Genomic DNA, 47,179 nt, shown 5'->3' on the forward strand with positions numbered 1-47,179 from the left:
TCGTAGGCCTCCCACGGGGCCAGAACCGACCCGGCCCAATCGCAGGCGTGCAGATACCAGCAGACCAGACGCACCAGCGCCTCATCCGCCCGCACGGCGGATCGCCGGGCCCACACGGCCGCGTGAGCACGCAACGGCTCATCGATCCGGTACCGGCCGGGCACCACCCGCGTGACCAGACCCACCCCATCGAACGCCTCCAACAGGCCCAAGACCGGCCCCACCCGCCTGCCATCCAGCGCGGCAGCCGACTCCACCGAGAAATCAGCCCCGGGATGCAACCCCAGCAGCCCGAACAGCCGCGCGGCATCATCAGGCAGCGCTACGAACCCTTCCTCTCGTTCAGAGCGCGTCTGGACGTCCATTGATCTCCCTACCCCTCGGTGTGACTGATCCGGAGGAAACTGCCAGGAACGTGCATGACAAGGAGAGGCCGCAGCGGCAGCCAGGAAAGGACGAAAGGGAACACGCGCGGCGGAGCGATGTCCTCGGCAGCGCTGTCCACTGATCGTTGCAGGGCGATCGTCGGGAGGTCTCAGCCTCCCGCCAGGTGTGAACCGCACTCTTGGCCGTCGCCAAAAGCGCCAGCCGTCGAAAAGAGTCGGAGTCGGCCTCGATGAGGTCACCGGACGCCCGATGCCTGCCATACAGGGTTTCGCCGACACGCCAAGTGTCGAACTCCACGAGCGTCGGGAACGCTGTGGCCAAATGAGAGCCGTGTTCGGAGGGCATAACTGTGACACTAGGAACGTGAGCTGCCGTGTCTCAACGAGGTTGCCAAGCGTTGCCGCGAAGATCCTTGCCTCGGGATCGGACTGAATGCAGCGCGCAATCTTTGGCAACTTTCTTGATGGATGACCGCACCGGACGCAAGCTCAGGCATGGCCCATCCGTTCGGTGAGGGAGGATCTTCGATGAGCCTGGAATTCCTGGGAAAGGACCCGGACAGTCCCAATGGTGGCTCGCCAACGATCTGGCAGGACACCGAAACGGGCGACCTCTGGATCCAGGGCTGGACGGTCCAGGGATTGGCCGCCCGCGCCGAAATCGGCACAATTCCTGACGGCGAGGCGGTCGTCCGCGTCCCCCGGCGCATGCTCCAGTTCTTTCCGGAAGGTGAACAGTGACCTCAGGCGCGGAGATTGATGAGGCGCTCCGCCGTTGTAAGCGATCCGCCGTGCACCTGGAGATGCGCGACGGCTACATGCTCGACGATCCCGACTTCCATGCCTGGCAGGCCGGTCACCGCCTCGATCCCGACGACCGGTCTTCCTGGTGGCGGCCCTGGCTCCAGAACATCGTGGACGCCACCACGCGAGGGGTCGAGGTAAGGCGAGCCCGCATCGTCTCCGAACCCGTAAGCGACTACATCCGCTACGAGTACGACATCACCTTCCCCAACATCCGCGTCGGCGAACAGGTGCGGTGGCTTCCCCGCCACCACGCCACCGATCTGGCGCTCCCCGGGAACGACTTCTGGCTGTTCGACCAGGAGACGCTCCTCATCAACTACTTCAGCGGCAACGGCGACTGGCTGAACGTCGAGCAGATCATCGACCCTGCGGTCATCAAACTGTGCGGCGAAGCCTTCGAAGCGGTCTGGCACCGCGCGATCCCGCACGACGACTACCCCCTCCATTGAGCCTTGCGTTCCTCAGCATCCAGCGCGCAGGAGGCGCTCGAAATCCTGGCCGCCCGGCTCCGCAAGATCCGTAAGGATGCCCGCTTGTCGGGACGGGAGTTCGGGCGGCTGACAGGATGGCATCCCTCCAAGATCAGCCGAATCGAGCACGCCCACCGGCCACCCTCGACCCACGAAATACGAGCCTGGTGCGAGCACAGCGGAGCGCCGGACCAGGCCGAGGACCTCATCGCCTCCCTGGAGGCAATCGAGGGCATGTTCGTCGAGTGGCGACACATGGAACGGACCGGGCTCCGCCAAGCACAAGAGTCGGTCGTCCCGCTGTGGGAACGTACGCGGCGGTTCCGTTTCTACGCCCCCAATCTCATCCCCGGCCCGCTCCAGACACGCGCCTACATCGCCGCTCTGCTGTCCGCGCTGCGAAAGCGCCGTGATCTTCCCGATGACGTCGAGGACGCCGTCCAAGTCCGAGTGGACAAACAGCGTGTCCTCTACGAAGGGGATCACCGGTTCGCGGTAATCCTGGAGGAGAGCGTCCTCCACCAGCCCATCGGAGGCTCGGAGATCATGACGGGCCAGTTCGGGCATCTGCTGACCGCCAGCACCCTGCCCTCTGTATCGCTCGGCATCATCCCGCTCGGGGCAGACCGCTCCGGCATGTGGCCCACTGAGGCCTTCTTCATGTTCGATGACGAAGAGGTGACCGTTGAACTCGTGTCCGGCCACCTGACAGTCACGCGGCCACATGAGATCGCGCAATACTCCCGCACGTTCACGGAACTAGCCGAGCTGGCCGTGTACGGCAAGGCCGCCCGAGCGCTGATCACAAAAGCGATTCAAGCGATGGACGGGTAGCCATGACGCTGTCTCGTCGTCCACGAGGGGTCCCATATGTGCTCCCCACGCACGCGGGGATGGAGCCGACCGAAGGGCTCGTCCATTTTGCTACGGACGGTCCCTACCATGAGCTGTGATGGCAGGCTGATGGCGAGGTGTGGAAGGCGGGGGCGTGGTGGGTGCTATGAGCCCGCAGGAGGATGAGAATCGTCGGCTGTTGCGGGCGCGGGATGCCATGGATCGTGATTACGCGAAGCCGTTGGATGTTCCCGGGGTGGCTGCCATCGCGTTCATGTCGGCGGCGCATTTCAGCCGGACCTTTCGTGCGGTCTTCGGGGAGACGCCCCATCGGTACTTGCAGCGGCGGCGGATCGAGCGGGCCATGGCCATGCTGCGGGAGACTGCGCTGCCTGTCACGGATGTGGCGCGCGAGGTGGGTTTTGAGAGTCTCAGCAGCTTCACCCGCACATTCCGGTCGATAGTCGGTGCCTCGCCCACGCAGTTCCGTGCCAAGGCGGTGCCGCTCTCGGTGCCGATCTGCTTCGTGAAGGCCTGGTCCAGACCGAGCAGTTTTGGACAAGCCGAATCTGGTGCGAACACCTAGCCTGGGCTGCATGTTCACACAAATCAGCATTCACTCAGTACGCGTACTCGACCAGGACGAAGCCCTGGACTTCTATGTCGGCAAGCTCGGGTTCGAGGTCTCCAGCGACGTCGACATGGGCTTCATGCGATGGCTGACCATCGCGCTGCCCGGCGACCCCGGTCGTTCGATCCTGCTGGAGGTGCCCGGTCCGCCGGCGCTCAGCCCTGAGGTGGCCGCCCAGGTGCGCGACCTCGTGACCAAGGGCGCGATGGGTGTCGCGGCCATCCTCATAACCGACGACTGCCGGAAGACCTACGAAACGCTGAAGGCACAAGGCGTCGAGTTCACCGAGGAACCCGTCGTCCAGCCGTACGGCATCGACTGCGCGCTTCGGGACCCGTTCGGCAACCACATTCGCATCACTCAGCCTGCCGGCCAGCCGCGGGAGGTCGACGCGGACGATATCGCACGCTGGGGAGGCAGCCCTCGAAACGAGTAATCGCCGCAGGTCGCCTGGCCCGTACGACGCCGAGGCTAGGGTCGATGACATGAAGTTTCTTCTGATCATCTACGGCAACAAGGCGTTCTGGGACTCGATCCCCGCGGACGAGCGCGAGGCGACGATCGCCGAGTTCGATGCGTTCAACACCAAGTACACGAAGACCGGCGAGCTCCTCGGCGCGTACGGCCTTGCCGATGTGACTGAGGCGAAAACCGTTCGCGTCCGGGATGGTATGCCCGTCGTCACCGACGGGCCATACCTGGAGGCTAAGGAGTACCTGGCCAGCACCTACCTCCTGGACGTCGCGGACGAGGCCCGCGCCCTGGAGATCGCCGCCGAACTGCCCGCGGCCGCCCTCAGCCAGGTGGAGTTCTGGCCGATCCTGCACGAGGCATCGCCCTGATTCGCGGGTTCGCGGATCAGGTGTGGGCGCCGACGCGGTCGACGATGGCGGTGGCGCCGGCCTTGCGGGCGCAGTGGGCGCAGCAGAACCATCTGCCTTCGTCTTCGACGCCGTGGCCGACGATGCGACAGGAACAGTGCTCGCAGATGGGTGCCATCCGCGTGATCGCGCACTCGAAGCTGTCAAAGGTGTGGACCACGCCTTGAGCGTGGATCTCGAATGTCATGTCGTAGTCGTTGCCGCATACTTCGCAGGCCGCCATGGTTCCCCCCGATGTCGATGCTTACGGCGGGTTTGGTACCCGTTCCAGAAGGTGATGTGGGCGACCTTGCGGAACGCTTGGGGTGTTGGGGTGAATTGTTTGCCGCCACCCGCTTCGTCTCGGTCCGGGTGGGCCCAGACGAAGCGGGTGAGGGCGTTTATAGGGCTTTGAGAACGGTGGTGATGGTGGTCTTCGCGCCGTTCAGGGCCTCGCGGAGGTCCATCAGGGTGGAGTCGGGAGAGTTGATGGGGGTGTTGGCGGGGCGGTCGCTGCCGCCGAAGAGGATGTAGACGACCCGGGTGCCCTGGAGGGCGTAGATCTCGTAGCGGGCCGAGTAGGCGGTGTCCGTCTTCTGTTTGATCGCCTGGCCGTAGTTGTCCTCGCCGATGCCGGGGAGCTTGGTGATTTTGCTCCAGGCGATGCCGCCGATTCTGGAGCTCGCGGTGAACTTGGTCTTGCCGCGTTTGTCGATCAGGAAGAAGCGGGCGGAGTCGGCGTCGGGGAATTCGCGGACGCTGACCATGAGGTTCCGCCAGCGGATCTTGCCGTCGGCGACGGGCATCTTGTCGTTCCACCACTGGCACTGGATGTGTTCGGCCTTGCCGTCCTTGCTGGTGGCCGCCTCGCCCTTGGTTTGCGGGACGAGTTCGGCGGCGACCTGGTTCAGGGCGACGCAGTGCGGCGGGAGGTCGATGAGTACGGGCTTGGGGCTGGCGGTCGGGGTAGGGCTGGGGCGAGCCTTTCCGGCGAAGGGAGATGGTTTGCCCTGCTGCCAGGCGGTGACCGACTGGGCCAGCTGCTCGAGCAGGACTTTGACCTCGCGGATCGCGTTCTCTTCGGTGATCGACTGTTTAGTCTCGGCGGAGAAGAGGTCGGCTTCCTTGTGTTGCTGGCTCGCTTCGTACTTGACCTGGAAGGTGATGTTGCCGACGCGGCCCATGCCCTGGCCGAAGGAGTAGTGGTAGTCCTTCTCGCGGACCAGCTGGTACTGGGCGACGGCTTCCTCGCCTACGCCGGTGAACTTGGTGGGCTTGGAGTAGTAGCGCTCCTTGGTGGAGTTGTTGCCGCCATAGGTGTATTGGCTGAGTTCACCGTTGAACTGGATTTTGGCGGCTTTCTCAGCGGTGGTCTCGCCTAGGGCTTCGTACCGGGCGACGTTGACGACGATCTCGCGGCTGCGGGTGACGTCGCGGTAGGAAATATTGCGATTTGCCCAGGTGCAGGTCCAGCGGACGTAGCTGACGATCGTGTCGGCCCTGTTGTCGCTGGTACGGGAGTCGATCTTCGCTTGGGGGACGAGGCGTTCCGTTTCGACGGGGTCGAGCATGCCGCACACGTCGGCGTTGGCGCCCGCGTTCGCGGCGGCCGACGTCGTCGCCGAGGGGGCGGCGCTGCCGGAGGATGTGGCCGCGACCGGAGTCTGGTCGCCGGCTTGGGTCTTCATGAACACGAAAGTGCCGCCAGCCACGAGGAGCACGACGACCAGCGCCAGGACGGGCACCACCCAGCCACGCCGCTTCCGCGGCGGCCCCTGCCAACCGCCACCCGGCTGCGTGGTCCCTGGCCAGGGCCCGCTCTCGGACCCCTGCCACTGGCCTGCCATCTGGTACGGCCCCGCATCCTGCCCGGACGGGTGCCACGGCGCTCCCGAAGGCGGGGGAGGCTGAGGGCTACCCGACCAAACAGGCGTATCCGGCGGTTGCGGCCCAGTTGGCCGAGACCCTGGCGCGCTCGCCTGCGGAGGACTATCCGGCCAGCGCCCATGCGCGTCCGGCGGCTGCGGCCCACCCGACCAAGATCCAGGCGCGTCCGGTGACTGTGAACCGCCCGACCAAGATCCAGGCGCGTCCGGTGACTGCGGACCGCCCGGCCAAGGCCCCGGTGTGTCCGCCGACAGGGATCCGCCCAGAAAAGATCCGGGTACATCTGGCGATTGCGGATTGCCCGGCCAAGCCCCTGGCGTACCCGGCTGCTGAGGGTTACCCGGCCACGATCCGGGCGCGTCCGGTGACTGTGGACCGCCCGGCCAATGCCCTGGCATATCCGGCTGGGGATGGCCACCCTGCCAAGATCCGGGCGCGTCCGGTGGTTGCGGGGTCTCCGGTTCCCGACCTGTGGCAGATCCTTCAGCGGGAGGGCTGGAGAGTACCTGTGGGGGCGTGTAAATGGGGAGTTCGTGGAGCTTGGTCGGCTCGTCGCGATCGTTGGACGGTGCTGGCTGGGGCCAGCCGGGAGCGACGGGCGGTTCGTGCTGCCAGCCTGGCGGGGGCGGTAACGGTGGTCCATCCCGCCATGGTTCTTCGGCGTTCTGGGCGGCGCGGGGTTCGGGGCGCTCGCCGGGGTCGGCAACGGAGGGCCAAGGGATCGGGCCCGAAGGCAAACGTTCAACCGGTCGGGTGTCGGGGTCCGAATCCTGGGTGTCGTCAAAAGACTCGGCTGCCCCGAACGCCGAAGGTGGAACAAAATGACCGGCTGGACTCAGGCCGGGCGCGTTTTCAATTGACGGATCAGTCCGCTCTTCAGATCGGAACTCCGCGGCGGCGTCAAAATACCCGCCCGCGACTCGTGTCGTCGGCACATCAAATGAGGGCCAGTCCGCGGCGGCCTCTGGGCGGTCATCCGCGTTTCGCTGGAAATTCGGCCGCAGGATTCGGGCCGACTGATGCCCGGAGGCGTCCTCGGGCTCGGATACACGACCCCGGCTCGGCTCAGGAGGCGGGCCGAAGGGCAGGTCGGAATCGTCCGGCCTTTCGGTGGCGTCGTCCCGGTGATCATCCTCGGTGGAGCCCGCGTTCGAACTTTCCGCCATGTCGGTGGGTTCCGAAGCGTCGGACTCGGGGTGCTGTTCGGGATGTGGCGGCTCAGGTGGAGGGTCCGGCGATGGCGGTGGGGGGAAGTAGGCGCGGGGATCCGGGTTGGGTTCGTTCAGGGGGCGGCGCGGCGGGGGCTTGAACGGGTCCCACGGGGTGTTCGGGGGTGTGGTCATGACGGGCTCCTGGAGGGTGGGAGAGGGCTAGCCGAGGCCGACGCTGACGAGGGTGGCGGCGTGGGTGGCGGCCTGCCAGGTGGGTGATCGCTCGGAGGCGTCGGGCGAGGCGACGCCCGACTGCCGGTAGGCGACTTCGACGATCAGATTGCTTTGGCGGAACCACACGGACGTGCCGGTGACTCCGGGCTCGCTGATGTTCCTGGTGAACGCGTCCTGGGCGAGCGTGTAGGCCTCGGCCGCCCCGCCGGAGCGGTAGCCGTCGAACGCGCGCGCGGCATGGTTCTCCCCCGCTTCGGCAGGATTCAAGTGGTAGGTGATGGTCAGCGTGGTGTTGGTACGGTGCTGCGCCCACCCACAGCTGTCACCGTCCTGCTCACCCCGATCCGCGCCATCACCGAGAAGCTCGTTCGCCTGCCGGGTGGTGAGCCCTTCGCACGGATCCGGCAGAGCCGTGAAACGCCCCGGCGTGTCCTGATCGCTGCCCAGATTCCAGGCGGCAAGCCCCGCCGCGACGCCAAGAGCCACGGTCAGCGCGCCGATCGCGACCCACCGTCCCGTTCTTCTCGGCCGTACGACGACGGGAGGCGGAAGGAGGGACTGCAGCATGTGCCGCGCGGCCGGGGCGGGCGGGCGGCGGGAGGGGTCCTTGTCGAGGAGGGCGAGGATCACGCGGGCCAGCCCGGGGGTGGCGCGGATCATCGGCGGCGGCTCGTGCATGAGGACGGCGGCGAGCACGGCGGCCGGGAGCTCCCGGTGGAAGGGCCCGCGGCCCTCGACGGCGGTGTAGAGGGTGGCGCCGAGGGACCACAGGTCCGATGGCGGGCCCGCGGGTTTCCGCCGGAACCGCTCGGGAGCCATGTACGCCGGTGACCCGGAACTGTCGGCCGGATCGGAGCCGAGCGGCGCGGCGATGCCGAAGTCGGCGAGCATGGCCCGGCCGTCCTCCCCGATCAGGACGTTGGCGGGTTTCACGTCGCGATGCAGGATGCCGTTGTGATGGGCGAGCGCCAGCGCGTCCAGGATCGACAGCCCGATCTCGGCGACCCGGTTGGACGGCAGCGGGATCAGCTTGTCCAGGGAGGTGCCGGGCACCAGATCCATGATGATCCAGGGCTGCCCGTCGTGCGGCACCACGTCGTGGATCATCACGATGGACGGGTGGCTGAGCCGTCCCGCCGCGCGGGCTTCCTGCAGGGCGCGGCCGGTGTATTCGGCGAGCTCACCGGGACTGAGACGGGCCGGGACGCGCATCTGCTTGACCGCGACCTCGCGCCGCAGCAGCTCGTCGTGGGCGCGCCAGACGGTCCCCTCGCCGCCTTGGCCCAGGGGTTCGACAAGCCGATATCGGCCGGCGAGCAGGTTCACTACGCCCGGCTCCACAACGTGTCGGCGGCGACGGTGGCGGCGTGTTCGGCCGCGGTGCGGATCTGCTCGGGGGTGCGGGTGCCCAGATCCGCGTACTCGATCTTGCCGACCAGGTCGCCCAGGCGGAAGTAGATCAGGTTGCTGAGCACCCGGCCGTCGGTGGAGCTCACGTCGCAGGCGTAGGCTTCCTCGCCGACGCCGGGCAGGGTCCGGGGGCGGGAGATCACGACCTCTTGTTTGCGGTCGGCGCCGATTTCGTACCAGATGAATTGGCCTTCGCGGAGGCCGTTGTCGGATTGGCGGCGCAGTGCGGCGAAGAGGGTGCGGGCCGAGTCGGCGGTCAGCGCCCAGGGGTCGGGGGTGTCGGAGTCGGTCAGCGGGTCGATGCGGAGGCCGGTGCCGTCGACCGTCCACTGGCAGCCTTTCTCGATCTTCCGGCCGGGGGCGGACTGGCCGAGGGCGGAGGTGATCTCGGGGGCGGGCAGGGCCGTACAGAGGTCGACGGCCGTGGCGAACGTCGGCGAGGAGCGGCGCGCGGGCGGGTCGTCGCCGCCCCAGGGGACCACGAACGCGGCTCCGGCCAGGAGGGGGACCGCCACCGCGGCGGCGATCAGCCATCGGCGGGTACGGCGCTGCCGGGCCGCCATGGGCATCGTCACGTCCGGCATGCCGCCCCGGGCGATCTGCCGGAACAGGTCGAGGGCGGCGGCCGGTTCGGGGCGGGCGCCGGGGTCGCGGGACAACATCCAGCGTAAGAGCGGTCCGATCGGCCCGGCGGTCCTGGGCAGGGGGACGTCCTGGGAGATGGTCGCGTAGAGGACCTCCACCTGGGAGCCCTTGAACGGGGGTGTGCCCTCCAGGGCCAGGTAGAGGGTCGCTCCGAGCGACCACAGGTCGGATTGCGGGCCGCCGGGATCGCCGGAGAGGCGTTCCGGCGCGATGTATCCGGGTGATCCGATCAGCATGCCGTCGCCGGTCAGGGCGGTCGTGTCGGCGGGGCGGGCGATGCCGAAGTCGGTGAGGACGACGCGGCCGTCGCTGGTCAGGAACACGTTGCCGGGTTTCACGTCCCGATGTTGCACGCCGAGGGCGTGCGCGGCGGCCAGCGCCTCCAGCATCCGGGCGCCGATCTCGGCGACCCGCGCGGCCGGGAGCGGGCCGTGCGTCCTGACTTCGTCGGCGAGGTTGCGGCCGTGCAGCCGCTCCATCACGATCCACGGCTTGCCGCCTTCGACGAGCACGTCGTGTACGCCCACGATCGACGGATGCCGCAACCGCGCGGTGACCTCCGCCTCGCGCATCACCCGGGCGACCAGCTCGGCCCGCTTGCGCTCCTCGAGCCCGTCGGGGAAGCGCAACTCCTTGACCGCTACCTCGCGGTCAAGCGTCTCGTCCCTCGCCAGCCATACCGTACCCATACCGCCGGAGCCGAGAGGTCGGAGCAGGAGGTAACGAGAGGCCAGTCTTTCCCCGATCGATTCGGCCATAGCGGGAGGATAGCGAAATCCCGTTCGGGTGCTTTGCGGATTGCCCGGGCTGTTACTGCGGTATTGCGGGGTTAGTCGCGTTGGGTGATCGGGCGGATCGCGGCGGTGAGCAGGGGGAGGCCGAGGACGCCCAGGCAGGCCAGGGCGTACGGGAGTGGGAGTCCCAGGGTTAGGGCGGCGACGGCGAGGGGGCTGATGACGAATCCGGTGTACGAGACGACGGAGACGGTGGTCACGACGGCGCCGGTGGTGTCGCGGGTGCCGGCGTCGCTGAGGATGGCGGGCATCAGGGGGGCGAACGCCAGGCCGGACAGGGCGAATCCGGCCAGGCTGACCCAAGGGGTGGTGGCTAGGCCGGCCAGGATTATTCCGATCGAACCGCCCAGGCCGGCGATCAGGAAGAGCGTTCTGGTGGTCAGGGTGGGGAGGGCTTGGGCGATCAGGCGGCCGGTGGTGAGGGCGGCCATGTAGGTCGCGGGGGCGGCGGCGGCCAGGACCGGGCCGGCGCTGAGGTGGTCCTCCAGGAGGATGGCCGACCATTGTTCGACCGCGTTCTCGACGATGAGTAGGCAGGCGCCGAGGAGGCCGAGGATCACGCCGATTCCCCACAGGCCGGGGCGGGGCTTTTTCTCGTTGTCCTGTTGGGTGAGGGGACCGAGCGGGAGGCGTACGGCGGCCAGACCGGCGGCGAGGACGAGGGTGGCGGCGCAGGTGAGGACGGTGGGGGTGGACATGCCCAGGTCGCGGGCGAAGCCGGCGGCGGGGGCGGCGGCGATCACGGCGACCGGGAAGGCGGCGTGGACCGGCTGGAAGAGCCGCCGGCCGGTCACGCGTTCGGCGCGCGCGGTGGCCATGTTGAGCGCGACGTCGACGCTTCCGCTGGTGACGCCGAGGATCAGGAGCGCGAGGGCGAGAACCCATGGCTCCGAGATGAAGCCGAGGAGGACCGCGACGGCGGCCAGGCCGGCCATGGACAGGGCGAGAACCAGGCTTTCGCGGCCTCGGGCGAGGCGGCCGGTGATCATCATGGCGGGGATCGCGCCGATGGAGACCGCGGTGAGGGCCAGCCCGAGATCAGCTGTGGACGCCCCCAACTGCTCCTTTATCGCGGGTAGCAGTCCCGACCAGGCACCCCAGAAGATCCCCCATCCCGCGCAGACGACCACCAGCCGGCTGCCGACACCACTGACCCGTTCCCGCACCTGCCCACCGAGCACGCTGCCCCCCTTTGTCTAGCGACCTTGCAGGTTGCGCACGCACATCGCAAGAGGGAGCCCGCATCGACGGCGGGCTCCCTCTTGATCGTCAGGTGAGGGTGAGGGTTCGGATTCGGAGATCGCCGGTGAAGGTGAGGTACACGTCGTGGACGCCGGATGTCCTGGTCAGGGCCGCGGTGGCGGTGGTCCAGGAGTAGACGTCGCCGGTGGCCGGGACGGCGAGGGTCCCGATCAGGCGGCCCGTCGGTGAGCCGAGGCGGATCTGGATGGAACCACCCGCCACCGACGAGACTCCGGTGGTGATGGTCGCCGGGGCGCGTAGGTCGGTGTCCTTGAAGGTGAGCCAGTCGCCGGTTGTGGCGCCTACGGCGGTGCCGGTGGGTTTGGTTTCGTCGACTAATTCGATGCCGGAGTAGTCGTCGAAGTCGCTGGCGCGGGTGAGGTGGGTGAGGTCGCGGTGGGGGATCTGTTCGCCGGGGACGTTGACGGTGGTGCGTTGGCGGATGGTGGTGGAGGAGCTGCCGACGAGGATGTCGTGGGTGGCGGATTCGGTGGCGAAGCGGTTTCTGGTGACGTCCCAGAGGGCCAGGTCGGATTTGGTGAGCGTGAAGCGGACGGTGGTGGACGCGCCAGGGGTGAGGGTGACGCGTTGGAAGCCGCGGAGTTGTTTGATGGGCTGTTTCACGCGGGAGCGGTGCTGGTGGGTGTAGAGCTGGACGACTTCGTCCCCGGCGCGGTTTCCCGTGTTCGTTACTTTGACGGAAATTTCGTAACCGGTGGCCTTTGGGGTGACTGTTAGGCCCTGGTAGCCGAAGGTCGTGTAGGAGAGGCCGTGGCCGAAGGGGTAGAGCGGGCTGCCTGAGTAGTACAGATACGTCGAACCTGTCTTGATGATGTCGTAGTCGGTGATCGGGGGCAGGGTGGCGGTGGCGCGGTGCCATGTCTGGGTGAGGCGTCCGGCGGGGTTGACGTCGCCGTACAGGACGTCGGCGAGGGCGTGGCCGGTTTCTGCGCCCGCGTGGGTGGTCCAGAGGATGGCGGGGACGTGGTCCTGGAGCCAGTCGATCGTGGCCGGGTAGCTGTTCTGGAGCACCACGACCGTCTTCGGGTTGGCCGCTCGGACGGCCTTGACCAGGGCTTCCTGGCCTTCGGCCAGCTTGGTGGAGGTACGGTCGTGGTCCTCGCGGCCGTTGATGAACGGCATGCTGCCGACGACGACCACGGCCACGTCGGCGGCCTTCGCGGCGGCGACAGCGGTGGCGATGCCGTCGGTCACGACCTCCTTGGTGAACCTGGCGGCGGTGGCCTTCGCGCCGACCGAGAGCTTGCCATCGGGGTCGACCTGCACGTACGTCTCCGGCAGCCAGAACCACGGCTGCGTAACCTCATACCCGACATATCGGATAAGGAAGTATCCGTCCCCGGCGGGCTCCAGTTTGAACTGCTGCTGGACGAACCAGCCGTTGGGCTGATCGTCGCGGGTGATGAAGGGCGCGAAGTTCCACCCTAGATACCGGCCGTTCCCGGCGTTCCGCAACGTCACGACCCCCTCGCCCCAGTCGGTCAGATCCCACTGGGCGGCAGCGGCGATCTCCGGGGTGTCGGCGCCTCGACCGGACGCCGACGCCGCCCCGGCGTCCGAATTGCCCGTCGCGATGCCGGAAGCCAATGCCGTCCCCACGGTGTCGGCGTCTGTCGTGCCCGTCGCCGTGATGTATCCGCCGGACGCCACATGCTTGAACGCGACCCGATCCACACCCTCGGTCCCGGTGGCCGTCGCACGTTCCTTGATGCCATCAAGGGTGGTCACGCCATAAGGGAGGCTGCCGCCGTACCAGTCGGTGTAGAGGGTGTCGCCGAGGGGTCCGATGACGGCGACCTTGCGGTTGGGGGTGAGCGGGAGCAGGCCGGAGTTCTTCAGCAGGACGGTGGCTTTGCCCGCTGTCTCCCGGTTGAGCGCGCGGTGCGCGGGTGAGTCCACGACGGCTTTGGTGATGTTCCCGTAAGGGCCGCCGCCGGGATCGAATTCACCCAGCCGGAACCGGATGCTCAGGATGTGGCGGACCGCCGTGTTCACGTCGGTTTCGGTGATCAGCCCTGCCGCCAGCGCGTCGGTCACGGCGGTGATCGTCCTGGCGGAGTTGGTGTCGTCGGTGGTGAAGCTGTCCACGCCGGCCTTCAGCGTGGCCGCGTCCGCCTGGGCGAGGTCCGGATAGTAGCGCTGGGAGTCGACCAGGTTGTTGGGCGCGTGCGCGTCGGTCACGTTGAAGAGATCGCGCGTGCTCCAGGTCCGTACGCCGGAGTTCAGGTCGGTGACCGTGGCCGGACGTCCGTTGACCACGTTGTACGAGGTCATCACCCCCGTGGCCGCCCCGGCGGCGATCGCCGTGCGGAAGGCGGGCTCCTCGTATTCCTTGAGCACCCGCGCCGGCAGGCTGGAGTTGGTCGTCGTCCGGTTGACCTCGTTGTTGTTGGCCAGGAAGTGTTTGAGCACCGGAGCCGCCCGCAGATGGTCGGGATCGTCGCCGGTGATGCCGCTCCCGTACGCGGTGGAGATCGCCCCGGTCAGCAGCGGATCCTCCGAATATCCCTCCTCGTTGCGCCCCCAGCGCGGATCCCGCAGCAGGTTCACCACGGGCGCCCACAGCTGGAGCCCCCACACCCGGGGATTCTCCGCGTGATACCCCCGCGCCTCGGTGCCGACGGCCGCGCCGACCCGCTTGATCAGCGCCGGGTCCCACGTGCTCGCCAGCCCGACGGCCTGCGGGAACACCGTCCCCGCCGCCGTACGGACCGCGCCGCCCGCCTCGACGTCGGTGGACCAGGCGACGCCGTGCAGCGCCTCGGTGCCCGTCTTGAACGAGCCGATGCCGAGGCGTGGCACGGCGGGCTGGTACTGGTGCAGCCAGGAGATCTTCTCTGCCAGCGTGAGCCGCCCGAGCAGGTCGTCGATCCGCTGCGACAGCGGCAGCCCGGGATCGCGGAACGGGAAGTCGTCAGCGGCCTGCGCGGGCACGGTCCCCGTGGCGAGGACCAGGACCAGCGCGAACAACAATCGTCGGATCATGGGAAAGCCTCCAGGTCAGGGTGGCGGCTATTTGATGGCGCCCACGGTGATCCCGCGGGTGAGGGTCCGCTGGAAGATCAGGAAGAACACCACGGCGGGCACGATGCCGAGCAGCGCGGAGGCGCTGGACATGGTGGCGTCCATCAGCCGGTCGCCCTGCAGCACGCCGAGCGCGACCGGCACGGTCTGGTTGTCGTTGGAGATCAGGAAGACCAGCGGCAGGAAGAACTCGTTCCAGGTCCAGATGAAGAAGAAGATGAGCAGCACCGACAGCGTGGGCCGGCTGATCGGCACCACGATCCGCCACAGCGCCCGCCACTTGCTCGCGCCGTCGATGGCGGCGGCCTCCAGGATCTCGGCCGGGAACCTCCCCAGCACCGCCGAAAGCAGATATGTCCCGAAAGCCGCCTGAATAACGACAAATATCAGGATCACGAAGAGGCGGCTGTCGTAGAGGCCGACCTGTTTGGCCAGGTAGTACAGCGGATAGACGAGCGCCTCCTGCGGCAGCGTGTTCGCCACCAGGAACACGACCAGGATCCAGAGCCGCCCGCGCACCCGCCCGATCCCCAGCGCGTACGCGTTGAGCACCGACAACGCCACCGCGCCCACCGCCACACACCCACTGATCAGCAGGCTGTTCCACAGCTTGCGGCCGAAATCCACGCGATCCCAGAAAGCGACGATCCCGTCGAGATAAATCCCGTCAGGCAACGCCAGCGGCCCCCCGGACGAGTACTCCGCCGGAGACTTGAACGCGTTAAGCCCCACCAACAAAAACGGAAATAGCATGACAAATGCCAGGACGATCAGCGCGGCCAGCAGCGAATACCGTCTCACGTCTCACGCTCCTGAACCCGCAGGAACAGGAACGTCACCACGACGATGATCAGCGCCAGCACGGTCGCGATCGCGGAGCCGTACCCGACATTGACCCGCTGGAAGAAGTTCAGATACGAGAAGTACGACGGCACCATGGTCGCCCCCGCCGGTCCCCCGCGGGTCAGCACGAAGATCGGCCCGAACACCTTCAACGCGGCGATCGTGCAGGTCAGCAGCACCACGAAGAACTCCGGCCGGATCTGCGGCACGGTGATGTGCCAGAACCGCCGCCACCACGAAGCGCCGTCGATCTCCGCCGCCTCGTACAGCGCCGGATCCACCCGCTGCAACCCGGCCATGAAGATCACCACCGGATACCCCAGCTGGAACCACACCATGATCGCCATCACCGTGGCCAGCGCGATCGACGGATCGCCCAGCCAGTTGACGTCGATCCCGAAGATCTCGTTCACGGCGCCGTACGAAGGGTGCAGCAGCCACCCCCACACCACGCCCGCGATCGCCACCGGCAGCACCTGCGGCAGGTAGAAGGCCGCCCGCAACGCGGACGCCGTACGCGGCCCGAACTTCTTGGCGATGTAGTCGAACAGCGCGGCGGCGAGCACCAGCCCGAGCAGGGTGGGCACCACCGCCATCGCCAGGATCAGCGCCACGTTGTGCTGAAATGACGCCCAGAACCGCTCATCCTTCAGCAGCCTGTCGTAGTTCTCGAACCCGATCCATTCCGGCGTGCCCACCCCCGACCAGCGGGTGAAGCTCGTGGCGACGTTCATCAGGAACGGCGCCACGATCACACCGACGAACAACACGAGGCTGGGGATCAGATAGAGCCAGTATCCCCGTGACCTCATCCGCCGATATCCGCCAGATTCTCGTTGTAGGGCCCGGCGATCTCGTCCAGCACCGCGCCGGGCGCGGTCCCGTTGATCAGCCCTTGTACGCCGGCCACCATCACGTCGTAGTACCCCGGAGCCGGCCAATCCGGATAGAACGCCAGGCCGTCCTGCGCGGACAGCTTGTTGAAGTTCTCCACCAGCTCCTTGCTCTTGGCGTCGGTGATCGCCGCCGGATCGGCCGCCACCGGCAGCCCGCCCGAGTTGCCGAGCAGGTTCTGGATCTCCTTGCTCATCGTGATGTCGATGAAGTCGTACGCGAGGTCCTTGTTCTTGGCCTTCTCCGGCACCACCCAGATGTTGCCCGAGGAGCCCGGCGCCAGCTGGTTGCCCGGCCAGAGGAAGGACCCCCACTCGAAGTCCTTGACCGTCGACTGCACCCTGCCGTACCACCAGGAGCCGGACACCATGATGGGGAACTTGCCGCTCATGAACGCGACGCCCATGTCCTCGGCCTTGATCCCGGCGGAGTCCTTGTCGACGTAGCCCTTCTTCACCCAGTCGGCGTAGGTGTTGGCGGCATAGGTGAGTTCTGGCCCGTGGAAGTCGACTTTGCCCTTATAGAGCTGGTAGCTGTCGACCCACGACCGTTGCGCCTTGCTCAGGGCGAGCAGGTAGAAGATCTGCTGGGCCGGGTATTCGGCGCCCGCGTTCGCGATCGGCGTCACGCCGTCCTTGACGAACGTGTCCAGACCGGCGGTGAACTGCTCGTACGTGGTCGGGACTTCCACCTTGTGCTTCGCGAAGAGGTCCTTGTTGTAGTAGACCATCACGTATTCGGCGTAGTTCGGGATGCCGAACCACTTGCCGGAGCCCATGATGCCGCGCTCGTCATATTTCGCGGTGGTCTGCAGGGACGCCGAGAGCGCCTTGTCCCAGCCGCGCTGGGTCGCCTGCTCGGTCAGATCGCTTAAAAGCCCCTGCTTGGACAGCAGCCCGGCGGTCGCGTTGCCTTTGTTGTATTCCATGATGTCAGGCGCTTCATCGGAGTTGAGCACCATTCCGGCGGTCTTCTGGATCTGCTCGAAGCCCTTCTCCTCGAACTTCACCGTGACCCCGGGGTGGGAGGCCTCGAATTTCTTGATCGCCTCGGCCCAGGCTTTGCCCATCGCGCTGTCGGCGCCCTCGTAGTGCCAGAGCGTGAGCGTCCTGGCCTGAGTGCCACTGGACGATTGGGGGGTGGTGCTATCGGTGCCCCCACAGGCGGCCAGCACGGCCACCATGAGAACGATGAAGGGGGATTTACGCATTGCAAACTCCTAGAGAATGACGAACTCGGCGGACGCGCCAACGAGTTCGACGTGGGAGATCCGCTTTGGACCGTCGGCTCTGACCACCAACCGGTCTCCGTCCACCGCTGCGGTCACGGTGGTCGTTCCGTCCAAGTCCCTTATTTCGGTACGGCTAGTGCCTTCCGGCAGGCCGTACACGACAAGGGTGATGTCCGGGTCGTCGGCCACCGTGTCGCCCGGAGTGGTCGTAGGGATAAGCGCGCCGTACCGGACGTACAGCGGGATGCGGTCGAGGTGCGGCGAGACAGGGAAATATCGCCCGCCGGTCAGGACCTCACCGGTCCAGTAGTCCACCCACGACCCCGCGGGCAGGTAGACGCTCCGGGAACCATCGGCCGAGGTCATCGGCGCGACAAGCAGATCCGTACCGAACAGGTACTCCAGGTCCGCCTGCCACGCCACCGGATCATCCGGGTAATCGACGCAGAGCGCGCGCATCATCGGCGCGCCCGTCTCGGCCGCGACCACCGCCACGCTGTAGATGTACGGCATAAGCCGATACCGCAACCGCAACGCGTCAATCGCGCCCTGCTCGGCATGTGGCGGGAACTCCCACGGTTCCCGGCTGGACGTGCCATGGAAGCGCACCAGTGGAGACAGCGCCCCGAACTGGGACCAGCGGATGTACAGCTCCGGGCTGGGCGTGCCGGTGAAGCCGCCCGCGTCGTGGCTCCAGAAGGGGATGCCGGACAGGCCGTGCGAGAGGCCGCCGCGGATCGTGCTGCCCATGGCCGGGTAGGTGGCGTCGACGTCGCCGCTCCACTGGGCGGAGTGGCGCTGCCCGCCCAGGTAGGAGGAACGTGCCCAGACCATGCCATGCCCGGCGACTTCCCGGGTGACGTCGGCGACCAGGTCGTTGAAGAGCAGCGTGTAGACGTTGTGGAGTTCGACGCCGGTCATGCCGTTGAAGGCGATCGAGTCGGCGGGAACCCCTTCGGCGAAGTCGGTCTTGAACACGGCGACGCCTTGCTCAAGGAGGGGCTTCAACAGGCCGCGGAACCAGGCCGCCGCGTCCGGATTGGTGAAGTCGACGATGCCGGAAGCCGGGTAGGAGCCGTGCCAGACGTCGGCGACATACACCTCGCCGTCACGCTTCTTCAGGAAATATCCGGCGTCGGCGGCCTCGGCGAAAGCCGGGCTCAAGTGGGAGATATACGGATTCATCCATAGGCAGACGTGGAAGCCCTGCTCGGCCAGCTCGGCCAGCATGCCTGCCGGGTCCGGGAACGCCTCCGGATCCCACCGCAGATCCGACCAATGCCCGTCGGTCTGCCAGAACGTGTCCAGATGCAGCACGTCACACGGAATGCCCTTGGTCCGGATCGTCCGGGCCCGCTCCAGCACCCGCTCCTGGCTGTCCCGGAAGAACCCCGACGAGATCCACGCCCCGAACGCCCATTTCGGCGGCAGCACCGGCTTCCCGGTCAGCCCGCCGAACCGCGCCAGCACCTGCTCGGGCCCCGGCCCCGCCAGCACGTAGTAGTCGATCAGATCGTCCGGCACCACGATCTGCACGTCGCTGTGGGTGGACTGGCACATGTCGAACTCGACCGGCATGCCACTGTCCACGACGATCCCGTAGCCCCGGCTGGACAGGTAGAACGGCACATTCTTATACGCACGCTGCGATTCGGCCCCGAACGCGTCGAAGTTCCACATCAGCGGCCGCTGCCCGCGCTTGTTCACCGGCGTGAACGACTCCCCGAACCCGCAGAACGCCTCGTCCGCTGGCACCAGGAACGTCTCGTGATAGGCCACGGTCGTCCCGTCCACCGTCGACCGCCCGAACGGCAGCGTGCGCAGCCGCCCGCTGATGTCGGGCCGCCCCGGATCCTGCTCGACCAGCACCCGCCCGCTCTCATCGACGAACCGCATGTTCCACGGATTCAGCTGGATCTCCACCCGCAACCCGCCCGCGTTCAGCACCACCCGGCTCTCATCCGCCGTCACCACCGCGTGGTACTTCCCCGGCGTCACCATGGAGATCGCCCGCGCCGACCGAGTCCTGGCGTCCGCGTCCTGCATCAACCGGACCCGGATGACCCCCTCCCCCGCCGCGCAGATCCGCACGACCAGCGACTCGTCCGCCGACGTGGCCCCCTTGAACGTCACCCCCGCCCAGTCCACAGTCACCACCTCGGCCCGGATCAGCGCGGAAAGACCTCCTTCCCCACGCTCCCGAACCGGCAGCTCCGGCGGATCCGCCACAAAATACTCACGAGCCACCAACGGCGGACGGTACGGCATCAGAACTCCCCACCCCAGCAGACGACCACTTCGCGAATTAGTTTGCCGTCCATCCCAACAAACGTCAACGCTGTGACATGGCCCACCTTCCGGGTCAGGCGAGCTTGACCACAGCCAAGCCCACCCCAAGCCCTTGCCCGATTTATCCCGCTATGTGGTAACTTGAGAACTTAGCCGGAGCAAAGCGGGAAATGAGATGTCCAAATTCGTGCACGTTCTGCCAACTGACGACGTCATCGCCCACGAGGGCAGCCCGGACTGCGTCTGCGGCCCCTACACCGAATCGATAGAGCTACGCGGCGCCATGGCCGGCCAGGGCCCCGTCGCCGTCCTCTACCGCCACTACGCGGTCATCCCCTGCCGTGACTGGGAAGCGTCCCCGGAAATCATGTGAAATGTCGGGAACCGCTCGGATCATGATGTCCACCCGGACGACATGGACGAGGGACCCGTCTCAAGGGCGGCCTGGTTGTTCCGGTAGACGGAGACCGCGAAGGGACGTACGACGTTCGCTTCGACTCGTTCGCTGATCTTCGAGAACGTCTGGTCGCTGTCGGTGAACCCGTGCAGCAGCTCAGCCTCCGGCCAGGGATGCACCAGGACCAGGACGCCGCTGGGCGCGGTCAACGAACGCAGCCGCGCCGAGGCACGGCGGAGCCGGTCGTGCCGCCCGAGGTAGTAAAGAGTCTCCGCGCAGAACACGAGATCGAACCGAGCGTGCTCCTCATGCTCGAGAATGTCGGCCCGCGCGAACCGCACCCGCGAGCGGTACCTCTCAGTACGCCGTCGCGCGCGTTCCAGGGCCCGGCCGGAGATGTCGATTCCGGTGATCTCCGCCGCCGGATGGGCCTGTGCGAGAAGTTCGGTGAAAACACCTTCGCTGCAGCCCACTTCCAGCATCCGGGGGTAGGCGCCAGCCGACACCTGGTCGAGGGTGGCCAGGTACTTGTGGTGTTCGGAAGAGTCCGTGGCGAGCGACCACGGATCAGGGCGTCGGTGCCACCAGTCGAAGTACCTGCGCAGCAACGCTCCCTGGACACCGGGGGCGAGGAGCGAGAACGTCTTGAAGAAGGCGCGATGCAGCTGATCTGGAATGCCGGTCACACAACCGGAACCTACGAGCCGGCCCTACGGGAGGTCATGGCGCTGCGGAGGGATCATCGGGTCTAGCTCCGAAGTAGGGGGTGACCAGCCCGGTCTGGAACGCGTGCACCGCGGCCTGCGTACGGTCCCGCAGGCCGAGCTTGGTCAAGATGTTGCTGACATGGGATTTCACGGTTTGCTCCGCGATGACGAGCTGGGCGGCGATCTCGGTGTTGGACAGCCCGTGGGCGATGAGCGCGAGGATCTCGCTCTCGCGCTGGGTCAGCGGGCCGAACCGGTCGCCGTTGAAGGGCCGCGGCGGGCCGAGCCGGGTGAAGGTGCTGATGAGCCGGCGCGTGACGGACGGCGCCAGCATCGCGTCCCCGTTCGCGACGACACGGACGGCGTCGCCGAGCTCCCGCGCCGTCGCCTTCTTCAACAGGAATCCGCTGGCGCCCGCCCGCAGCGCCTCGTAGACGTACTCGTCCAGGTCGAAGGTGGTGAGGACCAGCACCTTGGTCGCGCCCGCGATGCGGCGGGTGGCCGCCAAGCCGTCGAGTTCGGGCATGCGCACATCCATCAGCACCACGTCGGGCCGCAACGCGGCGACCTTGGCCAGGGCGTCGATCCCGTCGACGGCCTCGCCGACCACCTCGATGTCGGGCTGGGCATTCAGCAGGACCGCGAACGCCTCCCGGACCATGGCCTGATCGTCGGCGATCAGCACCCGGATCATCGTCACGCTTCCTCCCTCCCCACGAGCGGCAGCCGGACGGTCAGGGCATAGCCGCCACCGTCCCGCGGGCCTGCGGTCAGCTCCCCGTTGAGCATGGCGACGCGCTCGCGCATGCCGAGCAGCCCGTGCCCGGGGCGCATGGACGGCCGGGGCGGGATCGCCGGCTGGCCGTTCTCCACCTGCAGGTCGAGGACGTCCCGCCCGTAGGTCACCTGGACCCGGACGCCGGCCCCGTGCGCGTGCTGGAGGGCATTGCTCAGCGCCTCCTGCACGATCCGGTAGGCCGACAGCTCCACACCCGAGGGAAGCGGCCGCCGCTCACCGTCGATCCGCAAGGTCACCGGCGTTCCCGCCGCCTGTACCCGGTCCACCAGTTCGCGCAGGCGATCCAGCGTCGGCTGCGGGCTCGACTCGCCGGAGGCGTCGTTCCGCAGCAGGCCGAGGACCCGATGGAGTTCCGTGAGCGCCTCCACGGCGCTGGCCCGAATGGTGGCGAAGCTGCTGGCCAGCTCGGGAGGAGGGTCGGGGACGCGGTACGGCGCCGCCTCCGCCTGGACCGCCACGACCGACATATGGTGGGCGACCACGTCATGCAGTTCCCGGGCTATCCGGGCGCGCTCGGCCAGGAGAGCGGATCTGGCCTGCTCGTCGTGCGTTCTGCGGTCGGCCAGCGCCGCCCTGCGCAGCGCGTACACGGTGATGAGCACCATGCCCGATAACAGGGACATGTCCCCGAGCCCGATCAGCGTCTGCTCGCCGCGCAGCAACGCCCACAGCGCGACCCCCGCCACCAGCGTGACAACCCACATCTCGACCAGCAGGCGGGCCCGAGCTCCGAAGCCCACCAGCGTCAGAACGCAGACGTGGGCCGCCAGCACCGGAGCCGGCCACACCATTCCCTGCAGCGCATCATGGGAAACCACGGCCGACAGTACGGCTGCCGCCAGCGACAGCCACCAGGCCAGCCTGGCTTGAAACCGCGACAGAACCACGGAAATTGCCACAGCCAGGCCCAGCGTGGCCGCCGAGACGTTCCGAATGCCGTAGTCGTCAAGCAGCGTATGCCAGACGATCGCCCCCAGAAACACCGCGAGCCCGGCCACCACCACCTGAGCCATCCATCGCGGAATCCGAGGGAGGGCAGCCGAACCTCCTCCCCCGAACGCGAGTGCATGCCGTGGGTTCCACCAGGATCCGCGCCCTGCCCGCTCGCCCACCAGCTCTCCCCACCTCGCTCCGATGCTTCCCAGTCTGGCTCGCCAGAACGCCTCGGGCGCTATCGGCGGCAGCTGACAGACGCCGTCTGACGCTACTGCCCGGCCGGTGTGACCAGCCCGGACTCGTAGGCGTGCACGACCAGCTGAGCGCGGTCCCGGGCGCCCAGTTTGGCCATCGTCCTGCTGACGTGGGTCTTCACCGTCGCGTGGCTGATCGTCAGGTGCCGGGCGATCTCCTCGTTGGACATCCCGGTCGCGACCAGCGAGAGGACCTCCCGCTCCCGGTCCGTCAGCCGGTCCAGGCCAGGCCCGGACGTGGGCCTGGGCGGGGTGGCGACGTACTCCTCGATCAGCCGTCTGGTGACCGAGGGCGACAGCAGCGCCTCGCCCCTGGCGGCCACCCGCACCGACTGCAGCAGGTCGGCCGGTTCGATGTCCTTGAGCAGGAATCCGCTGGCCCCGGCGCGCAGCGCGGCGAAGACGTACTCGTCGAGGGCGTAATTGGTGAGGATGACCACCCGCACCGAGTCGAGTCCGGCTTCTGCGCCGATCCTCCTGGTCGCCTGGATGCCGTCCAGCAGCGGCATCCGCACGTCCAGCAGAGCCACGTCGGGCAGCAGCGCCCGGCACAGCTCGACGGCCTCGCCGCCGTCCCCGGCCTCCGCGACGACGGTGATGTCGTCGGCCATCTCCAGCAGCGCCCGGAAACCGGCGCGGATCAGTGGCTGGTCGTCGGCCAGCGTGTCGCAGCACGTTGGTGAACGCCTCCTGCACGATGCGGTAGGCGGCCCTGTCGACGTCCGCGGGCAGTTCCCTGCGCGTGCCGACCGTGACCGTCCGCACCGGCAGCCCTGCCGTCGCCGCCCGGTCCACCAGCCGGGGCAGCCTGGACAGCCCCACCTCCAGGTCGCCGGGATCGGCCTGGCGCAGGACGCCCAGCGTGGCACGGAGTTCGTGCATCGCCTCATGGCCCGATTCCTTGACTGCGAGCAGAGCCCGGCGGGCCAGCGCCGGGTCACGCTCCAGCGACTGCAGGGCGACCGAGGTCTGGACGTTGATGACGGAGATGGTGTGCGTCAGCGTGTCGTGCAGCTCCTGGGCGATCCACAAGCGTTCCTCCCCGGCCCTGCGCAGCGCGGCCTCCTCCCTGGTCCGCTCGGCCTCCACCGCGCGCAGTTCCACCTCGCTCAGGTAGGCGCGCCGGTTCTTCGTCATCTCACCGACCACCACCATCGCCACCAGCCAACCGCTGAGCAGGCTGAGGCCACCGGGTTCCGGGCGCGCGTTGCCGTTGCCCGCCAGGTTCACCGTGCCGCTCCCCGTCCCCGAAACCGCCGTCCCGGTACGGCCCGGGCAGTACGAGATCGTTCAGCGGGCCGCCAAGTTGGAGACCATTCCCGGTACCACGACCGAGATCTGGGGGTACGGCGGCACGTTCCCCGGACCGACCTTCGACCTGCGCCGCGGCAGCCGTACCGTCATCCGGGTCCGCAACGAACTGCCCGTGCCCACCTCGACGCACCTGCACGGCGGCGTCACCCCGGCGCACTCCGACGGCTACCCCACCGACCTGGTGGTCGCTGAGGGGCGGGGATTCCGCCCGCACGGCGGCGACCACTCCCCGCACGACCTGTCGCAGTGGACCTTCCACCACGGGGCCAGGGACTATGCGTACCCGCTGGAGCAGCGGGCCGCGACGCTCTGGTATCACGATCACCGGATGGACTTCACCGCGCCGCAGGTGTGGCGTGGCCTGGCCGGTTTCCTGCTGGTGCGGGACGACGAGGACGACGCGCTGCCGTTGCCGAAGGGCGAGCGGGACCTCCCCTTGATGATCTGCGACCGGGCCTTCGAGGAGGACGGCTCGTTCCGCTACCCGTCGCTGGATCCGACGCTGCTGGTCCGCCCCGGGGTGCGGGACGCCTTCATGGAAGGAGTCGAGGGCGACGTCATCCTGGTCAACGGCGCCCCCTGGCCATTCCTCGACGTCGACGCGGCACGGTACCGGCTGCGGCTGCTCAACGCCTCCAGCGCCCGCCGCCTCCAGCTGCGGCTGACCCCCGGCGGCCGGTTCGTCCAAATCGGGAGTGACCAGGGGCTACTGGCCACTCCGCTGACGCACGACGCGATCACGATCTCCCCGGGGGAACGCTTCGACGTGATCGCGGACTTCTCCGACCACCCGGCCGGCACCGAGGTGACCATGGTCAACACCCTGGGCGTGGGCGCGGCACGCGACGTCATGCGGTTCCGCGTGCGGCGCCGCGCCCCGGACGACAGCAGGATTCCGAAACGGCTGTCCCAGGTAGAGCCGGCCAAGGCTGCGGTCGCCGTACGCACCTTCGACTTCCGCCGCACCGGCCAGGAAGGAGCCGCCGCCTGGACGATCAACGGCCAGCGCTTCCGGCCGGGCCAGCCACTTGCCACCCCCCGCCTGAACACCAGCGAGATCTGGAGGTTCACCAGCGACTTCCACCATCCGGTACACGTCCATCTAGCGCGATTCCAGGTGCTCTCACGAAACGGCAAGCCGCCCGCGCCGACCGACGCGGGCTGGAAGGACACCGTGGACGTCCGCCCCTACGAGGTCGTCGACGTCCTGGCCCGCTTCGAGGGCTACCGGGGGCGCTACCTGCTGCACTGCCACAACCTCGAGCACGAGGACATGGCGATGATGGCCGACTTCGAAGTCATCTGAACTGCCTTCGCCAGGAACATGATCGTCTGGGTGGCATTGGCCTCAGCCGGAGACAGGACTGCGCGGTAGCTCACTTACGCCGCATCCGAACCAGGCGCTCATCCCAGTCGAGAATCGCTTCCTCGATCGGCACGACTTCGCCCGAGCCCCCGGCCACCTCCTCCGCGCGCTGATCGTATGTGGGATCGGCGAACGCGATCGAATTAAGCCACCACAGGTTGAGAACCTCGGGCAGCCGGTGGTACTCACCAGGCTCGCGCGCCACCTCCCGGGCCTCGTGATACTGGGCGAGGAACACCGGGCGCCACTTCTCCGGCAGGGCTCGGAGGATCGCCTCCGGGTCATACCGAGGATCGTGGACGGGCCGCGCGCTCATGCCGCCGACGTTACCCCCCGGCAGCCTCCCTGCTCAAAAATCCAGCGGGCGGTGTCTGGTGTGGTGCCACGGCACCGCCCGGTTGGAAGTGCTACTGGTGGGTGAACTGGGTCAGGGCCGGGAGGGCTCGGTCGTTGAAGTCGAAAAGGGCTTGGTTTTCCCATTCGTTGCCGGAGGAGGGATTGGTGGGGTCCCAGCCGTTGCCGGAGACGGCGGTCCAGGTGGGTTCCCAGTAGATAGCGCCGAGGCCGCGGGCGTTGGAGATGGCTTGGACCAGGGACATGATGTCGCGGCAGCGCTGTCGAACCACCAGCGGTAGAGGCCGTTGTCGCCGCCGTTGGCCACGCGCAGGACGACCTTCGTCGAACTGGAGACCGCATTTGAGGGCGCGACGAGCGATGTTGGCGGTCGGTGCTGTAGCCAGCCGTATGGTCCGTGCCGCCGCGGCCCCTCAGAACAGCCCAGCCCGAACGGAATTCGAGAAGAGCTCGGTAACCAGCAAGAGCGCATTATCGAGCCGATCACCAGCTTGCCCGGTCAGTGAATTGCGAACGAATCTCCGCGCCCACAGCGCGGCGCTCGATTTGTCGGGAAATTCCGTTATGCCCAGCAGGCTAGTGATCGGATCCAGGGTGGCGGGGGTCGTTCAATTGCTTTAGCCTTGGCCATGGATGCGGACCTCGCTCCTGATCAGAGCCCGTCAAGTGCGTTGCCTCGCCTTGACTGGCCGCCCGAACTTCGGGCCATTTCCGAACTCCCCTGACATGGTGAAGAAGAACCAGGAAACAGCCAAGCCAATTGGTGTTGGTGGTTGTTGCCGTCAATACCGTCAACACCTGGAGGAGCGGAAATGCCTACCGCCGAACGTGTGGATCCGAGCGAGTCCCTGTGGCATCTGCTGGGCGCCGTCATTCGCCGATTCCGCGAAGACGCCCGCCGGATCAGCCTGCGGGAGGCCGCCAAGCGGTCCTTCATCGACCCCGCGCACCTGTCGAAATGGGAACGCGGCCTCGCCCGGCCCGACGCCCAGTCCATCACCCACCTCGACCGGGCGCTGAGCGCCGAGGGTTGCCAGGTGGAACTTCAGCGGGCTATCGCCGACCTCGACCATCTGCGTACCCTCGAAAACAGGACCCCAGTCAGCGGGGAGGACGCCACGGAACGCCGCCGTCTCTTCAAACTCGCCGCCGACCTGACCCTCGGACTCGTTTCCGGCTCGGAGCCTATCCGGCAACTCATCATCCCGGATGATTTCCGCAGCACCGAGGAATGGGAAATCACCTGCGCCGACCATCTTCACGCGCTGCGCACCCGTCCCCAGGCCGACATGATCGCCGATCTGGCCATCGACCTGGTGGCCCTAGGTCGGCAAATGGAGATTGCGACGCCCGCCGACCTGATCGAACTGCAGCGTACATTGGCCACGCTGTCGATGATCCACGCCATCGTCCTGACCGGTCAGGCTGAGCATGGCGGCGCGATCCGCTGGTGGCGCGCGGCCCGTCAAGCCGCCGACTCGTCCGGGGACCTCTCACTCGGGCTACTGATCAGGAGCGAGGAAGCCGGCCACGGCCTCTACGGCCAGCGGTCACCAGATGCCGTACTCCGCCTCCTCAAGGAAGCCCAGAAGTTCGCTGGTGGCCCTCACGTCGACCTCATGGAGACGGAGGCGAAGGCACTCAGCATGACGGGCCGCCACGACGAAGCCCTGGGAGCGGTTCACCGATTGATCGACCTGTCCGGGACGAAAGTGGCTGATCGTGTGGGCTTCCGAACGCCATCCGCCATCCATTTCGCCGCATCGTGGGTATACGCCGCGGCAGGCTACGAGGCTCAGGCGGACAGGGAGAGAACGTCGGTGCTGTCGTTGGCGAAGTCGTACACCTACCGCGTCAACGTCGCACTACACGGGGCTCTGTGCACGGTCGCGAAAGGCGGCACCGGCGAAGGCGCAAGAGAGGCAGCGGCAGTGATCGCCAACCTGCCGCCCACCTACCGCAACAACCACATCCGCCAAACCGGTCAACTGGTACTCCAGGCGGTCCCCATGGACCAGCGCAACAATCCTGGCGTACGTGAACTCAGGGAAGTCCTTACCAACAGTCCCTCGGAGATGTGAGGCGTGCCCTCGCAGTGATAGCGGGCAAGAGATCCAGGACGAGGCAGTACAGGTGCCGAACGAACTGCGACCCATACGGCAAGCACAGACGGCATCGACGAGGAGTTATGCGGGCGCAAGCCGTCCGGATACTGACCCACGCACCTGTGGAACGTGGAGAACCAGACATGACGGAATCAGGCATGGTGACCTTCAAACGGTTCGACGCGGCCGGTGCCCGAGAGCAACGCGAGGTGGTCTCGCTCATCCACCGCGACGCCTACGCGGCGCGGATCGCCATCGGTGACGCCTTCGCCGGTAGCGAGGCGTTCATGACCCGCTTCGACGCCTACACCCGCCGGGACGGCCTCGACCTGGTGATGGCATTCGACGGTGACGAACCGGCCGGGCAGACCTGGGGCTGGCCGCTCACCCCGGAGACTCGGTGGTGGAACGGCCTGGAGACCGAGCCCGAGCCGGGCTTCACCACCGAGGACGGTACGCGTACCTTCGCCCTGTCGGAAATCATGGTCCGGCAGGCCTGGACCGGCCGGGGCATCGCACACGCGCTGCACGACACGCTCCTGTCCACCCGTCAGGAGCAGCGGGCCACTCTGCTGGTGAGACTGGACAACACCACCGCGTATGCCGCGTACACGCGCTGGGGCTGGCGACCGAGCGCCCGCCTCCGTCCGAGCTGGCCCGACGCCCCTCTGATGGACGTGCTAACCCTCCCACTACCCCTGCCACAATGAACTCCGCTGACACTCCACATCGGAGCGCCTTGGAGTGGGATGGTGATCTGGTAGTCGTGTTCGGCGATCAAGCCAAGGGAGCCGATGGGATGGATGGCTGCATAGGCCTCCAGCAACTGGCGTATCCGCTCGTGCACTCGCGTCCGCTGCCCACCTCCATCCCCGGCGGCAAGGCGAGCTGGGTCACCATGTCGGAGCCCGATGGCAGCGCGCGTCACTCGCTCCCGATTTCCGGTTATGTACGGCTTTGAGGAGCAGATCTGGTTCGACGCCCGTGGGCGGAAGATCGCGGGCAACTTCAACTCCTTTGGTCGTGGTCAGACCAAGGCGGACTTCGAGGCCCTCATGGCTCACCTAGACCCCGAGCTCAACGGCCCGGTGCCCGACGGCTACGAAGCCCCCTCCTACAAGGCTGACCGGGAGGCCGAATACCGCCAGGCTCACGCGCACTTTGCCGCTCGCTTGGCGCAAGCCGTCCCAGCCACCAACGATGAGGAGACTCGATGAGATTCGTAGCTCCGCAGTTCACCCGAGTCCGGTGCACATCTGAGCGCATTGAGCGCGGATAGCCTGAGGCCATGCTCACCAGGTTGGAGATCCAGGGCTTCAAGAACCTGCTCGATCTGCAGGTGGACTTCGGTCCGTTCACGTGCATCGCGGGTGCGAACGGGGTGGGCAAGTCGAACGTCTTCGACGCGATCGAACTGCTCTCCCATCTCGCCTCGGACCCGCTGGTGGAGGCCTCACAGCGGGTGCGGGGAACGCGCGGTGGCGATCCCCGGGACCTATTCTGGGATGGCTACCGCGATCACCAACGGCAGATCTCCCTCGCCGCGGAAATGATCGTACCTGATGAGGTTGAAGACGATCTCGGTGCACCGGCGCTCCCAACGACCACGTTCCTCCGCTACGAGGTGGTTCTCGGTTATGCCGTACCCGAGGGAGAGAGCAGCGTTGGCCGTCTGACCCTCCTTCGGGAGGAGTTGCGCCACATCAACCGCGGTGACGCTCCAAAGCACCTGCGCTTCCCGCACAGCCCAAAACATTTCCGGAACGCGGTGGTACAGGGCCAACGGCGCGGCGGTGCCTACCTCTCCACCGAGCAGCGAGACAACGGCACGATCATCAACGTCCACGGGGACGGGGGGAGCCGTGGCAAGCCACTGCCCCGCGCCGCCGGCCGCGCGGGCCGGACGGTGTTGAGCACGATCACCACCAACGACTATCCGACCATCCTCGCCGCACGCCGGGAGATGCAGAGCTGGCATCGCCTCGCCCTGGAGCCATCAGCGCTTCGCGCCCCTGACGGGTTCACCGACCCGCGGACACTCGGAGTGGATGGTCGGCACCTGGCCGCCACGCTCTATCGCATCGCCAACGAGAGCATCGCCGCCGACCCGGAGGCGGTCTACGCCCAGGTGGCCGACCGGCTCTCCGATCTCGCTGGCGTCAGCGTCGAGAGTTTGCGCGTCGAACCCGATCAGATCCGTGAGGTGTTCACGCTTTTCCTCCGGGAGCGCAACGGGCTTCAACTGCCTGCTCGTGCCCTCTCCGAGGGCACACTCCGCTTCCTCGCGCTGTGTGTGCTCTTGGAAGACCCGACGTTCACCGGCCTCATTTGCATGGAGGAACCGGAGAACGGCATCCACCCGGCGAACCTCCAGGCGATAGTCAGGCTCGTCGAAGACCTCGCGGTTGACCCGCAGGAGGCACCCGGTCCCGACAACCCCTTCCGTCAGGTGATCATCAACACCCATGCGCCTGGTGTCGTCCAGCTGTGCAAAGAAGACGACCTTCTTCTCGCGGAAACCCGCCCTCGCCGGACGGACGAAGGAACCGTGACCGACGCGCTCTCTCTGCTTCCCTACCAGCGCTCCTGGCGCGCGGTCAGCCAGCCGCTGACTTTCTCCAAAGCCGACGTGGTCGCCTATCTCGCTGGTCCCCCGGGGGCCAACCTGCGTATTCCCGGGGAGATGGCCGGATGAGCGGGCGCGTCTACACGGGATTCTTCGTCGGGGAAGGCACCTCCGACCTCCCGCTCGCCGACATCGTCGAAACCCTCTTCATCGACCGTGGCACGCAGGTGCGGCTCAGCAAGCCGGATTTCGAATCTTTGAAGGGAGTGCGCAGGGACGTCCGTTCGAAGGTGTCGGCCAGCATCCAGCTGGTCGGCGGCCCAGTCGACCTAGTCGTTGTCCACCGGGATGCCGACAACGCCGGAGCGGACACCCGCCGCAACGAGATTGAGGAAGCCGTGCATGCGGCCGGGCATTGCTCATCAATCGTTCCGGTGATTCCCGTCCGGATGACCGAAGCATGGCTCCTTCTGGATGAGCAGTCCATCAGGACCGTGGCGGGGAATCCCAAGGGAAAGATGAACCTGGGACTTCCTGCTTCGAACCGCGTGGAGCGCGAACCGGACCCCAAGCAGCTCCTCAAGGAATGCTTATTGAAGGCTTCCGATGCGACTGGGAGGCGGCGGGAGCGAGCTGCCAACCGGTTCTATGAACATCGGAGACACCTCCTGCAACGGCTCGATTGTGCGGGACCCGTCACCTCGTTGCCGAGCTGGAAGCGGCTTGTCGCCGACATCGAGTCGGTTATCGACCAATGGAACGGCAGGGAAGATCTGTAAGACCGACCCCAGCAGGCCGTTCGCCAACTCCGACGGGTTGGCATCATGCAGTTCCGTACTGGAGGGGAACATCCGGCGAGGGCGAGGACAACCAGCCCGGCGGTCATCTTTCGGGTGGTGCGCTTAGGACGGGTTCCTGGTCGGGATGCACGGTCGAGGCGCCACACGATCGGTTTGTCCAGTAGGGCGTGACATCCCGTTCCGTGTGGTCCCATGCGAGCATTCCGTGATCCCGACCAAGGAATTCGCTACTGGTGGGTGAACTGGGTCAGGGCCGGGAGGGCTCGGTCGTTGAAGTCGAAGAGGGCTTGGTTTTCCCATTCGTTGCCGGAGGAGGGGTTGGTGGGGTCCCAGCCGTTGCCGGGGACGGCGGTCCAGGTGGGTTCCCAGTAGATGGCGCCGAGGCCGCGGGCGTTGGGGATGGCTTGGACCAGGGACATGATGTCGCGGAGCATCGCGGACTGGCCGGCCGGTGAGGATGGGTAGCCGGTCACGGGTGTGGCGGAGTTCACCATGTTGCCGAAGGCGTCGTCGGAGCCTGGCGTGAACGGGTAAGCGGTTTCGGCCAGGAGGACGGGTTTGCCGTAGCGGGTGGCGATGTCGTCGATGTTGGTCTGGAAGGCGGCGAAGGTGCCGTGCCAGTACGGGTAGTAGGAGACGCCGATCACGTCGTACAGGACCCCGTTGGCAGCGGCGCTGTCGAACCACCAGCGGTAGAGGCCGTTGTCGCCGCCGTTGGCCAGGTGCAGGACGACCTTCGTCGAGCTGGAGACCGCCTTCACCGCGTCGTAGCCGGAGCGGATGAGCTGGGCGAGTTGGGCGAAGCGGGAGCTGCGGCCGTCTTCCCAGAGCATGCCGTCGTTGATCTCGTTGCCGACCTGGACCATGTCGGCGGTGGTGCCCTGGGATTTGAGGGCGTTGAGGACGTCGAAGGTGTGGTTGTAAACGGCGGTTCTGAGGTTGGCGAACGAGAGGGACGTCCAAGCGGCTGGTTTGTACTGTTTGCCGGGGTCGGCCCAGCTGTCGGAATAGTGGAAGTCGATCAGCAGCCCGAGGCCGAGAGCTTTTGCGCGGGTGGCCATGGCCAGGACCCTGGCTTTGTTGTTGTAGCCGTCGGCGGGGTTCACCCAGACCTTGAGGCGGGCGTAGTTGACGCCGTTGTCGCGCAGGATCGTCAGCGCGTCCCCGCGCACTCCGGCGGCGGTGAAGTATCGCCCGCCGAACGCCTCCGACTTGGGCAGGCTGGACACGTCCGCACCCTTGATCGACAGAGTGGCCGAGCCGGAGGCGAAGCTCACGTCGTCGAAGTTGGCCCAGCCTCCGGCGGCGGCGGAGCTGTTGAGGCTGATCGTGCACTGGGAGTTCGTCACGGTCTGGGTGACCGCGATCCGCAGCCAGTCCCCTGACACGGGAACGTAGGTGCGGCGTTCGGCGCCGCCGCAATTCTTGAGCGAGATCCAGCTCTGGCTGGCCGTACCGGCGCGAACCCAGGCGCGGAGGGTGTACGTGCCGTTGACGATGCCGGACAGAAACTGCCAGGTCTCCACCGTGTACGCCGAGGACGACCAGTGCGAGAGCCGGTAGCTGCCGGAGTGCCCGCCCGCTTCGTGGAAGTCGGCGGCGGCCGTGCCGGTGGTGCTCCAGCCGGAGAGGTTGACGGTTTCGAAGCCCGTGTTGGTGAGCGTGGTCGCCGCCTGGGCGGGCGACGGGAGCAGCAGGGTGACGCCCAGCAGCGCGAGAACGGCCAGAATCCTGCTCATCGGCCCTGTCCGAACTCGCGCATGGCGGGGAGCGGACGGTTGGTGAAGTCGAAGAGCGCCTGGTTCTCCCAGCCGTTGCCGGAGGTGGGATCGGCCGGATCCCAGCCGTTGCCGGGCACGCCGGTCCACGTGGCCTCCCAGTAGAAGACGCCGAGACCCAGATTGTTCGGGACGGCCCGCATGATCTCGGTGATCTTTCGAAGGAAAGCGGTCTGACCCTCAGGGGTGGCCGGATAGCCGGGATACGGCTCAGCGGACAGGATGATGTTCTCCCAGCCGTCCTTGTCGGCGGTGGTGAACGGGTAGGCGGTTTCGGCGAGGATCAACGGTTTGCCGTAGCGAACGGCGATGTCATTGAGGTTGGCCTGGAACGCCTCGAACGTGCCGTGCCAGTACGGGTAGTAGGACAGGCCGATCACGTCGTAGCGGATGCCATTGGCGGCGGCGTTGTCGAACCACCAGCGGTAGAGGCCGTTGTCGCCGCCATTGGCGAGGTGCAGGACAACGCGGGTGCGGGAGGAGACGGCTTTCACGGCGTCGTAGCCCGCGTTGAGCAGCCCGGCCATGCCCGGCCAGTTGTCATACCGCCCGTCCGGCCAGAGCAGGCCGCCATTCAGCTCGTTGCCGATCTGCACCAGGTCAGCGGTGGTGCCCTGGCGGCGCAGCCCGTTGAGCACGTCGTAGGTGTGGTCGTACACGGCCTGCTTGAGCTGGTCGTAGGGCAAAGCCGCCCAAGCGGCGGGTTTGTTCTGCTTGCCCGGATCTGCCCAGCTGTCGGAGTAGTGGAAGTCGACGAACAACTTCAGGCCCGCGGCTTTCGCGCGCCGGGCGATGGCCAGCACGTGGGCGCGGTCGTTGTAGCCGTCGGCCGGGTTGACCCACACCTTGAGGCGGATGTAGTTGAGCCCGGCTTTCTCCAGGATGCGCAGGGCGTCGCCGCGGCGGCCGTCGCGGTCGCGGTAGACACCGCCGTACGCCTCGGATTTGGCGAGGCTGGAGACGTCGGCGCCGCGGATGGGGAGCGGGCGGGGATGGGCGTGCGCGGGGGCGGCCAGGGTGAGGCCGAGTGCGACGCCGGTCAGCGCCGCCAGGAATCGTTTCATTGATCCTCCGGTCAGGAGAGGCGGACGACGGTGACCGCGCCTGCGGGCACCTCGCCGTTGAACGGCGTTCGCGCGAGTACGTCGGTTCCGGTGACACCGGGGACGCTCGCCGCGACGTCAGCGTGGTTGATCAGGAAGACATGGCGGCCACGCTGGACGTATTCGAGGGTGTCGGGGAGGTCGTGGGGGCGGGAGACGGCAGCCCGGTCGAGGATCGGGGTGAGCAGGTCGCGGAGGCCGTCGAGGGGGGCGGTGGCGAGGTACCAGGCGGTGCCCGCGCCGAGTTCGTTGACGGTGGCGGCGGGGTGGCCCGCGTCGGGGCCGGTGGTGAACGTCTGGACGGAGCGGGCCCCGGTCAGGCGGACCCGCTCCGACCAGACGCGTGCGGTGGCCCCGCCGGAGAGGGTGACGGTCTCGTGCTCGCGGAGCGGGTGGAACTCCTCGATGGACAGGCCGAGCAGGTCGCGCAGCACGCCGGGGTGGGCGCCCGGATGCACGGTGTCGTGCTCGTTGACGATGCCGGAAAAATACGACACGACGAGGTTCCCGCCGGACTCCACGTAGCGCTGCAGGTTCTTGGCGGAGGCCTCGGTGAGCAGGTACGAGGACGGCGCAACCACCACCCGATATCCCGAAATATCGGCGGAAGGGTGGACGAAGTCGGTGGTGACGTGGGTGCGCCACAGCGTTTCGTAGAAAGCGCTGATTCTGTCCAGGAAGGCGAGGTCGCCGGACGGGCGCCACTCCAGTTCGAGCGCCCAGTAGGACTCCCAGTCCCACACGATCGCCACCTCGGCGGCGACCCTACTGCCCCGGACCTCGGCGAGTTCCCGCAGGTCGGAGCCGAGCGCGACGACGTCACGCCAGATCTGGGAGTCGGTGCCCGCGTGCGGGACCATCGCCGAGTGGAACTTCTCGGCGCCGAACCTGGACGCCCGCCACTGGAAGAACATGACGGCGTCGGAGCCCCTGGCGACGTGGGCGAGGCTGTTGCGCCGCATCTCCCCCGGGCGTTTGGCGATGCCGCGCGGCTGCCAGCTGACGGCCCCGGTCGAATGCTCCATGATCATCCAAGGCCCGCCGCCGGCCAGGGAACGGCTCAGATCGGCTGACATCGCCAGGTGGATGTGGTTGTCGCGCCGCTCGCCGTCCAGGTAGTGGTCGTTGGCGATCACGTCCAGCTCGGGCGCCCACCGCCACAGATCCATGGACTTGCAGTTCACGGTTCCGGCGAAGTTGGTGGTGACCGGTTTTCTGGTGCCGCGCAGCAGGTCGCGCTGCAGGCGGTAGTGCGCCAGATGGGCGTCGTTGGAGAAACGCGCGTAATCGAGGCGTTGGGCGGGGTTGACCACGGTGTGGCTCCAGCGGGGGGCGTCGATCTCGTCCCAGTCGCCGTACCGCTGGCCCCAGAAGGGGGTGCCCCAGGCGTCGTTGAGGGCGTCGAGGCTTTCATGCGCGAGGCGCAGCCAGTCCCGCCAGGCGGTGACGCTGGCCGCGCAGTAACACTCGCCGAGCGGCGCGCCGTACTCGTTGTGCACGTGCCACATCACGACCGCCGGGTGGTCTCCGTACCGGTCGGCGAGGCGGGTGACCAGTGCGGACGTGGCCGCGAGGAAGGCGGGATGGCTGGAGCAGGCGCTCTCCCTGCTGCCGAGCCCGATCCGGACCCCCTCCCGCGTCACCGGCACCGAATCCGGATATTTCCGGGAAAACCACGGCGGTGGGGTGGCGGTTGGTGTGCCCAGGTCGACCGCGATGCCCGCCGCGTGCAGCCGATCGATGATCTCGTCGAGCCAGCCGAACTCATACCGCCCCTCGGCGGGTTCCAGCAGGACCCACGCGAAGATTCCCAGGCTGACCAGGGTCACCCCGGCCTCGCGCATCAGGCGGACATCCTCCTCCTGAACCTCGCGCGGCCACTGCTCGGGGTAGTAGTCGCCGCCGTACGCGATGCCCTCCGGCAGAGCGGGATATCCAGGCACAAGCCCCCCAAGCGTGAATCATTTCTGTGAACGTGCACAGTAATGCACGACCCCCAGAAGACTCCAGATCCCGCGAGTTAACGAGAACGTAACGGGCATTGACAGCCAGATGGGACCCCTCGCACTCTGTGAACGTTCACAGACTTCCCAGCGGAGGCACCTATGCGTACCAAACGCCTGGCCATAGCTCTCGCCACGATGCTGGCCGCCGGATGCGGCGGCGCGGCGGAGACACCCGCGGCGGCGCCCGCCACGTCGGCCCCCGCAGGCCCGGTATCCCTCACCTACTGGACCTGGGCCCCCAACATGGACAAGATCGCCGAAGTCTGGAACCAGGCGAATCCGGACATCAAGGTCACCGTCAGCAAGCAGGCGGGCGGCGACGACGCGGCCGCCAAGTTCCTCACCGCCGCCAAGGCCGGCAACGCCCCCGACCTGGTGCAGGCCGAATACCAGCACCTGCCGTCGTTCATCGCCGCCGACGCGGTCGCCGACATCGCTGCCGAGGCCGCCGCCGTCAAGCCCGAGTTCAGCGCGGGCCTCTGGGGCCTGGTCACCCTCGGCACCGAGAGCGTCTACGCGATCCCGCAGGACAGCGGCCCGATGATGCTCTACTACCGCAAGGACCTCTTCGAGAAGTACGGCATCGGCGTCCCGAAGACCTGGGACGAATACGCCGAAGCCGCCAGGACCGTCCACAAGGCCGACCCGAAGGTCTACCTGGGCAGCTTCTCCAGCAAGGATCCCGGCTGGTTCGCCGGGCTCGCCCAGCAGGCGGGCGCGCAGTGGTGGTCGATCTCCGGGGACGCGTGGAAGGTCGGCATCAACGACGCCGCCACCACGAAGGTCGCCGACTTCTGGGGCGGCCTGGTCCAGGAGGGCGTGATCGACGACATGCCGTACTTCACCCCGGAGTGGAACAAGGCGCTCAACGACGGCACCCAGCTGAGCTGGCCGTCGGCCGTCTGGGGGCCCGGCGTGCTGGAGAGCAACGCGCCCAAGGGTAAGGGCAAGTGGGGCATCGCGCCGCTGCCGCAGTGGAACGCCGGGGAGAACTTCAGCGGCTTCTGGGGCGGCTCGTCGACCGCGGTGTCGGCGGGGTCCAAGAACCGGGCTGCCGCGGTCAAGTTCGCGACCTGGCTGAACACCGATCCGCAGGGGATCGATCTGCTGGTCAAGGAGGCGTTCGTGTATCCGGCCTCCGGCAAGGGGCAGGCGGCGCTGGGCGCTCCTCCGGCGTACTTCGCGGAGAGCCAGCCGGACTTCTGGCAGCAGGCCGCGACCATCGGCACGTCGGCGCGCGGGTTCACCTTCGGGCCGAATGTGGGCGTCACGTACAACGCGTACAAGGATGCCTTCGACAAGGCGTTGCAGGACAAGTCCCCGTTCAGCGCCTCGGTCGGGACCATGCAGGACACGACCGTGGCGGACATGCAGAAGTCCGGCTTCACGCTGGCGCAGTAGATGCACCGGAGACACGGCGGCGCTCGCCTGAGCGCCGCCCCCTACCTGTTCCTGGCTCCGGCGATCGTGCTGTTCATCCTGTTCCTCGCGGTGCCGATCGGCTACACCGTGCATCTGGCGCTGCGGCGGACCCGGGTGTCCGGGCTCGGCCTGGGCAAGGGGTCGCGGCGGGAGGTGTTCGTCGGGCTCGACAACCTGCGCGCGGCGGTCACGGACGACGAGCTCTGGGCCGGCTGGCTGCGGGTGCTCGGCTACGGCACGCTCGTGCTGGTCGTCATGCTCGGGCTGGCCCTGCTGTTCGCGCTGCTGCTGGATTCGGCGCATGTGCGGCTGGCGCGGTTCTCCCGGATCGCGATCTTCCTGCCGTACGCGGTGCCGGGCGTGGTGGCGTCCTTGTTGTGGGGGTTCCTCTACCTGCCGAGCCTGACGCCGATCGGGGGGATCGATTTCCTGAGCGCTTCGGCGGTGACGTACTCGATGGCGAACGTGGCCGTCTGGGGTGGGACCGGATTCAACATGCTCGTGCTCTACACCAACCTGCGGGCCATCCCGCGCAGCTACTACGAGGCGGCGCGCATGGACGGCGCGTCCGAGCTGGCCATCGCGCTCCGGGTGAAGATCCCGATCCTGGTTCCGGCGATCATCCTGACCACGGTGTTCTCCATCATCGCCACCATTCAGGTGTTCACCGAGCCGACCACGCTGCGGCCGCTGACCAACACGATCAGCTCGACCTGGAGCCCGTTGATGAAGGTGTATCGGGACGCGTTCGTGACCGGTGACCTGTATTCGGCGGCGGCGACGTCGCTGGTGATCGCGGCGGTGTCGCTGGTGTTGTCGTTCGGGTTCCTGCGGGTGGTGCGCGGGCGCGCGTTCGGGGAGGGCCGGTGAACCGGCGGCCGGTGGGGGCGCTGCCCACGGGGTTGCTGGTGCTGGGGGCGATCTACTGCCTGCTGCCGGTGAGCTGGGTGCTGATCTCGGCGAGCAAGTCTCCCGGTGAGCTGTTCACGCTGGGGACGCTGACGCCGGGGAGCGGGCTGCTGGAGAACGTGCGGGAGCTCAACGCGTACCGGGATGGGGTGTTCTGGCGGTGGATGCTGAACAGCGTCGTGTACGCCGGAGGCGGCGCGTTGCTGTCCACGCTGGTGTCGGCGGTGTCCGGCTTCGCCCTGGCGAAATATCGGTTTCCGGGGCGGAATCTCATCTTCAATGTGCTGATCGGCGGGATCCTGGTGCCGTCGGTGGTGCTGGCGGTGCCGCAGTACCTGCTCTTCTCCAAGATCGGGATGGCGGACACCTACTGGGCGGTCCTGCTGCCGCAGATCCTGCATCCCTACAGCATCTATCTGGCCCGGGTGTACGCGAGCGCGGCCGTGCCCGACTCGCTGCTGGAGGCCGGGCGGATCGACGGCGCCTCGGAGCGGCGGCTGCTCGGGCGGGTCGCGCTGCCGCTGATGGTGCCCGGCATGGTGACGATCTTCCTGTTCCAGTTCGTGGCGATCTGGAATAACTTCCTGCTGCCGTTCCTCATGCTGGGCGACGACGGCAAGTTCCCGCTGACCGTCGGGCTCTACTCGCTGCTCGCCGCCGGGGCCAACCAGCCCTCGCTGTACAACCTGATCATCACCGGCGCGCTGTTGTCGATCATTCCGTTGATCGCGCTGTTCCTGACCATGCAGCGCTACTGGCGTACGGACCTGTCCGGCGGAGCCCTCAAGGGCTAGTGGAGAATGCCAGTGTGAAGAGGCCGACAATCCACGACGTCGCGGCGGCGGCGGGCGTCTCGCGGGGGACGGTCTCGCGCGTGCTCAACGGGGACCGCTACGTGAGCACCGCCGCCCGCCTGGCGACCGAGCGCGCGATCGCCGAGACCGGGTATGTGGTGAACCTCAACGCCCGCAACCTGGTGACCCAGCGGTCGGGCTCGGTGGTGATGGTGCTCTCCGAGCCGCACGAGAAGATCTTCGAAGACCCGAATGACAGCACCGCGATCCGGACCGCGATCCGGCGGCTCGCCGAGCGCGACCTGTCCCTGGTGATGATGATCGCCGGCGACGCCGGGGACCGGGAGCGGGTGCTGCGGTATGTGAAGGGCGGCCACGCGGACGGCGTGCTGCTCATGTCCACGCACGCGGGAGATCCGCTGGTGGACGCGCTGGACGGGGCGCGCATCCCGGCCGTGTCGTTCGGGGCCGTGATCGGGCGGGAGAACGTGATCCCGTACGCGGCGTGCGACGAGCGCGGCGGCGCCCAGCAGATGACGCGCTACCTCGTCGAGCAGGGCCGGAAGAAGATCGCGATGATCACCGGGCCGATGGACACGCCCGGGGGGATCCAGCGGCTGGAGGGGTTCGCGGACGTGCTCGGGCGCAAGGCGTCCAAGAAGCTCATCGAGCACGGCGACTGGACCCGGCTGAGCGGGGAGAGCGCGATGGCACGCCTGTTGGAGCGCTCCCCTGATCTCGACGCGGTTTTCGCGGCCTCGGATGTGATGGCGTCCGGAGCGCTGTCGACGCTCCGGGCGGCGGGGCGGCGCGTGCCGGACGATGTGGCGCTGGGCGGTTTCGACGACTCCGCGGTGGCGATGTCCACCCATCCGGCGCTGACCACGATCCGCCAGCCGCTGGCGGAGATCGCCGAAGAGACGGTGCGGATCCTGCTGGACCTGATCGACGGCGCGGAGCATGTGCCGTCAGTGACCGTTCCCACCCGGCTGATCGTCCGCGATTCCGCTTAGTCTCCTGCCACGACGCGATGTGCCGCCGAAGGCTCCGATCAGCAGGCCGAGCAGGGGCCCGGCGATCAGACCCGCTTCGTATTTCGCCGCGGTGTCGCTCACGCTCATCTGGACCTCGAACAGCGTGCCATGGGGAACATTGGGGCTGGGGTTGGCCCAGATGAGATCGACCTGGCGGGGCAGCATCAGCATCGTGGTGATCGTCAGGATGGCGACGACCAGCGCGGCGGCGGTGCCCGCGCAGAGTCCGGCGAGGGTGCCGCGCCTGGCCGCGGCGGTGAAGGTAGCCGAGCCTCGCGTGGATCGGGTGGCGAGCGGTCCGGCGGCCAGGACCAGCCCCAGGGGCAGCAGGATCAGCACCGCGAGGTAGGCGGCGGACGGCCAGCCGGGGCTCGGACGCAGGAGGTTGCCCAACGGCATGAGCGCGTAGACGACCAGGGCGGCGACGACGCCGAGACCCGATCCGGCGGCGAGGGTGGCGGGGTCGGCGGCGAAGCGCCGCGAGGTCACCGCCAGGATCACCAGGGCGTAGCCACCGATCAGAGCCAGGATGACGATCGCGCCGATCACCGCCCCGCTGCGCATCTCGGCGTCGTGGTTGGCCTGATCGAAGGCCACCATGTGGTCGAACCTGCTGCCCGCGAACCGGGACAGGCCGACGATGACGCCGAGCAACGCGTACATGGCCAGGTATCCGCCGGTACGGACCGCCCGCGCGGCACGATTATCGGCGACCGGGCCGAGGAACCGCCGCGACGCCCAGGGCAGCACGGCGAGCAGCGCCACCACCGCGATCGTGCCGGCCCGGTTCATCGGGGCCGCCACGTTCTCGGTGCCGGGATGCCAGTCGAGCCACACCAGTGCCGCTCCTGCCCCGACAGCCGCCGCGGTGTGAACGATTCTGCGGATCACTTCGGCCTCCCTGGCCACCAGCCACAATCCCCCGGCCAGCCACCGCAACCTGGCCCACCGGCCCGGCACCTCGCCGGCTTCGGCCCAGACGGCCGCACCCCAGTCCTGCCGTTGCGGCGGCAGCAGCCGGATCGCCCAGCTCAGTAACCCCGCGACGAGGCGAATCGTCCGGTCCATCAGGTTCCTTCCACGCCGAGGAGGCGATTTCCGGTCGCTCGCGCGGGACGGGAGGCGGCCTCCAGCGCCGCTCGCGCGGCCGTGACCCCCTCGGGGGTGAGCCGATACAGATGCCGCCTCGGCCGCCCGACCGGCTGCTCGTCCTCCCACCGGGCTTCCAGCAGCCCACGGTCGGCCAGCCGGATCAGAATCGGATAGAGCGTGCCCGACTTCAGCCCGGTCTCCTTGGCCAGGTCATACCCATGCCGCCACTCCACCGGCACCTCACCCAACACCGCCATCACCGACAACGTCTGCACCGAAGGATTCGTCTTCCTCACCACACTGTAAAACTCTATCTAGGTAGACCCAATCGGTCGAGAGCAATCTCCAACTCCCGCCACACCTCCAGATCCCGCCACACCTTGTGATGCCGACGCACCTTGTGATGCCCGAGCACCTCGTGACGGCCGCACCCCTCGTGACGGCCGCACCCCTCGTGACGCCCGTGCACCTTGTGACGGCCCATTCACCACATGACGCCCAGTACACCTCTTGGCGCCGGTACGGCGAGAACCGCCACCTGCGTGAACGGCGCCGGATAACGGCGAGCAACCCGGGAGTCACTCGTCCTGTTCGGTGCTCGCTAGAAGCGAAGGTCGATAGGGGTTCCAGCGGGGAGGTGGGCTTCTTGGCCGTTGATCGTGGCGGTGATGGTCTCGCGGGCGGTCAGGGTGGCTTCGATTCGCTTGGGGGACCAGGCCAGGCGGTCGAGTCCGATTCCGGCTCTGGCCAGGAGGCCTGTGGCCTCGCCGGATGGCCAGGGGCAGGCGGGGAGGAGGTCGATGTGGCCCTCGTGGGTGGAGCGGAGGAGCATGGCGGCGATCAAGGCGGGGGTTCCGCCGCAGATGTCGACGTTGAAAATGGCGTCGCGGTTGTGGGTGGAGACCAGGTTGGGGCGCCAGTAGCGGGTGCTGAGCAGGGTCAATGCCTCATCGGCCTCGGCGGTCATGCCCAGGCCGGCGGCGGCGAGTCCGATCTGGACCAAGCCGAAGGCCATCTCATCGGACTCGGCGCTTCGCCACCATTCCAGCCGTTTCTGTACGGCTAGTGCGCCCGCTTCGGCGAGGTGGGAATCGGGTTCGTACCAGAAGGGGTAGAGGTGTGAGGCATGGCGGTGGGCGTGGTTGTCCTTGATGTCCCACGCCCATTCGGCGAGTTCGCCGGTGGGGGCGATGCGGTAGGCGGGTAACCGCCGCGCCAACGTCTCCCAGCGGGGGTGGGGATCGACCCGGCGGAGATTGGTGAGCAGGTCGCGTACGGCGGCGAGGTCCATGGTGGCGTTGATCGCGGCTTGGGCGGTTTCGCCGGGCGGGGCGTTCTCCGGGGAGTACGAAGGGACGAAGTTGCCCTGGGGATCAAGGAAGTCCTCGTAGAACGTGGCGGCTTCGGTCATGAAGGGGAGGGCTCGGGTGTGCAGGAAGTGGGTGTCGAGGGTGTGGCTGTAGTAGTCGAAGTAGAGGCGGGAGAGCCAGGCGGCGCCTGCCGTCCAGAAGGTCTGGCACCAGCGGGGAGTGAAGTGGTTCTGGCGGCCGTGAGTGGAGAGGTGGACGGGGGTGAGGATGCCGCGGCAGCCGTACAGGCGGTGGGCGTTGGCGCGGAAGTCGGGGAGGAAGGCGTCGAACAGGTCGAATACGGGGAGCAGGAGTTCGGGGGTTCCGGTGCTGAGCAGGGCGGCGACGGCGGATTGCAGGTTGCCGTCGATGGTGTAGCCGGACTGCCAGGCGGGGTGGCTGGTGCCGGACCAGACGCCTTGCAGGGTGGGCGGGAGGTCCCCAACGCTGGAGATGATCGCGTAGCGGCCTGCGGCGTAGAGCGTTTCGATGAGTTCTTCACCGCCCTGGGCGAGGGTTCTTTCCGCGTTTACGGTGATCTGCCGGAGGCCGGGGCGGTCGAAAAGGTCGCCGTGGGCTTCTTCCGCCCTCGCGGTGGCTTTCAGGTGACGGGAGCGGTCGAAGAGATCGCCGTGGGCTTCTTCCGCCCTCGCGGTGGCTTTCAGGTGACGGGAGCGGTCGAAGAGATCGCCGTCGGCTTCTTCCGCCCTCGCGATGGTTTGCGGAGGACGAGAGCGGTCGGTCTCTTCTGCCCTCGCGGTGGCTTGGTGGGGGTTGAGTTGGAGGTGGGAGCGGTGGAAAAGATCGCCGTGGATGGGTGCGTGGCGGGTTAGGAGTTCGTCGAAGCGTGCGGGCGGGGGTGGGGTGCTGGTGGAAAGCGGGTCTGTGGCCGTGGTGGTTCTGGCGGTGATCGTTACTGAGGTGGCGCTGCGGATCTCCAGGCGGGTGCCGGTGGTCCAGAGGTGGCCGCCTTGTGCGGTGACGTGGCATTCGACCTGGTAAATGGGGGTGTTCAGGCGCAGGGTGAAGGCGCCGGTGATGGTGGGGGTGGATTCGATGGGGGCGTCTTCGGGTGGGGAGAGGGTGAGGATGCCGCTGACGTCGCCGGTGAGGCGGATCGCGATCACGTCGTCGGGGCGGGAGGCGAAGACCTCCTGGGTGAGGCTCGGCCAGCCTTGCGTGACCAGGCCCGACGTGAAATCGCATTCCCGGAAATACGGTGAATCGCTGGTGAGTGGGTGGAATGTGAGGGTGGCTGAGGGGACCAAGGGGTCGATCTGGCGGAGTTCCGTGTAGTCCGGGTTCTCCTGGGTGGCCAGGGCGGTTACTCGGTCGGCCGCTTGCTGGTACGCGCCGCCGTACAGGAGGGAACGGAGTTCGGGCAGGATGCGCGCGGTGTTTGGGGGGTCGAGTGGGGGCACGAGCGGGAGGAACAGGCGTTCGTGGGAGAACGTGATGGCCAGGGCGTGCGGGCCGCCGTACACGAGGGCGCCCTGACGACCGTTTCCGGTGATCAGGGCATGTTCCCAGTCGTCGGCGGGGGTGGCCGAGGTGAAGCCGTTGACACCGGAGATCATGGCAATTAGTTTGACCTCCATCCTAATGGGCGGCAAGAGGTGGGCCGATGCGCTACGGCGGCGACTACAACCCCGAGCAGTGGCCCGAAGAGGTCTGGCATGACGACGTCGCCCTGATGCGCGAGGCCTCGGTCAACCTCGTGACCGTGGGCGTTTTCTCATGGTCCCGCCTGGAACCCGTGGAAGGCGAGTACGACTTCGGCTGGCTCGACCGCGTGCTCGACCTGCTGGCCGCCAACGACATCCAGGTCAATCTGGCCACGCCGACCGCGTCCCCGCCGCCGTGGTTCAGCCTGGCGTACCCGGACGCGCTCACCGTCACCGCCGATGGGGTACGGCTCACGCACGGCAGCCGGGATACCTACTGCGTCAGCGCTCCGCCGTACCGGACGGCCGCGAAGCGGATGGCGACGGCGCTGGCCGGGCGGTACGGCGAGCATCCCGCGCTGGCGATGTGGCATGTGCACAACGAGTACGGAACGTGGTGCCATTGCGATCATGTGGCCGGCGCCTTCCGGGAGTGGCTGCGGCGGCGGCATGGGTCGCTGGACGTGCTCAATGAGGCGTGGACGACTGATTTCTGGAGCCAGCGTTATTCGGACTGGGCGCAGATCAGCCCGCCGCGGAAGACGCAGTATCTGGCCAATCCCGCGCAGTTGTTGGATTTCCGGCGGTTCCTGTCCGATGAGATGCTCGCGTGTTACGTGGAGCAGCGGGACATCCTGCGGCCGACGGGGGTGCCGGTGACCACGAACTTTGTGTTCGGTGGGTGGGTTCCGGTGGATCACTGGCGGTGGGCGGAGGAAGTGGATCTCGTTGCCATTGATGACTATCCGTCCGGGAACGCGGAGGAGGAGAGCGCGTTCGCGGCCGATCTGGCGCGGTCGTGGGCGCGGGGGCGGCCGTGGTTGCTGATGGAGCAGGCTGCCGGGGTGCGGTACGCCGGGGGGCGAATGATCCCCAAAGAGCCTGGGGCGCTGGCGCGGCATTCGATGCAGCACATCGCCCGAGGCTCCCAGGGGGCGATGTTCTTCCAGTGGCGGGCCTCCCGGGGCGGTGCCGAACAATGGCACCACGGCATGGTTCCCCACGCAGGCCCCAACTCCCGCACATTCCAGGAAATATCGGCATTAGGCAGGACGCTCGCTGGGCTTTCTGATCATGTTCCTGGGATCGACGCCAAGGTCGCGATCCTGTGGGACTACGAAGCATGGTGGGCGTTGCAATCCCCCGGCCTGCCCTCGCCCGACCTCGACTACCTCAAATCAATCCGCCAGGCCCACCGCGCCCTGTGGCAACGCGGAATCACCCCCGACTTCGCCCACCCATCCCACGACATTTCACAATACGAAACGATCCTCGTCCCGAGCCTGTACCTAATCACCAGTAAATCCGCCGCCAACCTCACCACGTTCGTGCAAAACGGCGGCACCTTGATCGTCTCCTACTTCACCGCCCTGACCAACGAACACTGCCAGATCCACCTAAACGGCCACCCCGGCGCCCTCCGCCACCTCCTCGGCATCTCAATCGACGAATTCACCCCACTAACCGAACCAATCCCCTTGCTCGCCTCGGGCGAGACACCCCCACCCGTCCGCTCCTCCGGCACGACCTGGAACGCCCAGCTCACCGGCATGATCTGGAGTGAGAACGTCCGTCTTGTGGGTGCCGAGGCGGTGGTCACATATTCCAGCGGAACCCCGGCGATCACGCGCAACCGCTACGGAGCCGGGACGGCCTGGTATCTGTCCACCCAGCTCGATGACGACGGCTACGCGGCGCTGCTCACCGCGGCGGGGCTGCCCGTCGCGTCCGCCCCGCCCGGCGTCGAGGTCATCCGGCACCGCGACGGAACCGTTTACGCCATCAACCACACCAAGGACGCCGTCCACGGCATCGCTCCCAACCCCCTGCCACCAGGCGGTTTCGCGATATTCAATGACCCTTGCCGCTGACCTGCCCAAACGTGAACTGGATCAGGAATGGCAACTTATCGGGCTCTTGTTGGACTTTCAGGTGGATGGCACGGCGGCCTACCGTCCCCGTGCCAGTCCCGATGGCTGGCCGAGGCGGCCTGGGACAACATCCCGGCCCGGCCTCAGCGCCCCGGCCTCATGTCCGCGCGGTCGGGGCGCACTCCAACCAGACCGGCAGGCGCTGTCAACCAGTTGCGACCGGCAACCGTCCTCTTCAGGCAACGGTCAAACTCTGCAAGTAAAAAACAAGGGGACGGCAAACACGAAGGCGCATAGTCTGCTCAAGTCACCGGAAGGAGGGCGATCATCATGGCCATTCAAGGACGCCGCCGACGAATCCGCATTCCCAAGTCACGGATGCGACGCAAGGTGGCCGACCTCGACCTCCGTTCCCCCTCCGGTCGCCTGCTGCCGTTCTAGGCGCTTTACAGCAGTTTTATGCCACCCTCTGTAGAAATTTCATGTTAGGTAACGAAATCATCACGTCCGGGGGGATAGCGATGCTCAAGGTGGTGCCACCACTCGCCAAAGTGAGAGACATCCGGTCCGCCCTACGCAGGCGGCCCAGCGCCAGACTCACGACCACCATCCACGACACCAAGGTCATCCACCTCCACACGTACCGGCACGCCAAGATCATCCACTTCCCCGAGCGCCACGACCCCACAACAGTGGCCTGACGTCAGTGGCCCGACGGGGCATGAGCCCGCCCCCCTTCGAGCGCGCTTTCCGACGAATCGGGGGTTGGTCCCTTCGAACGCACCTTCCGGTGTATCGGGGCCAGCCCCTTCAAGCGCACCTTCCGACGAATCAGAGCCCGACCCCTTCAAGCACGCCTCCGGCGAATCGGGCGGGGGCGGGCGGAGCCCGGAGGAATAGAGAGGG

At 67.3% G+C, this 47,179-nt stretch carries 43 protein-coding genes and 2 pseudogenes; 21 read left to right on the plus strand and 24 right to left on the minus strand.

The genetic code is table 11. The annotated features are described in order from the left end of the window. Positions 1-365, minus strand: a pseudogene (locus Amac_RS47520) (hypothetical protein); the annotation flags it as partial. 549 nt (positions 366-914) lie between these two features. On the opposite strand from Amac_RS47520, the gene Amac_RS47525 reads away from it, so the two are divergent. The 6 genes from Amac_RS47525 (at position 915) to Amac_RS47550 (ending at position 3,970) form a co-directional block, all read left to right on the plus strand. Then, positions 915-1,127: a hypothetical protein gene (locus Amac_RS47525; protein ID WP_155361044.1), complete on the plus strand. Its 213-nt coding sequence runs from the start codon at positions 915-917 to the stop codon at positions 1,125-1,127. Further along, positions 1,124-1,642, plus strand: coding sequence for a DUF6879 family protein (locus Amac_RS47530; RefSeq protein WP_246269163.1), 519 nt, complete (start codon positions 1,124-1,126; stop codon positions 1,640-1,642). Before Amac_RS47525 ends, Amac_RS47530 begins: the two co-directional genes overlap by 4 nt. 3 nt (positions 1,643-1,645) lie before the next feature. Then, entirely contained in the window at positions 1,646-2,497 is an 852-nt protein-coding gene (locus Amac_RS47535) for a helix-turn-helix domain-containing protein (protein ID WP_155361045.1), read from the plus strand. A gap of 166 nt (positions 2,498-2,663) precedes the next feature. After that, positions 2,664-3,083 (plus strand): helix-turn-helix domain-containing protein, encoded by a 420-nt coding sequence (locus tag Amac_RS47540; protein ID WP_155361046.1) that lies wholly within the window; start codon positions 2,664-2,666, stop codon positions 3,081-3,083. Between the two features lie 10 nt (positions 3,084-3,093). Continuing rightward, the gene (locus Amac_RS47545; RefSeq protein ID WP_155361047.1) at positions 3,094-3,564 is read left to right on the plus strand and encodes a VOC family protein; all 471 of its coding nucleotides are present in this window, start codon (positions 3,094-3,096) and stop codon (positions 3,562-3,564) included. 49 nt (positions 3,565-3,613) lie between these two features. After that, the gene (locus Amac_RS47550; protein WP_155361048.1) at positions 3,614-3,970 is read left to right on the plus strand and encodes a YciI family protein; all 357 of its coding nucleotides are present in this window, start codon (positions 3,614-3,616) and stop codon (positions 3,968-3,970) included. A 16-nt stretch (positions 3,971-3,986) separates the two neighbouring features. On the opposite strand, the gene Amac_RS47555 is transcribed toward Amac_RS47550, so the two are convergent. The 10 genes from Amac_RS47555 to Amac_RS47600 form a co-directional block, all read right to left on the minus strand. Further along, positions 3,987-4,232, minus strand: a complete 246-nt coding sequence (locus Amac_RS47555; RefSeq protein WP_155361049.1) for a metallothionein — start codon at positions 4,230-4,232, stop codon at positions 3,987-3,989. Between the two features lie 157 nt (positions 4,233-4,389). Beyond that, positions 4,390-5,736 (minus strand): hypothetical protein, encoded by a 1,347-nt coding sequence (locus Amac_RS47560; protein WP_155361050.1) that lies wholly within the window; start codon positions 5,734-5,736, stop codon positions 4,390-4,392. Positions 5,737-7,245: 1,509 nt separating this feature from the next. Continuing rightward, on the minus strand, positions 7,246-8,586 hold the full coding sequence (locus tag Amac_RS47565) for a serine/threonine-protein kinase (protein ID WP_170323021.1): 1,341 nt from the start codon (positions 8,584-8,586) through the stop codon (positions 7,246-7,248). Next, a complete protein-coding gene (locus tag Amac_RS47570) occupies positions 8,586-10,073 on the minus strand; it encodes a serine/threonine-protein kinase (RefSeq protein WP_155361052.1) in 1,488 nt (495 codons plus the stop codon). Before Amac_RS47570 ends, Amac_RS47565 begins: the two co-directional genes overlap by 1 nt. Positions 10,074-10,144: 71 nt before the next feature. Then, entirely contained in the window at positions 10,145-11,290 is a 1,146-nt protein-coding gene (locus tag Amac_RS47575) for an MFS transporter (RefSeq protein WP_155361053.1), read from the minus strand. 88 nt (positions 11,291-11,378) lie between these two features. After that, positions 11,379-14,357: a glycoside hydrolase family 3 C-terminal domain-containing protein gene (locus tag Amac_RS47580; RefSeq protein WP_155361054.1), complete on the minus strand. Its 2,979-nt coding sequence runs from the start codon at positions 14,355-14,357 to the stop codon at positions 11,379-11,381. A gap of 27 nt (positions 14,358-14,384) precedes the next feature. Beyond that, positions 14,385-15,197, minus strand: coding sequence for a carbohydrate ABC transporter permease (locus Amac_RS47585; RefSeq protein WP_246269164.1), 813 nt, complete (start codon positions 15,195-15,197; stop codon positions 14,385-14,387). After that, complete coding sequence (locus Amac_RS47590) at positions 15,194-16,051, minus strand: carbohydrate ABC transporter permease (protein ID WP_155361055.1); 858 nt, start codon at positions 16,049-16,051, stop codon at positions 15,194-15,196. Before Amac_RS47590 ends, Amac_RS47585 begins: the two co-directional genes overlap by 4 nt. After that, positions 16,048-17,343 (minus strand): ABC transporter substrate-binding protein, encoded by a 1,296-nt coding sequence (locus tag Amac_RS47595; protein WP_174900316.1) that lies wholly within the window; start codon positions 17,341-17,343, stop codon positions 16,048-16,050. The genes Amac_RS47590 and Amac_RS47595 overlap by 4 nt, the downstream gene beginning before the upstream one ends. Positions 17,344-17,352: 9 nt before the next feature. Further along, entirely contained in the window at positions 17,353-19,632 is a 2,280-nt protein-coding gene (locus tag Amac_RS47600) for a TIM-barrel domain-containing protein (RefSeq protein ID WP_155361056.1), read from the minus strand. Positions 19,633-19,828: 196 nt separating this feature from the next. Between Amac_RS47600 and Amac_RS47605 the strand changes: the two genes are divergently transcribed. Further along, positions 19,829-20,026 carry a hypothetical protein gene (locus tag Amac_RS47605; protein ID WP_155361057.1) on the plus strand — a complete coding sequence of 66 codons (198 nt, stop codon included), beginning with the start codon at positions 19,829-19,831 and terminating at the stop codon, positions 20,024-20,026. 20 nt (positions 20,027-20,046) lie between these two features. On the opposite strand, the gene Amac_RS47610 is transcribed toward Amac_RS47605, so the two are convergent. The 5 genes and pseudogenes from Amac_RS47610 to Amac_RS56935 all read right to left on the minus strand — a co-directional run. After that, positions 20,047-20,736, minus strand: coding sequence for a class I SAM-dependent methyltransferase (locus tag Amac_RS47610; protein ID WP_155361058.1), 690 nt, complete (start codon positions 20,734-20,736; stop codon positions 20,047-20,049). Between the two features lie 34 nt (positions 20,737-20,770). Continuing rightward, positions 20,771-21,451: a response regulator transcription factor gene (locus Amac_RS47615; protein ID WP_155361080.1), complete on the minus strand. Its 681-nt coding sequence runs from the start codon at positions 21,449-21,451 to the stop codon at positions 20,771-20,773. A gap of 2 nt (positions 21,452-21,453) precedes the next feature. After that, positions 21,454-22,569, minus strand: coding sequence for a sensor histidine kinase (locus tag Amac_RS55670; protein ID WP_155361081.1), 1,116 nt, complete (start codon positions 22,567-22,569; stop codon positions 21,454-21,456). A gap of 191 nt (positions 22,570-22,760) precedes the next feature. After that, positions 22,761-23,357, minus strand: a complete 597-nt coding sequence (locus Amac_RS47625) for a LuxR C-terminal-related transcriptional regulator (protein ID WP_246269165.1) — start codon at positions 23,355-23,357, stop codon at positions 22,761-22,763. A gap of 289 nt (positions 23,358-23,646) precedes the next feature. Then, positions 23,647-23,778 (minus strand): annotated as a pseudogene (locus tag Amac_RS56935) (histidine kinase dimerization/phosphoacceptor domain-containing protein); the annotation flags it as partial. Between Amac_RS56935 and Amac_RS56940 the strand changes: the two are divergent. Both Amac_RS56940 and Amac_RS47635 read left to right on the plus strand, forming a co-directional pair. Further along, on the plus strand, positions 23,726-23,863 hold the full coding sequence (locus tag Amac_RS56940; RefSeq protein ID WP_246269166.1) for a hypothetical protein: 138 nt from the start codon (positions 23,726-23,728) through the stop codon (positions 23,861-23,863). The pseudogene Amac_RS56935 and the gene Amac_RS56940 overlap by 53 nt on opposite strands. 114 nt (positions 23,864-23,977) lie before the next feature. Beyond that, on the plus strand, positions 23,978-25,366 hold the full coding sequence (locus tag Amac_RS47635) for a multicopper oxidase family protein (protein WP_246269167.1): 1,389 nt from the start codon (positions 23,978-23,980) through the stop codon (positions 25,364-25,366). 70 nt (positions 25,367-25,436) lie between these two features. Here the strand turns inward: Amac_RS47635 and Amac_RS47640 are convergent, their stop codons facing one another. After that, entirely contained in the window at positions 25,437-25,742 is a 306-nt protein-coding gene (locus tag Amac_RS47640) for a DUF6247 family protein (RefSeq protein ID WP_155361060.1), read from the minus strand. Between the two features lie 91 nt (positions 25,743-25,833). Further along, positions 25,834-26,052, minus strand: a complete 219-nt coding sequence (locus tag Amac_RS47645; protein ID WP_218041715.1) for a glycosyl hydrolase 53 family protein — start codon at positions 26,050-26,052, stop codon at positions 25,834-25,836. A gap of 540 nt (positions 26,053-26,592) precedes the next feature. Between Amac_RS47645 and Amac_RS47650 the strand changes: the two genes are divergently transcribed. From Amac_RS47650 to Amac_RS47675, 6 genes are all read left to right on the plus strand, one after another. Continuing rightward, positions 26,593-27,861 (plus strand): helix-turn-helix domain-containing protein, encoded by a 1,269-nt coding sequence (locus Amac_RS47650; protein ID WP_155361062.1) that lies wholly within the window; start codon positions 26,593-26,595, stop codon positions 27,859-27,861. 167 nt (positions 27,862-28,028) lie between these two features. Next, positions 28,029-28,595: a GNAT family N-acetyltransferase gene (locus Amac_RS47655; RefSeq protein WP_218041716.1), complete on the plus strand. Its 567-nt coding sequence runs from the start codon at positions 28,029-28,031 to the stop codon at positions 28,593-28,595. Positions 28,596-28,684: 89 nt separating this feature from the next. Continuing rightward, positions 28,685-28,846, plus strand: a complete 162-nt coding sequence (locus tag Amac_RS55675; RefSeq protein ID WP_155361063.1) for a hypothetical protein — start codon at positions 28,685-28,687, stop codon at positions 28,844-28,846. Beyond that, the gene (locus Amac_RS47665) at positions 28,833-29,102 is read left to right on the plus strand and encodes a hypothetical protein (RefSeq protein ID WP_155361064.1); all 270 of its coding nucleotides are present in this window, start codon (positions 28,833-28,835) and stop codon (positions 29,100-29,102) included. Before Amac_RS55675 ends, Amac_RS47665 begins: the two co-directional genes overlap by 14 nt. An 83-nt stretch (positions 29,103-29,185) precedes the next feature. After that, complete coding sequence (locus Amac_RS47670; RefSeq protein WP_246269168.1) at positions 29,186-30,580, plus strand: AAA family ATPase; 1,395 nt, start codon at positions 29,186-29,188, stop codon at positions 30,578-30,580. Then, positions 30,577-31,230, plus strand: coding sequence for a DUF4276 family protein (locus Amac_RS47675; protein WP_155361066.1), 654 nt, complete (start codon positions 30,577-30,579; stop codon positions 31,228-31,230). Before Amac_RS47670 ends, Amac_RS47675 begins: the two co-directional genes overlap by 4 nt. Before the next feature lie 248 nt (positions 31,231-31,478). Here Amac_RS47675 and Amac_RS47680 read toward each other — a convergent pair whose 3' ends face one another. Genes Amac_RS47680 through Amac_RS47690 form a run of 3 tightly spaced genes read right to left on the minus strand, consistent with a single transcriptional unit; the run spans position 31,479 to position 36,075 of the window. Further along, positions 31,479-32,990, minus strand: a complete 1,512-nt coding sequence (locus Amac_RS47680; protein ID WP_155361067.1) for a glycosyl hydrolase 53 family protein — start codon at positions 32,988-32,990, stop codon at positions 31,479-31,481. Beyond that, on the minus strand, positions 32,987-34,093 hold the full coding sequence (locus tag Amac_RS47685) for a glycoside hydrolase family 53 protein (protein WP_155361068.1): 1,107 nt from the start codon (positions 34,091-34,093) through the stop codon (positions 32,987-32,989). Before Amac_RS47685 ends, Amac_RS47680 begins: the two co-directional genes overlap by 4 nt. 11 nt (positions 34,094-34,104) lie before the next feature. Beyond that, a complete protein-coding gene (locus Amac_RS47690; protein WP_246269169.1) occupies positions 34,105-36,075 on the minus strand; it encodes a beta-galactosidase in 1,971 nt (656 codons plus the stop codon). 162 nt (positions 36,076-36,237) lie between these two features. On the opposite strand from Amac_RS47690, the gene Amac_RS47695 reads away from it, so the two are divergent. From Amac_RS47695 to Amac_RS47710, 4 genes are read left to right on the plus strand one after another with little or no spacing between them, the layout of a single operon-like run. Further along, a complete protein-coding gene (locus Amac_RS47695) occupies positions 36,238-37,539 on the plus strand; it encodes an ABC transporter substrate-binding protein (RefSeq protein ID WP_155361069.1) in 1,302 nt (433 codons plus the stop codon). Continuing rightward, on the plus strand, positions 37,540-38,430 hold the full coding sequence (locus tag Amac_RS47700) for a carbohydrate ABC transporter permease (RefSeq protein ID WP_155361070.1): 891 nt from the start codon (positions 37,540-37,542) through the stop codon (positions 38,428-38,430). Beyond that, positions 38,427-39,263 carry a carbohydrate ABC transporter permease gene (locus tag Amac_RS47705; RefSeq protein ID WP_155361071.1) on the plus strand — a complete coding sequence of 279 codons (837 nt, stop codon included), beginning with the start codon at positions 38,427-38,429 and terminating at the stop codon, positions 39,261-39,263. The genes Amac_RS47700 and Amac_RS47705 overlap by 4 nt, the downstream gene beginning before the upstream one ends. 14 nt (positions 39,264-39,277) lie before the next feature. After that, the gene (locus Amac_RS47710; RefSeq protein WP_218041717.1) at positions 39,278-40,276 is read left to right on the plus strand and encodes a LacI family DNA-binding transcriptional regulator; all 999 of its coding nucleotides are present in this window, start codon (positions 39,278-39,280) and stop codon (positions 40,274-40,276) included. Here Amac_RS47710 and Amac_RS47715 read toward each other — a convergent pair. The 3 genes from Amac_RS47715 to Amac_RS47725 all read right to left on the minus strand — a co-directional run bounded on the left by Amac_RS47715 (position 40,232) and on the right by Amac_RS47725 (position 44,315). Further along, positions 40,232-41,365, minus strand: coding sequence for a hypothetical protein (locus tag Amac_RS47715; RefSeq protein WP_155361073.1), 1,134 nt, complete (start codon positions 41,363-41,365; stop codon positions 40,232-40,234). The two genes, Amac_RS47710 and Amac_RS47715, sit on opposite strands and share 45 nt — an antisense overlap. Next, complete coding sequence (locus Amac_RS47720; RefSeq protein ID WP_246269170.1) at positions 41,365-41,688, minus strand: PadR family transcriptional regulator; 324 nt, start codon at positions 41,686-41,688, stop codon at positions 41,365-41,367. The genes Amac_RS47715 and Amac_RS47720 overlap by 1 nt, the downstream gene beginning before the upstream one ends. Positions 41,689-41,990: 302 nt before the next feature. Beyond that, entirely contained in the window at positions 41,991-44,315 is a 2,325-nt protein-coding gene (locus Amac_RS47725; protein WP_170323022.1) for a glycosyl hydrolase family 95 catalytic domain-containing protein, read from the minus strand. 47 nt (positions 44,316-44,362) lie between these two features. Here Amac_RS47725 and Amac_RS47730 point away from each other — a divergent pair, with 47 nt between their 5' ends. Together Amac_RS47730 and Amac_RS47735 are read left to right on the plus strand one after the other, a co-directional pair. Beyond that, positions 44,363-46,273, plus strand: coding sequence for a beta-galactosidase (locus Amac_RS47730; RefSeq protein WP_155361075.1), 1,911 nt, complete (start codon positions 44,363-44,365; stop codon positions 46,271-46,273). A gap of 521 nt (positions 46,274-46,794) precedes the next feature. Next, positions 46,795-46,974: a hypothetical protein gene (locus tag Amac_RS47735; protein ID WP_155361076.1), complete on the plus strand. Its 180-nt coding sequence runs from the start codon at positions 46,795-46,797 to the stop codon at positions 46,972-46,974. Positions 46,975-47,179 lie beyond the last annotated feature (205 nt).

It is taken from the genome of Acrocarpospora macrocephala, from assembly GCF_009687865.1.
GTDB classification, from domain to species: Bacteria; Actinomycetota; Actinomycetes; order Streptosporangiales; family Streptosporangiaceae; genus Acrocarpospora; species Acrocarpospora macrocephala.

Excerpts from the sequence above, each read along its gene's own strand:
- Amac_RS47525 (WP_155361044.1), top strand. The coding sequence starts at position 915 with ATGAGCCTGGAATTCCTGGGAAAGGACCCGGACAGTCCCAATGGTGGC.
- Amac_RS47700 (WP_155361070.1), top strand. The coding sequence starts at position 37,540 with ATGCACCGGAGACACGGCGGCGCTCGCCTGAGCGCCGCCCCCTACCTG.
- Amac_RS47680 (WP_155361067.1), bottom strand. The coding sequence starts at position 32,990 with ATGAGCAGGATTCTGGCCGTTCTCGCGCTGCTGGGCGTCACCCTGCTG.
- Amac_RS47600 (WP_155361056.1), bottom strand. The coding sequence starts at position 19,632 with ATGCCGTACCGTCCGCCGTTGGTGGCTCGTGAGTATTTTGTGGCGGAT.
- Amac_RS47540 (WP_155361046.1), top strand. The coding sequence starts at position 2,664 with ATGAGCCCGCAGGAGGATGAGAATCGTCGGCTGTTGCGGGCGCGGGAT.
- Amac_RS56940 (WP_246269166.1), top strand. The coding sequence starts at position 23,726 with ATGACGGAGATGGTGTGCGTCAGCGTGTCGTGCAGCTCCTGGGCGATC.
- Amac_RS47650 (WP_155361062.1), top strand. The coding sequence starts at position 26,593 with ATGCCTACCGCCGAACGTGTGGATCCGAGCGAGTCCCTGTGGCATCTG.
- Amac_RS47595 (WP_174900316.1), bottom strand. The coding sequence starts at position 17,343 with ATGCGTAAATCCCCCTTCATCGTTCTCATGGTGGCCGTGCTGGCCGCC.
- Amac_RS47605 (WP_155361057.1), top strand. The coding sequence starts at position 19,829 with ATGTCCAAATTCGTGCACGTTCTGCCAACTGACGACGTCATCGCCCAC.
- Amac_RS47725 (WP_170323022.1), bottom strand. The coding sequence starts at position 44,315 with ATGATCTCCGGTGTCAACGGCTTCACCTCGGCCACCCCCGCCGACGAC.
- Amac_RS47695 (WP_155361069.1), top strand. The coding sequence starts at position 36,238 with ATGCGTACCAAACGCCTGGCCATAGCTCTCGCCACGATGCTGGCCGCC.
- Amac_RS47685 (WP_155361068.1), bottom strand. The coding sequence starts at position 34,093 with ATGAAACGATTCCTGGCGGCGCTGACCGGCGTCGCACTCGGCCTCACC.
- Amac_RS47665 (WP_155361064.1), top strand. The coding sequence starts at position 28,833 with ATGTACGGCTTTGAGGAGCAGATCTGGTTCGACGCCCGTGGGCGGAAG.
- Amac_RS47640 (WP_155361060.1), bottom strand. The coding sequence starts at position 25,742 with ATGAGCGCGCGGCCCGTCCACGATCCTCGGTATGACCCGGAGGCGATC.
- Amac_RS47735 (WP_155361076.1), top strand. The coding sequence starts at position 46,795 with ATGCTCAAGGTGGTGCCACCACTCGCCAAAGTGAGAGACATCCGGTCC.
- Amac_RS55670 (WP_155361081.1), bottom strand. The coding sequence starts at position 22,569 with ATGGCTCAGGTGGTGGTGGCCGGGCTCGCGGTGTTTCTGGGGGCGATC.
- Amac_RS47550 (WP_155361048.1), top strand. The coding sequence starts at position 3,614 with ATGAAGTTTCTTCTGATCATCTACGGCAACAAGGCGTTCTGGGACTCG.
- Amac_RS47715 (WP_155361073.1), bottom strand. The coding sequence starts at position 41,365 with ATGGACCGGACGATTCGCCTCGTCGCGGGGTTACTGAGCTGGGCGATC.
- Amac_RS47730 (WP_155361075.1), top strand. The coding sequence starts at position 44,363 with ATGCGCTACGGCGGCGACTACAACCCCGAGCAGTGGCCCGAAGAGGTC.
- Amac_RS47625 (WP_246269165.1), bottom strand. The coding sequence starts at position 23,357 with ATGGCCGACGACATCACCGTCGTCGCGGAGGCCGGGGACGGCGGCGAG.
- Amac_RS47570 (WP_155361052.1), bottom strand. The coding sequence starts at position 10,073 with ATGGCCGAATCGATCGGGGAAAGACTGGCCTCTCGTTACCTCCTGCTC.
- Amac_RS47590 (WP_155361055.1), bottom strand. The coding sequence starts at position 16,051 with ATGAGGTCACGGGGATACTGGCTCTATCTGATCCCCAGCCTCGTGTTG.
- Amac_RS47655 (WP_218041716.1), top strand. The coding sequence starts at position 28,029 with ATGACGGAATCAGGCATGGTGACCTTCAAACGGTTCGACGCGGCCGGT.
- Amac_RS47675 (WP_155361066.1), top strand. The coding sequence starts at position 30,577 with ATGAGCGGGCGCGTCTACACGGGATTCTTCGTCGGGGAAGGCACCTCC.
- Amac_RS47615 (WP_155361080.1), bottom strand. The coding sequence starts at position 21,451 with ATGATCCGGGTGCTGATCGCCGACGATCAGGCCATGGTCCGGGAGGCG.
- Amac_RS47545 (WP_155361047.1), top strand. The coding sequence starts at position 3,094 with ATGTTCACACAAATCAGCATTCACTCAGTACGCGTACTCGACCAGGAC.
- Amac_RS47555 (WP_155361049.1), bottom strand. The coding sequence starts at position 4,232 with ATGGCGGCCTGCGAAGTATGCGGCAACGACTACGACATGACATTCGAG.
- Amac_RS55675 (WP_155361063.1), top strand. The coding sequence starts at position 28,685 with ATGGATGGCTGCATAGGCCTCCAGCAACTGGCGTATCCGCTCGTGCAC.
- Amac_RS47580 (WP_155361054.1), bottom strand. The coding sequence starts at position 14,357 with ATGATCCGACGATTGTTGTTCGCGCTGGTCCTGGTCCTCGCCACGGGG.